Consider the following 55,602-nt stretch of genomic DNA (forward strand, 5'->3'; position numbering starts at 1 on the left):
GGCGGAACGGGCCAACGGCATCCGCTCAAACCAATCGGATCGAACCGCCATAGTGCGCGACGATCCGGTCGGCCGTGACGAGCTCCAGCCCTTCGATCCGGGCCTGTGCGATCAAAAGCCGATCGAACGGGTCGCGATGGAGGGGTGGAAGGCCGGCGACAACGGCAGCATGTGCCCCCGTCACGAAAAGCTCGACATAGCCGTTGTCGCGCAAACCTGTCCTCAGGCGCTTCGCGTCGACTCGGAAGTCGTCGCGTCCCAGGCCGCTCTTGATCGCGATCTCCCACAGACTGGCCGCGCTGAACACGAGCGTATTCGCGGGATCGCCGATAAGGCGGCGTGCTGCCGAGGTCAGCCGGTCGGACCCAGCTGCAACCCAGAGCAGGAATGCGTATCGAGGCGATAGCTCACCGGCCTTCGAACGAAGCCGTGATCTCTTCGCTGCCGACACGATCGAAATCGTCCGGGACGCGGATGCATCCCGCCAGAAACCCGATCCGCGAGGTCGTGGCAGGCGCTGGCGCGTCGAGCGGGACGACCCGGACGAGGGGCTTGCCGTCCTTCGCGATGATAAATGGGTCGCCGGACGCTGCCTGCTCTACGAGGCGCAGCAGGTCGGATTTGGCATCCTTCAAAGTGACCGTCCGCATCGATCCGGCCCCAATCCCACACCGGCTTCGCAGCGCCGCGCGACGACAGCCCCGGCGATCGTAGACCCTCAGCTCTCCTTCCGCCAAACCTGCCCGTGGTAGACGAAGCGCCGCCCCTCGTTGGCGAGGGCGGCGAGGCCCTTGAAGGCCGGGTCGTGGACCGTGATGACGCTGGTCGGGATCTGGCGCATCATCTCTTCGAAGGGCGCCTTGCGCTCGAACGCCTCGCGAAACCCGCTCTCCTCCAGCACCTTGACAATGCGGGGCGCGATGCCGCCGCCGATATAGACACCGCTGGTGGCCAGGAATGTCAGGGCGAGGTCGCCGCAGACGCGGCCGAGCAGGCGCCCGAATAGGTCCAACGCCTCCGCGGCGTGCGGATCGGAGGCCTTGAGCCCGGCCTCGGTCACCGCCGCCGGATCGATCTTCTCATGCGGCTGGCCGGTGCGGACATGCGTCACCGCTGCGTGCAGCCGTGCCAGGCCCGGCCCGGACAGCACCGTCTCGACGGTGATCCGTCCCTCGACCCGCTCCAGGGCGTGCCAGACCTTCTCCTCGAAATCGGTCGTCGGACCGAAATCGGTGTGGCCGGCCTCGGTCGAGACGATGGCGAGGTGGGCCGCGTAGGGCACCAGGGCCGCCGCCCCGAAACCGGTGCCGGGCCCGAGCACGACCCGGGCGCCGCCCGGAATCGTCGGACTGGGCCCGACCGGTGTGAGGTCGTGGGGCTCGATATCGGCAGCCCCGGCCGCGACCGGCACGTAATCGTTCACCACCACCGCCGAGGAGAGCCCGAAATCCTTCGCGATGCGCTCGCCGCCGATCCGCCAGTCCGCGTTGGTGAGCTGCGGTTCCGGGCCGTCGACCCGCCCGCCCATCGCCAGGATCGTCGAGCGCGGGGGCGGCAGGGCATCCCCGCCTTTGGCCAAAGCCGCCCTGATGGCGTGGGATGGATCGGGATGGTCGGCCGTCGCCTCGTGCGAGAGAGGCCGAGGCTCGGCGCCCTTCTCGGTGATCAGACCGAAGCGGGCGTTCGTGCCACCGATGTCACCGATCAGAACCGGAAACTCGAACATCGACGAAGGGCCTTTTCCTGAGCGGGCTTCTGAGTGTGCAGCATCGTTTTCCGAAAGCCGGCAACCACCTTTCGGGATGATGCCCCAGGCAGGTCGCGTGCCGACCGGCGTTCCACGAAGGATAGGGCAGGCTCAGGCCGGCGGCAGGGCCTCGGGATCGATCCTTCCGCCCTCGGCCCACATTCGCACCAGGGCGCGGACGGCGGCCGGATCGGGCAGGCGCCGGCTCGCCACGGTGTCGCCGTCACCGACCCGGACGGCGATGCCGCCATCCTCGTTCACCGACGCGAACGCGATCTCGTCCGTGCGATCGTCGCCGAAGAAGACCGGCCGGCGCCCGGCATAGGGGGCCCGTTCCAGGAAGGCGCGGATCGCGTGGGCCTTGGTCGCCTGCGCCGGCACGATCTCGCCCACCGCCTTGCCGAGCTGGAGCCGATAGGCGCTCCCGAGGGCCTCGGCCGCGTCCTTGACCAGCGCCTCGGCCCGAGCGGCGTCCTCGGCGTTCGCGAGGCGCCAATGCACCGCCACCGAGGCGCCCTTGTCCTCGATGAGCACGTCGGCCAGCGGCCGACTCTCGGCATGCAGGCGCTCGACCTGCCGGCGCAGCTCGGGATGATCCTCCGCGCCGCCGCCCGACAAAGCCCCGCCGACCCGGCGCTCGACGCCGTGCAGCCCGGCCGCGTCGAGGCGCGCAGGCGCCAGGAATCCGTCGATCACCGAGACCGGCCGGCCGGTGACGATAGCCAGCGCCCCACCGAGTCTGTCGCGCAGCCGCTCGAGGTCTGCGACCAAACCGGGCTCGACCTGCACCGCGTCCGGCCGCGGAGCGATCTCCGCAAGGGTGCCGTCGAAGTCGAGGAAGAGGGCTATATCCATCGCGGTCTGTCCCGGGCCGTGACTCTCGGGGGCCGGGCTACCACGCGACGATCGTTCGCGGAACGGTGCTCGGCATCAACCTAGCGTTCATTGTGGATACGATATACGCCAGCTTCATAATGGCCCGTCCGCTCACACGCCCCGTCCCCGGACCGATCCAGCCCGGCCAAGAGAGTGTCTGGGACTATCCGCGGCCGCCCAGGCTGGAGCGTGTAGCCGAAACGCTGCGGGTGATCCTCGGTGGCGCGGTGATCGCGGAATCAAAAGCCGGCTACCGGGTCCTTGAGACAGCCCATCCCCCGACCTACTACCTGCCGCCGGGCGACGTGAGCGCCGGCGTCCTCTCGGGACCGCGACGGGGCGGCATCTGCGAGTGGAAGGGCCAGGCCGTGCTGTTCGATGTGCATGGCGGCGACCGGCTGGCGCCCAGCGCCGCCTGGTCCTACCCGGAGCCGACGCAGGGCTTCGACGCCATCGCGGGCTATGTCGCGTTCTACGCGCTGCCGATGGATGCCTGCTTCGTCGGCGATGCGCGGGTCACGCCCCAGCCCGGCACCTTCTACGGCGGCTGGATCACGCCCGGGATTGTCGGCCCGTTCAAGGGCGGCCCCGGCACGATGGGCTGGTAACGCCGCGGCTGCGCACTCTATCGTCCCGGATCGAGCCTTACCGGCGGAAGGAGACGCCATGAGCGCGCTGACCGAGATCGACCCGACGGGCGCGGGGCTCAACGCGGACGCGCTCGCGCGGATCGCACCGTGGATGGATCGACTCGTGGCGGAGGGCCGGCTCGCCGGCCTGTCGGTCACGGTGGCGCGCAGGGGCCGTCTGGCCTTCGCCCGTGCCTGCGGGCAGGCCGATCTCGCCCGGGGAACGCCGTTCACCCTCGATACGGTGACCCGGATCTATTCCATGACCAAGCCGCTCACCTCGGTGGCGGTCATGCAGCTTTATGAGCAGGGCCGGTTCCAGCTCGACGACCCGATCGCGCGAGTGCTGCCGGACTTCGCCGAGATGCGGGTGGCCGTGGGCGGCAACCGGGCGAAGATCGAGACCGAGCCGGCGCGCCGGGGCATCACCGTGCGCGACCTCCTCACCCACACAGCCGGCCTGACCTACGGCTTCATGGAGGCGACCCTCGTCGACGCGCAGTATCGCGAGCACGGGATCGACTTCCTGGCCCGCGAGGGCAGCCTCGCCGAGATGACCCACCGGCTCGCGGCGCTGCCCCTGCTCGCGCAACCCGGCAGCGCCTGGAATTACAGCGTCGCCACCGACGTGCTCGGCCAGTACGTGGCGGCGCTCACCGGCCGGCCCTTCGATCAGTACCTCCGCGAGGAGGTCATCGCGCCCCTCGGCATGGTCGACACCGACTTCCATGTCCGGCCGGAACTCATGCCGCGCTTCTGCGCGACCTACGCGTATGACCGGGCGCGACAGCTCAAACGGTTCGACGATTCCGTGGAGACCATCTTCGCGCGGCCTCCGGCCATCGCCTCCGGCGGCGGCGGCCTCGTCTCGACGGCGGCCGACTACCAGCGCTTCTGCCGGATGATCCTCAACGGTGGCACGCTGGATGGCAATCGGCTGCTCGGCCGCAAGACCGTCGCGCTGATGCTGGCGAACCACCTGACGGGGGATCTCGCTTCCATGGGCACGCCGCGCTTCGCCGAGACCTCCTACACCGGAATCGGCTTCGGCCTCGGCTTCTCGGTGATGCTCGACCCAGCCCGCGCCCAGATCCTCGGCACGCCCGCCGAGGTCGCCTGGGGCGGCCTAGCCTCGACGGCCTTCTGGATCGATCCGGCCGAAGATCTCTCGGTCGTGCTCATGACGCAGCTAGTGCCGTCCTCGGCGCTGCCGATCCGGCGCGAGCTGCGCGTCCTGACCTACGCGGCCCTCGACGATTGAGGGCCGCCGTCCCGGCTCATTGCGCGGCGGGGGCGTCTACGGCGGCGGGCTTCGGCGCCGCCTTGGCGCCCGCCTTGGCGGTGGGCTTGGCCGACCCAGTGGCGAATTCCGGGTCGCTGCGCGGGCCGTTCGGGCCGTTGGTCGGGCCGGCGAGCTGGCCCGGGGCAAGGTCGACAACCTTGTTCCAGGTCTGCGACTTGCACAGGAAGGCGATCAGGCAGCCCCGCACGGTCAGCTCGTTGGGGGCATCCGTCCAGATCGTGACGTCGTAGGACTTGCCGTCCTCGGAATTGTAGATCTTGCCTTCGTAATGGGCGTCGGCATTCGGCTTCAGGCCCATGATCAGCTGGTGGCCGAGCGAGGGGCGCGCCTGCTTCTTCGGATCGGGATTTTTGAAGTCGACCCGCGGCTCGCCCTTGTCGTTGAGCGGAACCTTCAGCCAAACCACGTAGCCGCACAGCCGGTCGTTGGCCGCCCCGCACTTCTCGAGGCGGACGCGGGCGCGGCCATCCTCGGTCAGGTAGGTGCCGCTGGGGTCGGCCGGGGCCGCCGCATGCGCCGGAGCCGACAGCGCGGCCAGCGCCAGGGCCGCGAGCGGCGCGAACCGCCGACCGATCGAAGACATCGTCATACCCGAACTCCCCTGCCTCGCGAGCCCTGGGGGCCAGGACCGCCCGCCGTGCGGAAGGCCCCCTCGCTCGCGTCATCGCGTTCTCGCCGGGTCGACAACCCGGCGGCTTGCGCGTCCTGCCCGCCGTCTCTCGCGCGAAGTTGTCCGCATCATGACGGCGCAGCCTAGGGCTGAGAGGTATTGGATAGTCTTCGTTGCGGCGCCGGGCGGTTCAGACGCGTGTCGGCTTTGTGCTCCGGCCGGGTCCGAGCGAGCGCTGCATCAGGGTGACGTCGAGCCAGCGTTCGTGCTTGTAGCCCACGCCGACCAGGGTGCCGACCGGCGTGAAGCCGAGGCCGGCATGCAACGCCACGGAGGCCGCCGTATCGCTCTGCGCGATGACCGCGATCATCGCCCGGGCGCCGATCCGCTCGGCGTCAGCGATCAAGGCTGTGAGCAAGGTCCGCCCGACGCCAGCGCCCCGGGCCGCGCGCGCGACGTAGATCGAATCCTCGACGGTCGACCGGTAGGCCGCGCGCTGGTGATAGGGTCCGGCATAGGCGTAACCGGCAACCGCACCGTTCCCGACAGCCACGAGATACGGGAAGCCGCCATCCCGCAGGTACGCGAAGCGGCGGGCCATCTCCGCGACGCCCGGCGGCTCCAGCTCGAAGCTCACCGTACTGGTGCGGACGGCCTCGTCGTAGATGGCTGCGATGGCCGGGATGTCGGCCTCGGTGGCGGGACGAATCGTGTGGGTCACGGCGCCAGCATACGTGCGCCGGCTTGAACGGCAATGCGCGCGACCACTCCGTGGGGCCGGGTGATCACGCGCAATTGGAGATGGATCGATTGCAGGGCCGGACGGCGCGGGGATGGACGCTCGTCCTACCCGCGATCGACGTGCCCTGGCCCTATTACTCGGCGGCGGTCATCTCGGCAGTGAAGTGGCCGCACCAATCCTGGGACGCGACCACCGGCCACAGACCCTTCGACTGCGGGGCCGGCTGGCTGACCGGCGGGTTGTAGCGGCAGAGACCCTCGTCGCCCTGCGCCTGGGCGCCGTTGAGCTTGTGATCGTCGAAGAAGCGGCAGCTCTCGCAGGCGGCGTTCGCGGTACCGGTCATCGTATCTCTCCGTCGTCGTGAAGGCTTCGGCGGCGACCGAAGGCTGGCCGCCTGCTCACAGTTGTTAATTAGAACAACTCCAATGAAGGGTCAAGGGTTCGCCCCGATGCAGCCCCGCTCTCGATCCATGATCGGCCTCGATCGGTCTCGGCCAGCGAAACACGGGCTTCCAAAACGCGTGAAGCCGGGCCCCGATCGGGGACCCGGCTTCACGAGGCCGTGCATCGTCTCGGATGACCGCCGTGCCGGATGCGGCGCGAGCGGTGAACCGGAAGGCGCGATCAGCCCTGCTTGTCTTTCTTGTTGGCCCGGTGATGACCCACGGCGCAGCCGGCGGCGGCGCCCATCTTGCCGTGCCCGGCCATGTGACCGGCGACACCGCCGACCACCGCCCCCTTGAGACAGCCCTTCGCCTCGGCGGGCGCGCCGACGACGAGAGCGCCGATGGTCAGCGCGGAGGCCAGTGCAATCCGATAGGTCATCGTGTTCACTCCATTCGTGTCCCTGCAAACGGCGGCACGACCCGACACGTTCCCCCGGCGCTCCGCCCCCGTACCGCGCAGGGTGCGGCGATGCCTGGGAGGCGCCGGGCCGTGGGATCCCGCCGGCGTCCGCATCCTGATCGCTCGCGCGGATCTAGCGGGCGAGCCCGGTGACCAGCCGGATCAGGTCCGATTGCCGGGTCGCGCCGGTCTTGGCGAAGATCGCCTTCAGCTGCGACCGCGCGGTGGCGGCGGTGATCGCGAAGCGGCTCGCCGCCTCGGCCAGGGTGAGGCCGCCGGACAGGGTCTGGGCGAGGCGCGCTTCCGCGGGGGTCAGGCGATACGCGGTCTGAAGGACGATGGCCGCGGGGACCGGCGCGCTCCCTGGAACGCTGGCAATCAACAGGGTGCTTGCGCCCGCGAACAGGCCGCGGGTCGGGCCGACGAGCGGCACGACATGGATGGCGATTGGCGCGGCGTCCCGGCGCGCCACCACGATCGCGGAGATCGGCGCCCGGCCGGATGGTCGCGACAGCGCCTCGAGTTGCCGTGCGGCCTCACCCTCCTCGACGGCGAGGCGTCCGCCCGCGAGTTTCAGGTCGGGACCGAACAGGGCCCCGAATGCGGCGTTCCAGCGCAAGGCGCGGCCCTCGGAATCGAGGATCATGGCGGCGCGCTCGATCACGTCGAAGGCCTCGGCCAGTCCGGCGAGCCGCGCCTGCTCGATCATCGCGGTGAGGAGACCCGCGCGGCGCAGCAGCGGCGACAGGGTGGCGAGGCGCGCCTGCTCGTGCGGTTCGTACAGACCCTGCGCCACCGTCCTCTGGAGCGCCAGGCACCAGAGCCGCCCCTTCACCTCGAAGCCGACCCCGGCGAACCAGCGCAGGCCGCTGGAGGCGAGCAGGTCCTGATAGAACGGCAGCCGCGCGATCTCGTCGGGTGTGGTGAAATCCTGGTCGACCGCGATGCCCCGGGCGCGCATCATCGGCAGGCCGCGGAACCGATGATCCTCACGATGCCAGCCTTCCTCGAAGTAGCGCTTCGACGACTCGGCGAGCGACGCCGTGGTCAGCGCATTCAGCGCCGTCCGGTCGGTCCGCAGAAGCAGCGCGCCTTCGCTCCCAGAGGCCAGCGAGACCCGCTCGATCAGATCCGGCCAGCGCGCCGGATCGACCACCGCCTCCTCCAGATCCTCCTGAAACCCCGCCTCCAAGTCGTCGCGGAGGCGGGCGAACAGCGCGGGGTTCAGGCCGGGCATGGCGCTCGACTCCGGGCCGGCGGATACCGGCGATCAGGACCGCATCGCCCTGGCCTCATCAGCCTATCGGCAGCGATTCGCTCGATACCTCAGCTAATCAAACCATCAATCTCAAGCAAGTGTTTGAAGAGCTAGTGCTGTAGATTGCGAAACCGGTGCGATCGACAGTTCATCAAGAAATCCGCCCCCGCAACGAATATCGATTTCGGCGCAGCGGCATCCCGCGCGCAAGCCGCCCGTCAGCGAGATCCGCGACGCTTTGGCGGAGCGGTTTCTGGAGGCGCGGCGCGGGAGCGACCGCAGTCGCTGCTCAGGGGCCGCGCGAGCATCGTGAAGGGAAGTCGCGGCGTCCGACGCGGTCCCTCCGGCGACGGCAACCGCTCTCTGCGCCTCCGCACTTTGCCACAGGGCCGCCTTCACAACTTCTGATAGAGTTCTGGCGGGCCGGGTTCAAGCGTCGTTAACCAAACCCGTCGATTGTATCGCTCTGCGCGGTTCGATCACGGGTTGTCATCGGACGGGCGCAGTCGAGCATGGTGCGGCTGAAGGTCGATGGCGTTTTTCCTGTCTGCGTTCCTCGCCGCGGCGACCCGGCGCGTCTCCCGAGCATCCAGCATCGCGGATCATCCGCGAGGTCGCGCCGCCGCGCTGGCGGTGCTGACCTGCGCCCCGTTGCTGACCGGCTGCATGTCCGGCAAGCCGCATTCATCCGCGCGGTCCGGCCCGGACGTGACGCAGACCGGCTCGATCCCAGACGGTCTCCCGCCCGCGGTGGTGGCGGCCGCCCAGGAGGAGGTCGGGCGCACCATGCGCCTGGGGCTGGCCAATTACCGGCTCAATGTCGGCGACAACCTCGAAGTGTCGTTCCTGATCGACTCGAGCGTTGTCCAGCCGACCTACCGGCTCAACCCGAGCGACGAGTTCGACGTCGATTTCCGCACCCACCCGGAATACAACCGTACGGTGCTGGTGCGGCCGGACGGCCGGATCTCGCTGCCGGGCAAGAACGGCATCAAGGTCGCCGGCCTGTCGCCCGAGGCCGCGGCCGCGCTGATCAAGAGCACCTACGACGACGTGCTGATCGACCCGGTCGTCACGATCATGCTGCGCAAATTCCGCACCGTGACCGATGATTTCCGCGAGCTCACCCAGCGGGCCGATATGGGCCGCGTGAAGGTGCTGGCGATCGAGCCGGACGGCAAGATCAACCTGCCGATGGTGCCCCCCGTCCAGGCCGCCGGCAAAACCGTGAGCGAGCTCGCCGGCAGCCTCACGGCGGCCTACCACCGCCAGCTCGCCACGGTGAGCACGAGCGTGCGGCTCGCGAGCCTCGTGCCGGCCAACACCATGGTGTTCGGCGAGGTCCGGGCCCCGGGTCCCGTCACCCTCCAGGGCGCCCGCACCCTGGCGCAGGTCCTGGGCTCGGCCGGCGGCATCCTGCCGACCGCCGCGGGCGACGCCGTGCGGATCATCCGGTTCGACGCCGAAGCCGCGGGCAGCGTCCGCATCGTCGATATCGGCCAGCCGGGGCTCGCCGACACGATCATCGTGCCGCCGAACGCCACGGTCTACGTGCCGCCGTCGCTGCTGGCCAAGACCGCCCGCGCCGTCGACCTCGTGGTCCGCCAGATCCTGCTCTTCAACGGCACTGGCTTCGGGGTGAACTACATCACCGGCCCGTCCGCCAACACCTCCACCAGCGCCACCGTGAGGTCCGGGACGTGACGAAGTCCGACCTGTCCCGCTTCGACCGGACCGCGCCCGACGCCGTCGAGGATATCGCCTTCGATCTCCGCGACGCCCTGGCGGCCCTGTTCCGGCACATCCGGCCGGCGCTGCTGATCCTGGCCGCCGCGATCCTCGGTGCCGGCATCTATCTGCTGCTGACGCCGGCCGAATACACGGCCGACGCCAAGCTGATTATCCGCCTCGGCCGCGAGAAGGCGGCCGCCCCGGTCCAGGGCGGCGCCAACCAGAACTACATGTTCTCCGAGCGCGCGCAGAACGTGAACAACGAGGTCGAGATCCTGCGCGACCCGAGCATCGTGCGCGGCGAGTTCGCAGCCCTGAAGGCGATCACCCCGGTCGGCGATCTCGGGCCGCCGCCCGAGGATTGGATGGATTGGCTGATCTACCAGGGCCGCGTCGCCATGCGCGGGGCCAAGGCGGTCAAGACCTGGGTCGTCGACACGGTCCGCATCCCCTTCGAGGCGCTCGGCCTGCTGCGCCATCTCAGCCCGGACGAGAAGCTGTTCGAGGCCTATCTCGCCTCGTTCAAGGTCGTGTTCGTCAAGGAGACGGACGTGATCCTCACCGGCTTCACCTGGACCGACCCGACCTTCGCCGCCCAGGCGCTGAACCGGCTGCTCGACGCCTACAAGCGCCGCCACGTCGAGGTCTACGCCGACGAGACTCCGGCGGCCTTCTACCAGAGCAAGCTGGAGCGGGCGCAGGCCGACCTCGCCGCCATCGACGCGCAGCTGGCGAAATCCCTGAAGGGCAACAACACCGCCAGCTTCGAGATCGAGCAGCAGAACGACCTTGGCACCCTCTCGGACCTGGCCCGCCAGAAGTCGGCGGCCCAGATCGAGCGCGAAGGCGTCGAGGCCCGGCTCAAGCGCACCCGCGAGACTGGCCCCGACCGCTGGCAGCCGACGCCCCCCGACGCCGACCCGACGGTGGCGGCCTTCGACACGCGGTGGGCCGATCTTCGGACCAAGCGGGCCGAACTCGCCGTCCGGTTCCGGCCGACCGCGCCGGAATTCGTGAGCCTCGACCGGGATCTCACCGCCCTGACCCGGCAGAAGTACCAGGCGCTGATCGCCGCCGACACGGCCCGTCTCGCGGTGCTGGCGGAGAAGATCCAGACCATCACGGGGATCGAGGCCAACCGCCGCAAGGCCGCCATCGGCCAGAGCGACGCGGCCCTGGCCTACGGCCGGCTCGTGCAACAGAAGGGCCTGCTCACCGACGAGATCACCGAAACCCAGAAGCGGATCGACGCCCTCCGCACCGGCACCGGGCTCGACGCGCAGGCCGTGACCTCCTCCGCGCTGGTGGCGCGCGCCGTGCCCCCGCGGCTGCCCTCCGGCCCGAACCGCCCGCTGATCCTCGGCCTGGCGGCCGGGCTCGGGCTGCTCGCCGCCCTGGCCTACGTGGCGCTCGCGGAGATCCTCGCCCAGACCTACCGCAGCCCGTCCGAGGTCGCCCGCTCGCTGCGCGTGCCGGTCCTGGCCGCGGTTCCGCTGCGCACGAGCGCCGAGCGGCGGCCGCGTTTCGGTGGAGCCGTCGCATGATCGCCGCCCATGCCCCGATGATCGACCCGGCCGTGCTCGAGCCGGCACTCGTCCAGCTCAGCCGACACGACACCCGGCTCCGCCGGGTTGGGATCACCGCGGTCCAGCCCGGCGAGGGGGTCAGCACGCTCGCCCGCGAGCTTGCCGGCGCCTACGCCCGGCGCGGCCGCACCGCCGCGCTGATCGAGGCGAACTGGTCGCGGCCGTCCCTGGCGGACGCCTTCGGCCTCGTCGGCCGGCCGGGCTTTGCCGACATCGTCGCGGGCGAGGTCGCGCCGAGCCTGGGGGTTCACCCGGTGGCCGATGGCCTCAGCGTCGTGCCGGCCGGCAACCCGGCGGCGATCCGGCGGGCGACCCTGGAGGACGGCCGGGTCGAGGATTTCCTGGCGCTGGTCGACGAACGCTTCGACCTCGCCATCCTGGATTGCGAGCCGATCACCGAGATCGGCGACGCCGCGGCGCTCTCGCCCTTCGTGGACGGGTTCGTCGTGGTGATCGGCGCCGAGCGCACCCGGCGCGCCGTGGCGCAGCGGGCGCTGGCCGACCTCAAGGCCGCCGGCGGCGCACCGCTCGGCATCGTCCTCAACGGCACCCGCCGGCCGATCCCGAAATGGCTGTACCGGTGGCTCGGATGAGCGGCGCCCCGCTTCGCGCGCTCCGCGCCCTGCCGGTCGCCGGGCTCGGCCTCGCCGCGGCGGCGGGCGCGGTGGCGCTGAGCGCGGCACCGCTGAAATTCGCCGTCGTCGGTCTGGCGGCGGCCTTCGGCGGGGTCGGCGCCCTGATCGCCGGACAGCGCTACCGCCTGACGCCCCTGCTGCTCGTCGCCCTGGCGGTCGGCCTGACGGTGAAGCTCGATGTCAGCTTCTTCCAGCATTTCGAGGCGGTCGGCCAATACCTGCCGAGCATCGGCGGCGGGGCCGGGCTGACGGTCAGCGTCGCCCTCCTGGTGGCGCTGACGCTGATCCTGTCCAAGCTGACCGGCATCGGCGAGCGCGTCCCCGGCCTGCGCCTCGACCGGCCGCTCGTGCTGACACAGCTCGGCTTTCTGACCGCCGGCCTGCTCTCCCTCAGCAACGCCACCGACACCGCCTATCTGTGGTTCGATGCCTGGCGGTTCCTCGGCCTCCTCCTGGTCTCGGTCGCGGTCTCGAACCTGTCGGGCGCCGACATCCGCACCCTGGCCCTGGCGATCTGCGCCCTGTGCCTGGTGCAGACCGCGGTGGCGGGGCTGCAATACGTCTCCGGCTCCGAACTCGGCCTCTCGGTGCTCGGCGAGGAGCAGATCGTCGAGGAGAACATCAACTTCACCGCCCAGCGCCGCGCCGGCGGGCTGAAGGTCCACCCGAACATCCTCGGCTACTATTACGAGTTCGTCTGGCCGCTCGCCCTGGCGCTCGCCCTGTCGCGGGGCCCGAAGCTCCTGCGCTTCATCGGGGCGGCCGGAGCGGGCTCGGCCGTCGTCGGCGTGGTGCTGACCCTGTCGCGCGCCTCCTGGCTGACCTATCCGCTCTCGGCCGCCCTGGTGATCCTGCTGGTCTACCGGGACCGGCTGTTCTCCCGGGCGAGCCTGATCGTGTTCGCGCTGCTCGTCGTGGTGGCCGGGATCGGCGCGATCTATGCCGGGCCGCTGGTCTGGGAGCGCCTGACTGCGGACGATGGCGGCTCGGCGGCCCAGCGCGGGCCGCTCAACGCGGCCGCCCTGGCGCTGTTCGCGCAATTCCCGATCTTCGGCGTCGGGCTGAACAATTTCGGCAACCAGTTCGCGGTGCTCGACCAGACCGGCCTGTCCCGCCTCACCGGCCTGTTCGACCGCTCGAACCACGTGGTGCACAACCTGCACATCCTGATCCTCACCGAGGTCGGGATCGTCGGCTACGCGGCCTTCGCTCTGGTCTTCACGGTCGGCATCGTCCGGGGTTTCCGGGCGGCCTGGCGCGCGCCGGTGGGGGATCCCCTCGCCGCCATCGCGGCCGCCTGCGCGATCGGCCTGATCGCGCATCTCCTGCACGGGCTCGTCGACCCAGGCTTCCGCTTGAATCTCGGCATTGCCGAGCTGCTCTACACCGGCCTCGGCCTGATCGCGGGCGTGCGGGCGGCGCAAAGACGTGCGGCGGCCGAACGGTATCGGGAAGGATACGGACCATGAGCGGCATCCGTCTCAGCGTCCTGATCGTCACCTACAACGCCGGCCCCGACATCGAGACCTGCCTGCAGCTCCTCGCAGCCAGCCGGATCGACCGCCCCTATGAGGTGATCCTGGTCGACAACGCGTCGTCCGACGGGACGCCAGAGCGGATCGCTCGCGCCTTCCCGTGGGTGCGGCTGATCGCGGAGCGGACCAACCACGGCTTCGCGGGCGGCAACGCCGTCGCCCTGGCGGCGGCACAGGGCGACACGATCCTGCTGCTCAACCCCGACGCGTTCCTGCGCGACCCGAACGCGCTCGCCGGAGCGCTGGCCCATCTCGACGCGCATCCGGATGTCGGCGCGGTCGGGTCGCGCCTGACCTTCCCGGACGGCCGGCACCAAGTCGGCGATGCCGGCTACGAGCCGCGCCCGCTCTCGACCCTGGTCCATGCCGCGGGCCTGTCCGGGCGCTTCGGCCTGCGCGGTCTCTACCTGGCGAGCCGGCAGGCCAGAGGACGCGCCGCCCTCGACGTGGACTGGGTCTGCGGCGCGTTCCTGCTGATGCGCCGTGCGGCGATCGAGACGATCGGCGGCTTGGAGAGCCCGATGTTCCTCTACGGTGAGGATGTGGATTGGGGCTGCCGGCTGCGCGATGCCGGATGGCGGGTCGCCTACCTGCCGGGGATCGCGGTCGTCCACCTCCAGGGCGGATCGGCGGGCACGCGCTCGGCCCGGTGGCTCGACGGGCTGGCGGGGATCTACCGCCTGCGCAATGCCGGCCGGTTCCTGTCCTCGCCGGCCTTCTTCTCGGGCCCGCTGCAGCTCGGCTTCACCCTGCGGGCGCTGATCTACGGGCTCGCCGGCCGGCTGAAACAGCAGCCGGAACTGGCCCGGAAGGCCGAAGACATGCGCAGGTTTTCTGCCCACCTGCGCAGTCTTCGAAGCTGAATTCAGACTGGCATCAAGCCTTCTTGCGGATGAAGACCATGTGATAGCCCTTCAACGGACCCGGCGTCAGCCGGAACAGCAGCTCCCAGAACTTGCCCAGGACGATGTTCTCGCCATGATAGAACGGCTGCCCGTCAAAACTGTAGGTGAAGTGCTCGAACCGATCAGTTGGGAAAAGCCGCTTCCGCGCCGCCTCCGTGTTCATCGTGTAGAGCGGAACGAACGAGTCGATCTCGACCCGCCGCGGCTCGACCCAGCGCAGGACCTGCGCGTGCAGCCGCTTCGGGATGAGCCGCGCGCCGACCCCGACATAGCCCCAGCGATTGGGCGTCCAGGCGCAGAGCCAGCCCCCCGGGGCGAGGACCCGGCCGAGCTCGGACGCGGTGACCTCGGGATGCTCGATATGTTCGAGGACCGAGAACGCCGAGATCAGGTCGAAGCTCGCGTCCGGGAATGGAAGGATCCCGTCGTGACCGATCAGCCGAACCTCGTCGGCCGACTTGTTCTCGAGGACCGCCTCGTCCACGTCGCAGGCCATGACGTGGGCGCAGCGCCCGCGGAAGTCGCCGAGGTGCCGGCGCAGTGGAACCGGGTCATCGCTCCACTTGCCGCGCCCGGCCCCGAACTCCATCACCCGCATCTCCGGCCGGAGCAGCGCGTTGACGCGAACAATGTACTCCATCCGGTGGTCCTGCCGGGAATACCCCCCGGCGCCCATCTCCCGGAACAGGCGCTGTTCGACGGTGACCATTCTTCAGGCTCCTCTGACGGCGCGGTGCGCGCGGTGGTGGTGAAGGGGGGCGAGACGGACCGGCGTCCGGCCGTGGCGATCCTCGGAACCCGCGGCGTGCCAGCCGCGCATGGGGGATTCGAGACCCTGGCCGAACGCCTGGCGCTGGAGCTCGTCGAGCGGGGCTGGCGGGTGGAGGTCTATTGCCAGGTCAGCAAACCGACCCCGCCGAGCGTCTGGCGCGGCATCGCGCTGATCCCGGTGGCGGTCCGCGGCGACGGGGCCTTCGCGACCATCGTGTTCGACCTGAAATGCACCCTGAAGGCGGCGTTCCGGCCGGCCCTGCCGCTGGTCCTCGGCTACAACACCGCTGCGTTCTCGATCCTGTACCGGCTCACGGGCAAGCGCAGCGTGATGAACATGGACGGGATCGAGTGGAAGCGCGACCGGTGGTCGAAGACCGCCAAGGCGTGGTTCTGGCTGAACGAGCGCCTCGGCAGCCTGTTCTCCACGCATCTGATCGCCGACCATCCGGAGATCGCCCGGCACCTCGCCCGTAACACCTCGGCGAAGCGGATCACCACCATCGCGTACGGCGCCGACCCGGTGCTGGAGGCATCGACCGCCCCGCTGGCCGACCTCAAGGTGCGCCCGCGCGATTACGGGCTGCTGATCGCCCGGGTGGTGCCCGAGAACCTCGTGCTCCAGATCGTGCGCGCCTGGAGCGAGATCCGCCCCGGCCTGCCTCTGGTCGTGCTGGGCAAGCTGATGGAGTCCGATCCCTATCACCGGGTTGTGAAGGCCGCGGGCGGCCCCGACGTGATCTTCGCCGGCGCGATCTACGAAGCCGAGCGGGTGGCGGCCCTGCGGCTGCATGCCCGCTTCCACATCCACGGCCACACCGTCGGCGGGACGAACCCGTCGCTGGTCGAGGCGCTCGGGGCGGGCTCTCCGATCCTCGCCCACGACAACCCGTTCAACCGCTGGGTGGCGGGCGACGGCGCGATCTATTTCGGCGACGAGACCGAGCTGCGCCGGGGCATCCTGAACCTCGTGCGCGCCGCGCCGAGCCGGCTCGACGCCCTGTCGGCGGCGTCCCGGGAGCGGCACGCCGACGCCTTCGGGTGGCGCGGCATCTTCGATGCCTACGAGGACGTGCTCCGGCGCCAGCTCCCGTCCCGGCGGGCCGCCCGCCGGGGCCGGGAGGCGATGCGCCGGCACGAGCACGGGCCGGCCTGAGCGCCGGACCGGCTGTTCCGGGCTAGAGCCATTCCCGATCGCGTTGCAATCGGGAATGGCTCTAAGTCTTTGATTTGGCGCGCTCGCTTGCGCCGAACCGGGATCCACTTCGACGGCGAGCGCTCTAGGCTGCATCGGCGCCCCCCGACCCCGCCTGGAGGCTGCGGATCTGCCGCTGGGCCAGCATCGTCACGGTGCCGGCCGGCACGTCCCGCAAGGTGCACACGCCGATCCCGATCGTCGCCCCGGCGCCGACCGTGACGGCGCCCTGGATGGCGGCGTGGGCGCCGACCACCGCCCCGTCGCCGAGGCGCGGCGCGTCCGCCGGAAACGGCTGCCCGGGGAACACCCAGTCCCGCGGACCCACGAGGGTCCCGGGCAGCAGGATCAGGTCGGTCCCCGCGCTGGCGCAGAACACCACCCGGGCCGGATGCGGCACGAACAGGCCGGGACCGATCGACGAGCCCGGATGCAGGCTCGCGCCGGTCAGCCGCAGCGACAGGTCGGAGACCAGGGCGGCCGAGCGCCGCCAGCCGCGGCCGTAGAGCAAATGGGCGGTGCGGTGGAAGATCGCGACCTGCATCGCCGGCAGGGTCAGGTGCATCAGGCGGCGCAGCCGCGAGGTCGGCTTGCCGCCGGTTGTCTGGCGCAGGACGCGGGCGAAATCGGCCGCCAGGAGGCGGCGCAGCTCCGCCAACCCGGTCGCAGCCGCAGGGCCGCCTGCCTGTGTGGTCGATGCAGCGCCGGTCATGCGACGGCCCCGCGACCCGGCAGGGGACGCCAGGGCTGCGGCATCACCGTCTCGCCGATCTGGACATCCTTGAGGATGATCGTGCGCGGGCCGATCCGGGCCCGGTCGGCGACAAGCACTGCGCCGAGTACGATCGCGCCGGCCTCCAGCACCACGCCGTCCCCCAGCACCGGCAGGCCCGGACCGCCGCCGATATCCTGATCGGGCTCCTTCAGCAGGCCACCGATCGAGGCCTGGACCCCGAAGGCCGCGTCGTGCCCCACGGCCCCGGCGATGACGGCACCGTGGGGATACGGCAGGAACAACCCCCCGGCGATGCGGCTCGACGGCGGGATGTCGGCGCCGGTCCACCAGCCGTTGACCAGCCACAGCAGCCAGGCCGCCATCCGCCAGCCGCGCTCGTGGCTGTAGCGCGACAGCCGGTAGAGCCAGACCGCGTGATAGCCCCGGCGCAGGGTCGCCGAGCCGTGGCCCCGGCGATGCCAATGCGCCCGGTCCGCCGCGAGGGCGGCGCGCATCTGCGCCCAGTCCGGCCGTCGCTCCCCAGCGGATCCCGTTGCGCCCGCGAGGTGGATCCCTCGGGCGGCAGTCTCGGCGCGCTCGGGCATACGCAGTCCTCCGGTTTCCTCAGACGCTCTATCTCTGCAACCATAAATTGAAGATGCGGTTGCAAGCCATACGCAGCCTGCCACGATGCAATCGTAGGTCGCGGATTTCAGCAGGGCTTCACCGAGAGATGTACCGCTTGGTAAATCGATTGCGTGGACGTGGTCGCACCGGCGGCCTGCGCTACGGCGCCAATATGCTCGGACAGGCCGCCGGGCGCGGCGTCTACTTGGCCGCGGGCTTCGCCGCCTTCGTGATGGTCGGCCATGCTGTCGGCCCGGAGGCGCTCGGCCGCTACGGGCTCGCCCTGGCGGTGCTGGCAGTGGCGCTCATCGCCGCTGATTTCGGAACGACGCTGACCTTCGGCGCGCGCCTCGGGGCCGGGGCGCCGGAGATGCGCGCGGTCGAATTCGGCCGTATGATCTCGGCGCGTCTGCTCCTCGGTGTCACCACCGGGGCATTGCTGCTCTGCGCCCTGCCGCTCCTGCCCGCTGAGATCCGGCCGGCCCTGGCGCTCGCGGCCGTGCTGATGCCTCTGGCTGCGGCGCGCTTTCTCGATTCTCTGTTCCAGGTCTGCGGCCGGCCCGGTTGGTCGGTCTGGCCGTCCGTGGCCAACGCCGCGACCCTGGTCGGCGGCACGGCACTCGCGCTTTGGTTGCAATGGCCTGAGGCCGCCCTGAGCGTCGTCGCGGTGACCTCCGGCATCGTCTACGGCGCGGTCGGCCTCGTCCTGGCGGCCCGACTCGTAGCCGTGCGCCCCGCCTCCGTGACGCATGGCTGGGCGACCGTTCGTGCCGCTGCCGGGGTCGGGATCTCGAACGCGCTCGGCTCGCTCAACGGCCGCATCAGCCTGATCATGCTGGCGGCCCTGGCCGGGGCGGCCGAGCTCGGCCAGTTCACCGCCGGCTTCCGATTCTTCGAGCTCGGCGCCGCAGTGGCGATCACCCTGTGCGCCCCGCTCGTGCCGGTCTTCGGACGGGCGGTCGGGCCGCTCGAGGCCGGCCGGCCGCGATCCGGCACCGACCGCCTCCGCGCCAGCGTGCGCCCGGCGCTGACTTTGATCCTCGCAGCCGCGATCGCCGGGACCGTAGCGGCCTGCGCCGTCGCCGAGCCCCTGGTCCGCCTCGTCTTCGGACCGGATTTCGCCGCCGCCGCGCCGGTCCTGCGCATCGCGGCCGCCATGAGCGCCCTGTTGATCGCCGCCACGGTGCTGTTCGCCGGGCTCGTGCCGCTCGGACGGACCGGCTTCGCGGTCCGCGGCAGCGCGGCGGCCTGCGCCACGAACTTCGCGGCCTGCGCAGTGCTGATCCCCCTCGACCCGTTGCTCGGCGCGGCCTGGGCCGCACTCCTCGCCGAGGTCGCGATGCTGGCGGTGGTCGCCCACGCCTTCTGGCGGGAGGCCGGACCGCCCCTCGCCCTGGCAGACGGACCGACCGTTCTGGGGCCCGGCCTCGTCACGGCCCTCGTCTGGGTCGCCGGCCCGGCGGCGCTCGTGACGGTCACGGTGCCGGCCGCTGCGGGCCTCTCCGCCGCGGTGGCTACGTGGCTGTGCCTGCGCCGTCGCGCCCCCGCCGATCCGCCCACCGATCCCCTTGCCCTGTCGATCCCGGAAGCTTCGTCATGAGCGACGTCCCCGTGCTCTCGGTCATCATCCCGACCTACAACCGCGCCGATACGCTGCGCCTGTGCCTGCGGGCCTTCGATCGGCAGACGACCGACGTCCCGTTCGAGATCGTGGTCTGCGACGACGGCTCCACGGATGCGACCGGCACGGTGATCAGCCGGGCGGTGGCGGCGGGCCGCGTTCCGGTGGTGCATCTGCGCCAGGAGAACCAGGGGGCCAACGCCGCCCGCAACCATGCCATTGGGGTCGCGAGGGGCGAGCGGCTGCTGATCGTCAACGACGATACGATCCCGGCCCCCGGGCTCGTCGCGGCGCATCTCGCCGCCCATGCCAAGCGGGGCGGGCGCGCGACCGCGATCCTCGGGCGCATGACCATCGACCCGGCCCTGCCGTTCTCGCCGTTCTCGGCCCTGCACCACGACGCGTCCTACGACGCCCTCGCGGGGCGCGTGGAGGTCGGCTGGGACGCCTTCCTGACCTGCAACGTCAGCGTCGACCGGCGCCTGCTCGACGAGGCCGGCGGCTTCGACCCGCGGCTCACCTGGCACGAGGATATCGAGCTCGGCGAGCGTCTCGCCCGGCGCGGCATGCACCTGTTCTACGCCCCGGAAGCCTTGGCCTATCACCACCACCTCCTCGACGAGGCGGCCTATCTGCGCATCGCCGAGCGCGAGGGCGCGGCTTTGGTGCTGTGGTACCGCAAGCGTCCGGACCTGGTCGCCGACCTCACCCGGCTGGGCCTCGTCGGCCCGCCGCCGCTCGCCGCCTCGCCGCGCCACCGGGTCGCCGATCTGGCGATGCCGACCGCCCTTCTGCCCGGCTGGCAGATGGCGGCGCGGGCTTTGACCCGGATCAGCCCGGAAGCCGGCCGCACGATCTGGCGCCGGCTGTTCCAGCGGCAGAAACGGCTCGCCATCGCCCGGGCGCTGGCGGCGTGAGGCGGCCGCGGATGCACGTTCGAAGCCTCTTCGCGGCTCTGCTGCTGCCGGCACTTGCCGCCTGCGGCGCGGCCGATGCCCAGTCGCAGCAGAAGATCCTGGTCGACCCGGCGGGGGGCACGATGGACGGCTACCGCACGGTGGCCCGGCTCGCCGATGTCCCGTTCGCGAGCCTCGCGCCCGGCTCCAGCGTGCTGGTCCGCGGCGGCAGCTACGGCGACGTGGCGGTGATCGGCGCCCGCGGCAGCGCCGAGGCGCCGGTCACCGTGGCGGCGGTGGCCGGGACCACGCCCGTCCTGTCGAACTCGGTGGTGTTCGAGAATGCCGCCTACGTCACGGTGACCGGCCTGACCGTGCGAGGCGCGGTCAATTCCGGCTTCATCATTCGCCGCGGCTCGCACCACGTCACAGTTGCGGATTCGACCGTGTCGAAATCAGGCCTCGGCATCTGGATCGGCGACGGCGCGGGAGCCGGTCACCGCATCACCGGCAACACGCTGGCCGACAACAAGACCCACGGCGTCGCCGTCGACGTGATCAACGTGCCGCCGGAGGATCCGAGCTTCATCCTGGCCAATACCGTGACCGGCAACGGCATCCACGGGATGGAGATCAACGGCTCCGGCTACGTGGTCGAGGGCAACCGGGTCTCGGGCAACGGCGTCGGGATGTCCGGCACCTCGGGCATCCACGTCTACGCCAAGGACGCCGCCCAGGACGCGGGCGACCGCAACACCATCCGGTACAACATCGTGACCGGCCAGAAGGAAACCACCGGCCAGGACGGCAACGGCATCCAGATCGACCAATGGTGCGACGGCAACACCGTCGCGTTCAACGTGGCGGCCGACAATGACGGCGCCGGCATCAACCTGTTCGATGCCGGCTCGAACCTGGTGGTGAACAACACCGTCACCGGCAACATGCGCGATTCCGGCGGCAAGCACGTCTATCGCGGCGAGATCGTGCTGGCCTCCGACTATACCAAGCAGGTCGACCGCACCGCGGGCAACCGGGTGCTCAACAACATCGCCTTCGCGACCCGGCCCGGCATCGCGGCGATCGCGGTCGAGGCGACCACCGCCGACAACAACAACGCGATCGGGCCGAACTTCATCGGCAGCAGCGTCGGCGCCCCGCTCTATCGCTGGGCCGCCACGACCACCAGCGACGGCGCGACCCTGCCGCTGAACGGCCAGGGCCCCGACCTCGTCGGCACCCCCGCCTTCCGCGACCCGACGAAGCCGCTCGCGAACGGCCTCGCGCTGATCACGCCCCCCGCCCGCGCCGGCATCCCGCTCGGTGCGACGCGCGACCTCGCCGGGCGCGCCTACGCGGCCGGCGAAGCCCCGACCTTCGGCGCCTATAGGAGCCCGTAACATGCTACGTATCGGCATCGACGCGCATGTGCTCACCGGCAAGCCCCAGGGCAGCCGCACCTGGCTCGTCAACATCATCGGACGGGCCGCCGCCCGCCACCCGGACGCGATCTACCTGGTCTATTCCCACGATCCGGAGGCCTGCGCCCGCATCGTCTCGGGCGCCAATATCGAGCACAAGCGGCTGCCGCGGGTGCCGGCGAGCCTGCGCCTCCTGGCGATCTGGCCGTGGCTGGTGTTCCGCGACCGCCTCGACACGCTGCTGACCACCTACATCGCCCCGCCGCTGGTGCCGGGGAGCCGGCAGGTGGTGGTGGTCCACGACATCCTGTTCGAGACCCACCCGGAATTCTTCTCCTGGCGGATGCGCTGGCGCAACCGCGTGCTGACCCGGCTCTCGGCCAAGCGGGCCAAGCTGGTCCTGACCATCTCGGATTACAGCCGCGATTCCATCGCGAAGGTCTACGGCATCGAGCGCGAGCGGATCGCCGAGGTGCGCTGCGGCTCGACACCGCCCCGGGCTTCCGCCGAACGGAGTCCGCTGGCGGACGGCCGTCCGTACCTGCTGATGGTCGGCCGCCTGGAGCCGCGCAAGAATCTCGGCCTCGTGCTCGACGCCTTCGCGCGGCTGCCCGAGGGGGCGGCCCGGCTGATCGTCGTGGGCAAGGGCGACGGCGAGCGGCCCGAGACCCTCGACCGGCTGACCCGGACCCCGGACGCGGTGCACATCGCCGGCATCGACGATAACGGCTTGTCCGACCTTTACGCCCGGGCTGCCGCCCTGGTCTTCCCGAGCCGCGGCGAGGGCTGGGGCATCCCGGTGCTCGACAGTCTCGCCCGGGGCACGCCGGTGATCGCGTCAAGCCTCACAGCGATCCCGGAGGCGGGGGGCAGCGCGGCGAGCTATTTCGACCCGGACGCCCCCGACCGGGTCGAGCGGCTGGCCGAATTGATGGGCGCCGCGATCGACGGCCGCCTGCCCTTCGACGCCAGCGCCGCCCGGGCGCATGCCGCCCGCCACGATTGGGACGGCCCGGCCGCGACCTTCGTCGACCTGATGCGCCGGAACTTCCAGGCCCGCCGGCCGGCGCGTGATCTCCACGCGCCGGTGCCGCATATGCGCGGCTGACCGCCGCCTATTCGGCGGGCGTGAGGCCGGCGGCGACGGCCTCGGCGGGGGTCTCGGCAGCGATCGGATCCTGGATCAGCACCCAGTATCCGATCGCCGCCACCACGGCGATCGCCGCACCGGTGACGAAGGCGAGCGAGAACTGGCCCGTCCCGCCGACGATGAAGCCGGTGATCATCGGCGCCAGGGCACCGCCGATATAACCGCCGAAATTCTGCATGGAGCCGAGCGAGGCGGTGCAGTTGGCCGGGGCCGCCACGGAGGCCATCGCCCAGGCGGCCGACGAGCTCACATAGACCAGGAAGAGCGAGGCCGAGATGCACGCGATCGCCAGCGTGTCGCTCGGCGTCAGCGCGGCCACCACGGTGCAGGCCGCCGTCGCCAGCAGGCCCACGACCATCGGGATCTTGCGGCTCCGGATCGGGTCGATCCCGCGGCGGACCAGGATGTCGACGATCCGCCCGCCGAGTATGCCGCCCAGCACCCCGAACGCGAACGGGATCGCGCCGATGATGCCGGTCTTCTGCAGGGTGAAGTGCCGCTCGATCTCGAGGTAGCTCGGCAGCCAGGCCGTGTAGAGCCAGGTCATGTAGATGCAGCCGAAATAGCCCATGATCATGCCCCAGCTGGTCCGGTAGTGGAACAGCCGCTGCCACGCGTGCCAGGTGACGCGCCGGTCGGTGTTGGGAGCATCGCCCTCCTCCAAGAAGGCGCGCTCGGCCTGGGTCAGGTCCACCTCGGGGGGATTGCGGAACACCAGGTAGACGATGCCGGCGAGAACCAGCCCGGCGGCGCCCATGATGACGAACATGGACCGCCAGCCGAATGTCACCATCAGGAAGGTCAGCAAAGGCAGGGCCAGGAAGGTGCCGAGCGAGGACGCGCAATTCCAGATCCCGGTGGCGGTGCCGCGCTGACGGATGTTGAACCAGTCGCGCGAGACCCGGGCGCAGGTCGGAAAATGCGGCGCCTCGCCGACGCCGAGCACGATGCGCGCACCTACGAACTGCCAGAACGAGGTCACCACACCGCCGAGCATCTGGCCGAGCGACCAGCAGCCTAAGCCCAGGGTCAGAGTCAGACGCGGGCCCAGCCGGTCGGACAGGGCGCCGGCCGGCAGCTGCGCGAAGGCGTAGGCCCAGAGAAAGGCCGACAGCAGCAGGCCCATGTCGGAAATCGACAGGCCGAGATCCTGCCGGATCAGCGGATTGGCCACCGCCAAGGTGGCGCGATCGACGTAATTGACCACCCCGGCCGTCACCAGAAGGGCGAGCGAGATCGTCTGGATGCGCTTCACGCGCGGCGTTCCGACTGGAGCCACTGTTTCCCCCCTGGGCTGACGCGCACGCTTCACGGTGCTTCGGGTCCGATCGTGCGTCAGCGACTCACGGCATCCCGCCGATATTCTGCACCGGATGCCGGCCAGGGGAAGCTGCCGGCTAACAGGTGGCCCCCTCGCGTCGCGGCGCCGGGCGTCGTAGACCGCCCGGACCCGCCACCGACCGAGATCGTCCCGCGTGCGCCTGATCCAGATCACCCACCACGACCTCGACGGCTACGGCGCCGCCACGGTCGCCTCCGCCTGCGCGGCGGTCGAGCGCGTCGTCCACGTGCCGCGCTACAGCGATGTCGGCCCCGTCTTCGAGGACGAGACCAAGCGCCTGGCCCGGGCGGGCGAGAGCGAGATCCTGCTCATGACCGATCTCGGCCTCGAGGAGCAGACCATTGCCGGCCTGAAGAAGTTTGCCGCCATGAACCGACGCCGTGAGGACGGCCGGAAGCACCGGCTCGTGGTCCTCGACCATCACGCCTCCTCGCTGGACCAGCTGCGCCGCCAAGGCCTGGAGCCCCTGGCCGATCCCGAGCGGCCAGGCCTGAGCCGAATCGACCTCGGCGATCCGGATTGCGTCCTGCTGATCGACGAGACCGTCTGTGCCACACGGATGGCCTTCGATCACCGGGCCCTGTTCGCCACCCACGAGCCCGACACCGACCTCACCGCCCTTGTCGCGGCGATCGACGCGGTTGACCTCTGGCGCAAGGACAGCGCCGCCTTCCCGGGGGGCCTGGCGCTCGACGAGCTGTTCTGGGAGAGCGTGTCGAGCTTCGTGCCCGTCGGCCATCCCTGGCACGAGACCTTCATGTCCGGCCTGCTGCGAGCGGCCGCCGTGTCGTTGCGCGAGGGTGCGACCCCGGCCGATCTCGAGCGGCGCGCCCTCGCGATCCGCTCCGACGTGGTCGAGACCCTCCTGCGCGACGCGCCGGACGACGACCGAGCGCTGACCACGCGCATGCGGCTCGCCCGGGCGCTCGCCCGCTCGGACGCCCTGTTCCGCCCCCTCAAGGACGGCACGCTCCTGTCGTTCGCCCTCGATTCGGGCACGTTCCAGCGGGTCTCCGACCTGATCATGGATGCGGGCCGGGCCAAGCGCGTCGTCAACGTGCAGCGGATGGGCACGCTGTCGTTCCGCTCCAACGACGGCACGGCGCTCGACGGCGCCCGCCTGTTCCGCGGTGGCGGCCACCGCGATGCCGCCGGCGGCCGGCTCCAGAGCGGCTCGGCCTTCTCGATGACGGACGCGATCGCCCAGGTCGAGCCGGTGCTGAACCCGGACAAGCCGCCGGAGGCGGACAGCCCGTTCGCGGCGCTGAAGAACTGGAAGGGGTGAGGCTAGACCACGCTCTGCGCCTATCGCGATCGGGCTGAAGTCTCACAGCCCTTTTGTTGGAACAGGCCGGGGTCAGGCCGCGCGCAGACGATCCAGGTCGCCCCCGGGAGCGACGTGCTTGCTGGCGTCCAAGATCTCGACGCCGACGATCCGTCCTTCGGCGTCGAGGTCGACGATGAGGCCGGGGGAAGCTCTTCACTCTCGATGACACGCGCATCGGCGAGACGGATGTAGAGGGCGTCGACCGCCGGATCGTATTCGGATGTCATCGGGTCTGTTTCCTCTGGCGGGTGCGTCCCGATCAAGGAGAGCCGTCACAACCGCAATCTCGTCGCCCTCCAGGGGTTCGTCTATCACGCTTAAGATCCGCCCGTCGCGCTCCGGCACGGCCGCGAAGACCCGAACCCGTCCGCGTTGGACAGGATCGGGTTCGATCACCTCCGGATTGCGGATCGTTCGCTCGACCCAAGCTGCCTCGATCGCGCGCATGCGCATGCGCGCGAGGGCGTGATCGCTCCATCGGATTTGGATCGGGCTCACATCCACGGTCCGGTGTCGCGAGGCGGCATCCAAGGTGATGCTGCAAGCCGGGGTCGACGCTCCTGGCTCGCAGGAGCGACATTCTCATGTCGCCGATGCCGGTCTTTCTGTCGATCCAGGTCGTTCGCGGCCGGGACAAGGATGAGTTATTCATGCGTCCGGATCGCGTGTCGATTCGCGTCCTGATCATCATCGCCATCGCGCAGATCGTCGGCTGGGGCAGCGTCAGTCTCACGTCCATCGTCGGCGCGCGGATCGCGGTCGATCTCGGGGTGGATGTCGCTGCGGTCTTTGCGGGTAACGCCTTCGCGGCCGCGTGCATCGGGGCGGCCATGATCGCGCTGCTGGTGCTGGCGCGCCGCCGGCCAAGCCGGCTTTCGGAACTTCCCGTGACTGGTGGGGGCTAAAGCCTGAAATCCTCGCCGAGATACAGGCGCCGGGCATCAGGATTCGCCACGATCTCCTCCGGCGTGCCCTCCGTGAGGATGCGGCCGGAATGGGCGATGTAGGCGCGGTCGATCAGGCCCAGCGTCTCGCGCACGTTGTGATCGGTGATCAGCACGCCGATGCCGCGCTGCTTGAGGTGCTTCACCAGATCCTGGATGTCGCCCACCGCGATCGGGTCGATACCGGCGAAGGGCTCGTCGAGCAGCATGAAGGTTGGCGAGGAGGCGAGCGCCCGGGCGATCTCGCAGCGCCGCCGCTCGCCGCCCGACAGCGCGATCGAGGGGGACTTGCGCAGGCGCGCGATGTCGAACTCTTCGAGCAGCGCATCGAGTTTGCGCGCCCGCTCCTTGCGATCCGGCTCGACCACTTCGAGCACGGCGCGGATATTGTCCTCGACGGTGAGCCCCCGGAAGATCGAGGCTTCCTGCGGCAGGTAGCCGATCCCGAGCCGCGCCCGCTGGTACATCGGCAGATGGGTGATCGGCAGGCCGTCCAGGGTGATGTGACCGCGGTCGGCCGCCACCAGCCCGGTGATCATGTAGAAGATCGTGGTCTTGCCGGCGCCGTTGGGGCCAAGGAGCCCCACCGCCTCGCCGGTTCGGACCGTGAGCCCCGCCTCGTGCACGACGGTGCGGGCGCCGTAGCTCTTGCGCAGACCGCGCACGCTGAGGATGCCGGGACCGCCCTCGTCCGCCGCAGCGATCTCATCGGCATCCGCGACGGGCGGATTGGCGCGCCGGCCGAACAGGCGGCCGAGCCATGTCGGGCGGGCCGCCGAATCCTGCGGCTCCGCCCGGAACGCGACCGCGCCGCTCAATTGACCTGGGCCCGCGGCTTGACCGGCAGCTGCGTGCAGCCCTTCGCCTTGCCATCCTTGGCGTCGGCCTTCTCGCCGGGCACGAACAGGGCGGAGACGCGCCCGCCGGCCACCGGGTCCATGTTCGCCCGCCCGGTGCCCATATCGTAGACGAGACGCTGGCCGCGGGTGACGTTCTGGCACTGGCTCAGCACGACGTTGCCGGTCAGCACGATGCGCTTGGCATCCTGGTCGAACACCGCGTGATCGCCGGTGGCGACCTGATCCTTCTGGACCACCGTGACCGGGCCGGCGCAATCGACCTTCTGGATCCCGTTCTCGGCCGGGTTCTTCGGCGCCGGCGCCGCGGCACCCGCATCCGCGGACGCATCCTTGTTCGCGCTGTCCTTGCCGCGCTTGTAGTAGACGGTCATGGTCGAGCAGCGGATCGTGCTCTCGCCCTGCACGGCCACGACGTTGCCGACGAACACCGCCCGGTTCTCCCGGTCGAACACGTCGAGCCGGTCGGCGTCGATCTTGATCGGGTCCTTGCCGCCGCCGCCGATATTGCCGAAGGGCGAATCCTTCTTGGCGGGCTTCTCGGCGAGGGCCGGGCCAGAAAATGCCAGGCAAGCGGCCAGGGCCGCACAGAGCGTTGCACGCGCGCTCATCGGCTGCCTTCCGCCGGCTCGGCGTTCGAGGTCAGGATGCGCGGGGGCGCCTTGTCGGCCGGGTCGTCGTTGACGATGACGACATGCACGTTCCCGACGAAGGAGATCCGCTTGCCGTTCTCGACCACGTCGAGGGCGTTGGCATTCACGGTGGCGCGCGGGGTCGAGACGGTGACCGGTTCCTGGGAACTCACCGAGCCGGTCTTGAACATCACCGCAGCCGAGCGCAGGCGCGCCTCCTCGCCCTTGTCGGTCCAGATCCGGATGTCGTCCTTCAGGTCGAGCGCCTCGCGGGCGGTGTCGAACAGGCCGGACGCGGCCGAGAGCCGGGCCATGCCGCCCTGGTCGTCGGTGGCGAGATGCCCGCGCATCCGCTCCAGCTCGATCAGGGTCGGCTTGCGGACGTCCTGGAGGGCAGCGTCGGCCGTCACCTCGTAGCCGCGGTTGCCCTGGCGGAAGCCCGCGAGCCGCGGGCTCTCCATGCGGACCTTGGAGCCGGCCACCGTCACTGGGCCGAGAGAGACGCCCGGCAGGTTCGTGGCGAAGGGATTGAACAGATAGGCGAGCAGCAGCGCGACCGAGCCGCCGGCCGCCACCGGAATGAGGCGGCGCATCGTCCGCACGCGGCCGCTGTGGCGGTACGCCCGGGCATGAGCCCGCGTGCGCGCCGCCGCGACCGCCTGTCCGTTGCCGGCTGAAGCCTCGACCGGGTTCATGCAGCGTCCGTGAGGCGCGCAGGCCGCGCGCACGAGAGGGATCGGCTCAGACGCCTGCGGCCCCCACCGCGCCCGCGCCACCGGTCGGGGAATGGCCCCGACCGGTGGCGAAGTTATGGCTCGCCTGTTTCGGAATGATCAACCGAACTCGGAAACTTTCGTCGCGGATGTGTGTGAGCACACATCCGCCTGTTGCAGCAACGTGGCTGCGAAGAGGCCCGCTGTGCGAAGCGCCTCCCCATTTTCGCGAGCGCAGCCGGGCACGAGCGCATCGGGCCCGGCTGCGATCCCATGGAGCAAATCGCTCGGCGTCAGGCGCCGCGGGCCGCCGCCAGGGCCGCCGCGATCGTGCGGGCGAACCCGGCCGGATCGCGCGGGCTGTCACCGTCCTGGATGCGGGCGAGGTCGAGCAGCGTGCCGGCCTCCTTGGTGATTTCCGATTCGGGCGCGGCGGCGAGCGCCCGGATCAACGGGTGACGGGGGTTGATCTCCAGCACCGGCTGCGCGGCAGCGCCGCGGCCGGCGCGGCGCATCAGCCGCTGCATCTGCAGGTCGGGGCCGGCGCTGCCGGCCGAGAGCACCACGGCCGAGTCGACCAGCCGGTCGGTGGTCCGGACGTCCGAGACCTCGGCGCCCAGAGCCGTCTTCACGGCGGCCACGAACGCGTCGATGCCTTCCGGCGCCTCCGGCTGTTCACCCGCGAGCGCGAATTTCGACAGGTCGAGGCCGCCCTTGGTAATCGACTTGAGCGGCTTGTCCTCGAAGCTGCCGAGCTGGTCGGGCCAGAAGGCGTCGACATGGTCGGACAGCAGCAGCACCTCGAGACCTCTGGCCTTGAAGCCCTCAAGCTGCGGGGACGATTTCAGCGCCTCGGCATCGTCGGCGACGAGGTAGTAGATCGCATCCTGGCCGTCCCCCATGCGGGACACGTAGTCCGGCAGAGAGGTCCAGCCCTCCACGGCAGAGGAGCGGAAGCGCAGCAGGGGCGCAATCTCGCCGCGGCGCTCGAAATCCTCGTAGATGCCCTCCTTGAGCACCGCGCCGAAGTTTTCCCAGAAGGTCTGGTAGCTCTCAGCATCCTTGGCGCGGCTGGTCAGCTCGGAGACGACGCGGCCGGTCACGGCGCGGCGGATCCGGGCGAGCGCCGGCGTCGATTGCAGCATCTCGCGGGAGACGTTGAGCGGCAGGTCTTCGGTGTCCACGACGCCCTGGACGAAGCGCAGCCACGGCGGCAGCAGCTCGGCCTCGTCGGTGATGAACATCCGGCGGACATGCAGGCGGACCTTGCTCTGCCGGTCGTTCTCCAGCGCCTGGAACGGCTTCGCGCCTGGCACGAACAGCAGCGCTGAGAATTCGAGCTGGCCTTCGGCGCGCCAGTGCAGCGTTGCCCAGGGCTTGTCGAAGTTCATGCCGATGGCGTGATAGAACGCCTCGTACTGCTCCTCGGTCACCTCGGATTTTGGCTTGCGCCAAAGGGCGGTGCCCTGGTTGGCCGATTCGTCCTTGCCGTCACGGACGATGGCGATCGGGACGGTGATGAAGTCGGCCCATTTCCGCACGAGATGATCGAGGCGGTAGGGCTCGAGGTACTCGTCCGCATCCTCCTTGAGGTGCAGCACGATGTCGGTGCCGGGCTCGGCCCGGGTGGCGGGCTCCAGCGTGTAGCTGCCCTGGCCCTCGGACGCCCAGGTCCAGGCCTCGTCGCTGCCGGCCCGGCGCGACGTGACCGTGACCCGGTCGGCGACCATGAAGGCCGAGTAGAAGCCGACGCCGAACTGGCCGATCAGGCTCGGGCGGTCCTCGGCCTTGGCCGCGTCCAGGGTCTGCGAGAAGGCCCGGGTGCCGGAACGGGCGATGGTGCCGAGATTGGCCGCCAAATCCTCCTTGGTCATGCCGATGCCAGCATCCGAGATGGTCAGGGTGCGCGCCTCCTTGTCGGGCACGATCCGGACCTTCGCGTCCGGCGGCAGGGCGCTCGCCGCCGAGGTCAGGGCCTCGAACCGGCGCCGATCCATGGCGTCGGCGGCGTTGGCGACGAGTTCGCGCAGGAAGATCTCGCGGTCGGAATAGAGCGCGTGCACGACGAGGTCGAGGAGCCGACCCACCTCCGCCCCGAACTCGTGCCGCTCAATCGTCTCGCTCACGGGTGATGCCTCCGCGTAGGGGAAAATGCGGGGCGGATATGCCTGCGCGACCAGCCGTTTTCAATGAGGCTGCGGAGCAGAGGCTTGGCACGGTCAGGCTGCACCGGCCGCAGCATGTTCGGCGTGCGGCGCGTGGGCGACCGCACCCGGCATCGGCCGGCCCAGCATCCGGTCGAGCTGGCGGCATGCGAGGGCGATGTAGCGCGGGATCTCGCGATCCTTGGCGAAGTAGGCCACCCGGCGGCGGGCGATGCCGAGCTGAGCGGCCGCCGCGTCGAGCGTTAGGTTGTTGCGCTGAAGAAAAGCCGCGAATTCAGCATTCGTCATCGACGCCGCGGCCAAATCCTCGATCGTCTCGGCCCCGATATCGAGATCCTCGTCACCCTCCCAGACAATCGAGCCGCCCCAGGCGCCGAGCCGGACGGCGTCAAACGGAATCGCACCGTCGCGCAAGGGCCGGAACACCTTGTAGGTGAAGATGACCGGGGCGAGATCCACTCGGTCTGTCTGCCCGGCACGGTCGCCGGCAGCCCAGGTCACCATCACATCGAAGCTGCCGCCCGCCGGCGCGACGCTGGCCAGCTTCGGTAGAGGCCGCCCGACGATGACGATGTCATCCGCGCTCATTGAGTCGCCTCCATTCGATCATCAGGGCCTCGATATGAAGCGACGCCCAATCCACCACCATGGCCAAGGCTTTGCGGCTGTACGTCCCCTGGATCACCTGCAACGTGCGGATATCGACGAGCGCGTGGAAATCGGGGCCGATCATGTGGAAGTGCGGCGGGCTATGGTCCCGCGACCGCACTTCGATCCGAAAGCCGTCGAAGCGGTGGAAGGTCGGCACTTTGGGCCCAAAGCTTACCCAATGGGTCGAAATTAGTGCATGTGGTGCACTCGATCAACGTCTGCCTCGGGCTTGCCGCTAGATCTCGATCTCGGTCCCGACCTCGACGATCTGCCGCGTCGGCAGGCAGAAATGGGCGCCGGTGCGCTCGGCATTCCGCTTCATGAAGGCGAACAGGCCCTGGCGCCACAGGGCCATGCCGGGTCTGGCCGACGGGATGACCACCTCGTGGCCGACGAAGTAGGTCAGATCCTCAAGATATTCCGGCGGCAGCAGGCCGCTCTTCACCGCGCATTGAAGCCCCTCGGGGATCGAGGCCGTCTGCATGAAGCCGTAGCGCAGGACGACGCGCTCCATGCCTGGCGTATATTTCGAGATCGCCTTGCGGATGCCCTGGGCGACCAAGGTCACCTGCGCCCGCTCCTCGGCGGGGATCACCGGGGCCTCCTCGTAGATCACGGTGATCAGCAGGATGCGCTCGTGCAGGCAGCGGCTGCGCTCGACCAGCCGACCCAGGGCCATCGGGATGCCTTCGGTGGCGGCGGTAAGGAAGGCCGCGGTGCCCGGCAGGGTGACGGGCGGGTGAGACGCGAGGCGGGCCAGGAACGTCGCCTCCGGCTGGCGCATGGTCTCGCGCACCGCCTCCAGGACGTGGTTACCCTTCATCCAGGTCAGCATCAGGAAGGCGACCGCGGCGGCGAGCACCAACGGAAACCAGCCGCCCTCGAACAGCTTCACGCTGTTGGCGGCGAAGAACAGGGCGTCGATGGCCAGGAAGAAGCCGTTAGCCGCGAAGACCAGGATCGGGTTGTAGCCCCAGCGCAGGGCGATGAGGGCGGCGAGCAGGGTGGTGATGCCCATCAGCGCCGAGACCGCGATCCCGTAGGCCCCGGCGAGCGCATCGGAGGATTCGAACACCACGACGGCGGTCAGCGTCCCCGCAGCGAGCAGCCAATTCACCGCCGGCACGTAGATCTGGCCGCGCTCGTCCTGATCGGTGTGGACCACCCGCATCGTCGGCATGAAGCCGAGCTGGATCGATTGCTGGGTGAGCGAATACACGCCCGAGATCACCGCCTGCGAGGCGATCACCGTGGCCATCGTCGCCAGGGCGACCAGCGGATAATGCGCCCATTCGGGGGCCAGCAGGTAGAACGGGTTCTCGATGGCGCTCGGATCGGCCATCAGCAGGGCGCCCTGCCCGCAATAATGGATCAGCAGCGCCGGCAGGACGAGGCCGAACCAGGCCACGCGGATCGCCGGGGCACCGAAATGGCCGAGATCGGCATACATCGCCTCGCCGCCGGTGACCGCCAGGAAGGCCGCGCCGAGCATCATGAAGCTCACATGCCAGCCCGCATGGGCGAGGAAGTCCACGGCGCGCCAGGGATTGACCGCGCCCAGGATCTCCGGGGCGCGCAGGATGCTCGGGATCGCCAGCAGGACCAGGACCACGAACCAGATCAGCATCACCGGGCCGAACACCCGGCCGATCACCGCCACGCCCTTGTGCTGGACGGCGAACAGGGCGACCAGGATCACCAGCGTGATCGGCACCACGAACGGGGTCAGCACCGGCGCATCGACCTTGAGCCCCTCGATGGCCGAGAGCACCGAGATCGCCGGGGTAATCGCGCCATCGCCGTAGAGCAGGGCCGCGCCAACTAGCCCGATGACCAGCAGCACGGCCTTCCAGGTCCCCGGCCGCGCCTGCCGGGCGCCGAGCAGGGCCAGCATGGCGACGATGCCGCCCTCCCCCCGGTTGTCCGCGCGCAGGATCAGCACCGCGTATTTCAGCGACACGATCAGGATCAGCGACCACAGGATCAACGACACAGCCCCCAGCGCCGCCGCCGGCACTGCGGCGCCGCCCGCGGTGGCCGCCTTCACGGCCTCCTTGAAGGCGTAGAGCGGGCTCGTCCCGATATCGCCGTAGACGACGCCGAGCGCCCCGAGCATGAGCGCCGGGCCGGGCCCGTGCCGGACGGCGCCGGGTTTTCGTGCCACCGGCGCGGTGGGCAGGGTGACCGCCGGAGCAGCCGCGGAACTCAGGGCTTGGCGCACGGGCGTATCCGGTCGATGGCGGCACTGTCGTGCGCGACCTTAGCAAGCCGGATGCGGGGCGGAAGACTTAATCCCTCACCGCCGCGAACGCGGCGAAGACGTGTCACCCGAACCCGATGACATTGGAATGAAGCGCGTTGTCCCCTCCCCGAACACAGGGAGGGAGTCTCTTGTCTCAGGCGGCGTCCAGGCCCAGGTCGATGATCGCCGCCGAATGGGTGATCCAGCCGCAGGAGATCAGGTCGACGCCCGAGGCCGCCACCGCGCCCACGGTCTCGCGGGTGATCCGGCCGGAGGCCTCCGAGAGGGCGCGGCCGTCGATCATCGCGACGGCGCGGGTCAGCAGATCGGGGCCCATATTATCCAGGAGCACCGCGTCGACCCCGATCGAGAGGGCCTCTTCCAGCTGATCGAGGCTGTCGACCTCGCACTCGATCTTGACCAGATGGCCGGCCCGGGCCCGGGCGCGCTCGATCGCCGGCACGATGCCGCCGGCCACCGCGACGTGGTTGTCCTTGATCAGCACCGCATCGTCGAGGCCGAAGCGGTGGTTGGAGCCGCCGCCGGCCCGGACCGCGTGCTTCTCCAGGGCACGCAGGCCCGGGGTGGTCTTGCGGGTGCAGACGATCGAGGCCTTGCCGTGCGGGCGGGCCGCCTCGACGAGGCCGTTCGTGGCCGTGGCGACGCCGGACATCCGGCACAGCAGGTTCAGGGCGACGCGCTCGGCAGTCAGGATCGCCCGGGCCGGCCCTTCAAGGCGCAGGACCACGTCGCCGGGCGACACGCGGGCGCCGTCGCCGCGCTCGACCGTGACGGTCACGGCCGGATCGATCAGCGCGAAGGCGATGGACGCGGCGTCGGTGCCGGAGATGACGCCGTCCTGACGGGACGCGATCACGCCGCGCATCCGCTCGCCGGGCGGCACGATGGCGTCGGTGGTGATGTCACCGGCCCGGCCGAGATCCTCGACCAGGGCGGCGCGCACGGTCGGCTCCACCAGGAGCCGCGGCAGGGGCAGGATCTCTTCCGTCAGGACCGATTGCGTCACGGCGTCAGCTCCGTCCCTGCTTCGATGGTCTCGCGGCGCTCGGCCTTCAGCGCGGCGAGGGTCGTCTCGGTATGCGCCGCCGGGGCGGTGTGGGGGAAGTCGCTGCGCCAATGGGCGCCGCGGCTCTCCTCGCGGGACAGCGCACCCCGGGCGATCATCAGCGCCACCAGGGCGGCGTCGCAATGGTCCGCACGGGGCTCAAGGGCCGCCACCGCCTCGGTGAGGCCGGCGGTGTCGCGCACGACGCCGACCTTTGCCTCCATCAGCCTGCGGATCGCCGGCAGATCCGGCGTCGAGCGAGGAGCCGCCGTTTCGGGCACGATCGCGCCCGGAAGCGGGGCGTCGAGGGCGTCGGCGATGAAGCCGGCATAGGCGAGCCCCTCGAGCAGGGAGTTGCTGGCGAGCCGGTTGGCGCCGTGCAGCCCCGTCGAGGCGACTTCACCGCAGGCATAGAGGCGCGGCACCGAGGTGGCGCCATGCGCGTCCACCTTCACCCCGCCCATGTGGTAGTGGGCCGCCGGGCGGACTGGGATCGGCTGCACGGCCGGGTCGATGCCGGCGGCGACGCACAGGCCAGCCACGGTCGGGAAGCGCGTCGGCATCGCGGCCCCGAGCGCGCCGCGGGTGTCGAGATAGACCGTGCGGCCGCGCTGAAGTGCCTGGAAGATGCCGCGGGCGACCACATCGCGCGGGGCGAGGTCGCCGCCCGCGATCCCGGCCATGACGGCCGCGCCGGTCTCGTCGATCAGCCGGGCCCCCTCCCCGCGCAGAGCCTCGGTGGCCAGCGGCATCGGGTCGGCGCCGGCCGCGATGGCGGTCGGGTGGAACTGCACGAACTCCATGTCGCGCATCACCGCCCCGGCGCGGGCGGCCAGCGCGAGGCCGCCGCCGACGGCGCCGGGCGGATTCGTCGTGGCCGCATAGAGGGCGCCGACACCACCGGTGGCCAGCACCACGGCGCGGGCCGGGATGCGGAACCGGGCGCCGTCACGCTCGGCCACGATGCCGGCCACCGCGCCGTTCGTGTCCCGCAGCAGGCCGCAGGCGCGGGCCTCGACCACCTCGACCGAGGGGGCGGACAGGACCGCCCGCACCAGGCCTTCCAGCACCCGGGCGCCCGTGGCGTCGCCGCCGGAGCGGACGATGCGGCGGCGGCCGTGGGCCGCCTCGAGACCGAGGGCCAGCGCGCCGTCGTCGGCGCGGTCGAACGAGACGCCGATCTGCACAAGCCAGTCGATCAGCGCGGGACCTTCCTGGGCGACCCGGAGCGCCACCTCGAGCTCGGTCAGCCCGGCGCCGGCGGCCTCGGTGTCGGCGGCGTGGAGCGCGGCCGCATCGTCGGTCCCGACGGAGGCGGCGATGCCGCCCTGCGCCCAGCCCGTAGCGGTGCCGAGCCCCAGGGCCGAGGCGGTGATCAGCGTCACCGGACGCGGCGCGAGCCGCAGCGCAACGCTGAGCCCGGCGACGCCGCCGCCGACCACGACGACGCGGTCGGCCGTGTTGGGAGAGACGGCGTTCATCGTCAGCGCACCAGCAGCATGCGCTCGACCGCCGCCCGGGCGCGGTCGGCGAGCGCCGGGTCGACGGTGACCTCGTGGGTCATCGTCTCCAGACCCCGGCGGATGTTCTTCAGGCTCATCCGCTTCATGTGCGGGCACATGTTGCAGGGCTTGATGAACTCGATATCCGGGTTCGCCGCCGCGATGTTGTCGGCCATGGAGCACTCGGTCACCAGCACGACCTGGCTCGGGCGCTTCTGGAGCACGAAATCCATCATCATTGCGGTCGAGCCCGAGAAGTCCGATTCGGCGACGACGTCCGGCGGGCATTCCGGATGCGCGATCACCGTAACGCCGGGATAGCTGTCGCGGACGTCGCGGATATCGCTGGGCGTGAAGCGCTCGTGCACCTCGCAATGCCCAGCCCAGGTCAGGATCTCGACCTCGGGCACCTCGGCCTGGACGTTCTGGGCCAGGAACTCGTCCGGGATCATCAGGACCCGGGGAGCGTTCAGCGACCGCACCACAGCGACGGCGTTGCCGCTGGTGCAGCACAGGTCCGATTCGGCCTTCACGGCGGCGGAGGTGTTCACGTAGGTCACGATCGGCACGCCGGGGTACTTGGCCCGGAGGCCGCGCACGTCGGCGGCCGTGATCGAATCGGCCAGCGAGCAGCCCGCGCCCATATCCGGGATCAGCACGGTCTTGCCCGGGTTCAGGAGCTTGGCGGTCTCGGCCATGAAGTGGACGCCCGCCAGAACGATGACGTCGGCATCGACGTTCACCGCCTCCCGCGCCAGAGCCAAGCTGTCGCCGACGATGTCGGCCACCGTGTGGAAGATCTCCGGTGCCTGGTAATTGTGCGCCAGGATCACGGCATTGCGCTCGCGCTTCAGACGCAGGATCGCCTCGATATCGGGGGCGAGCGCCGGCCACTCGATCGCGGGAACGTGGCGGCTGACACGGGCGTAGAGATCCGGCAGCGGCAGGCCCGGAACCGACGTGCGAGAGACGGGTGACACGGTCGCCGTCATGGCGTCCTCCATTATGCTCAGTTTGAGCATTGTGCCGTCTAACTTATGGGCGTCGGACCCGTCTGTCTAGATATGCTAGCCTTGAGCATAAATCTTTTGCGACGCGGTGTTATGCTGCGCTGCCGAAGGGCGTGGCGCTCAGCAGAAGGTCGCGGGATCCGGTCCGATCCGCCCATCCGGCCGATCGAGGGCAGCGATCTGAGTCAACTCGGTGTCGCTGAGCACGAAGTCGAACACCGAGACGTTCTCGACGATGCGCTCGGGCCGGGCGGTCTTCGGGATCGCCACGCAGCCGATCTGCACCTGCCAGCGCAGCACCACCTGGGCCGGGCTCTTGTCGTGGGCCTTGGCGATGGCGACGATCACCGGATCGTTCAGCTCCTTGCCCTGCCCCAGCGGGCTCCAGGACTCGGTCACGATGCCGCGACGGGCATCGTCGGCCCGCGGCTCCGCGCGCTGGAACCGCGGATGCAGCTCGATCTGGTTGACGGCAGGCGCGACGCCGGTCTCGCCGATCAGCGTGGCGATGTGCTCCGGCGTGAAGTTCGAGACGCCGATCGACTTGGCGCGGCCCTCGTCGCGAAGCTCGATCAGTGTCCGCCACGTATCCACGAACAGCCGCCGCTGCGGACAGGGCCAGTGGATCAGATAGAGATCGACATAATCCTGCCCGAGGCGCTTCAGGCTCTCGTCGAAGGCCTTGCGCGCCGCATCGCGGCCTTGCCGATCATTCCACAGCTTGGTGGTCAGGAAGACATCCGCGCGCGGCACCTGAGCCTCGCGGATCCCCCGCCCGACACCCTCCTCATTGCCGTAGGCGGCAGCGGTGTCGATCAGCCGATACCCGGCCTGAAGCGCATGACCGACGAGCTCGGGCGCCTGCGCGTCCGAGAGCTGCCAGCAGCCGAAGCCGAGTTGCGGAATGTGGCGCCCGTCGTTGAGGGGCAGGGTCGGGACGGTGACGGCCATACTGAGAATTCCCAAACGCGTGTTCCGACCGCTTCACCTGGATCGGGCCCGGTGATCGACCAGGGCCGGACGCTCGACCGCGCCAGCGGGGCCGCGATGAACGGGCGCAGTCTGGACAGGATCTAATCCGCGGACGCTGACGTTGGGACATTGGATTCCAGGCTGCGCCGCGCCGTGAGCGTCGCGCATGGGCGGGATAGCAGCATGACTGACGAGATTCCGACGAAGCCGTTCGCCCTGACACGGCGCGCCGTCGTGGAAGGCTGCGCAGCCGCCGGTGCGCTCGGCGCCCTCGGCTTGCGTCCGGCCACCGCTGCGGCGGCACCCGGCGATCCCGCCGCGCAGACCATGCCGGTGCGCCTGACGATCAACGGCCAGCCGCGTGACCTGATCCTCGACACCCGTACGACCCTCCTGGACGCCCTGCGCGAGCACCTCGCCCTCACCGGCACCAAGAAGGGCTGCGACCATGGTCAATGCGGTGCCTGCACGGTGCTGGTGGACGGCCGGCGGATCAATTCCTGCCTGACGCTGGCGGCGATGCACGAGGGCGAAGCGATCACGACGATCGAGGGCTTGGCGACCGGCGACAAGCTCCATCCGATGCAGGCAGCCTTCATCGAGCATGACGGCTTCCAGTGCGGCTACTGCACACCCGGCCAGATCTGCTCGTCGGTGGGCATGCTGAGCGAGGCCAAGGCCGGATGGCCGAGCGCCGTGACGGACGACATCGCGTCACATCCGAGTCTCAGCGACGCCGAGATCCGCGAGCGGATGAGCGGCAACATCTGTCGCTGCAGCGCCTACCCGAACATCGTCGCGGCGATCCGCGATACCGCCGCCAGCAACCTCTGAGGGGGCGGACATGAAGGCTTTCACCTACGAGCGTCCCGCCACCGTGCAGGACGCGGCCAAGCTCGCGGCCGAGCGGCCGAACGCGAAGTTCATCGCCGGCGGCACCAACCTGCTCGACCTGATGAAGCTTCAGATCGAGACCCCGGCGACGCTGATCGACGTGAACCGGCTGCCCCTCGACAAGGTCGAGGCGACGCCGGAGGGCGGCCTGCGGATCGGTGCCCTGGTGCGGAACGCGGACCTCGCCGCGGACCCGCGGGTGCGCAAGGATTACGCGGTCCTGGCGAAGGCTCTGCTCGCGGGGGCCTCCGGCCAGCTGCGCAACAAGGCCACCACCGCCGGCAACCTGCTCCAGCGGACGCGCTGCTACTATTTCTACGACACGGCAATGCCCTGCAATAAGCGCGAGCCCGGCTCGGGCTGCTCGGCAATCGGCGGGTTCAACCGGATCATGGCGGTGCTCGGCGCGAGCGAGGCCTGCATCGCCACCAACCCGTCCGACATGAACGTCGCGATGCGCGCGCTCGACGCGACCGTCGAGACGGTCGATCCGGCCGGGCAGGCGCGGACCATCCCGATCGCCGACTTCCATCGGCTGCCAGGCGACACGCCGCAGATCGAGACCGACCTGCGCAAGGGCGAGATCATCACCGCGGTGACGCTGCCGAAGCCCGTGGCCGGCCAGCACATCTACCGCAAGGTCCGCGACCGGGCCTCCTACGCCTTCGCGACCGTGTCGGTGGCCGCAATCATCACAGGCGCCGAAGGCGGCAAACCTACCGCCGCGCGGCTCGCCTTCGGCGGCTTGGCGCACAAGCCCTGGCGCGTGGCCGAGGCCGAGGAGGCGCTGGTGCGGACCGGCTCCGCCGATGCCGCCGCCGACGCCGCTCTGAAGGGCGCCCGCGGCTACGGCGCCAACGACTTCAAGATCCCGCTGACGCGGCGGACCCTGCGCGCCGTCATGGCGCAAGCGACCCGCGCGTAAAATCCAGCAAGGACCAGTCCCATGGAGATGAACCAGCCGATCGGCCGGACGCCCCTCGACGACCGGCCCGACGGCCTCGTCGGCAAGCCGCTGGACCGCGTCGAGGGTCCGCTCAAGGTCACCGGGCACGCCCCCTACGCCTATGAGACCTGCGCCCTGAAGAACCCGGCCTACGGCTACATCGTGCCGGCCTCCATCGCGGCCGGAACGATCCAGGCCATCGACGCCGAGGCCGCCCGCCGGGCCCCGGGGACGATCCTGGTCCTGACCCATGAGAACGTGCCTGAGCAGGGCGAGAAGAAGGAGCAGGTCTGGCCGCAGCTCCAGGGCACCGAGATCAAGTTCTACGGGCAGCCCGTGGCCTTCGTGGTCGCCGAGACCTTCGAGCAGGCCCGGGCCGCCGCGATGCTGGTCAAGGTCCGGTACGACGCGGCCAAGCCCAGGGCGTTGCTGAAGGACAACATGGCGGCGGCCTACGAGCCGAAGCCCATGAACTCGCCCCCGGATTCCAAGCTCGGCGATTTCGACGCGGCCTTCGCGGCGGCTCCGGTGAAGCTTGACGTGGAGTATACGACGCCGCCGCAGATCCACGCCCAGATGGAGCCGCACGCCACAATCGCCTCCTGGGAGGGCGACGGCGTGGTGCTGTACACCTCCAACCAGATGCCGAACCGCGGCCAGAAGGCGCTGGGGTCGGTGCTCAAGCTGGCCCCTGAGAAGGTCCGGATCGTCAGCCCTTATATCGGCGGCGGCTTCGGGGCGAAGCTGCAGGTCCAGCCCGAGGCGACCCTGGCGATCCTGGCTTCCAAGGTCATCCAGCGGCCCGTGAAGGTCGCGCTGACCCGGCAGCAGGAATTTCACGTCGCGACCCATCGCACCGACACGATCCAGCGGATCCGGCTCGGGGCCGACAAGGACGGACGGCTCTCCGCGATCGGCCACGAATCGTGGTCCGACACCGCCGAAGGCGACGGCTTCTTCGAGACCTCCGCCAACGTTACCCGCTCGCTCTACGCGGCGCAGAACCGCGTCACGCGCCACCGGCTCGTCAACCTGAACATGCCGATCGCGTCATCGATGCGCGCGCCGGGCGAGGCCGTGGGTCAGCTCGCCTTCGAGTGCGCCATGGACGAGTTGGCCGAGCACCTGAAGATCGATCCGATCGAGCTGCGGGTGCGCAACGAGCCCGCCGAGGACCCCGAGAAGAAGGTGCCGTTCTCCACACGCCAGCTCGTGCCCTGCATGCGCGAGGGTGCCCGCCTGTTCGGCTGGGACAAGCGCCAGGCGGCGGGCAGCCGGCGCGAGGGCAACTGGCTCGTCGGCATGGGCATGTCGGCGGCCGCCCGGCTCAACCCGCTAATGCCGTCCGCCGCCAAGGTGCGGCTCGGGCCGGACGGCGTCCTGGTCGTGCGCATGGCGATGACCGATCCCGGCACCGGCACCTACACGATCCTTACCCAGATCGCCGGCGAGATGCTGAGCCTGCCCCCCGAGCGGGTGCGGGTCGAAATGGGCGACACCGACTTCCCGTTCGCGGCCGGCTCCGGCGGCTCGTTCGGCGCCGGCTCGTCGGGCTCGGCGCTCTACATCGCCTGCGAGAATTTGCGGGAGGCGCTGCTGAAGGCGGGCGATCTCAACCCGGAGGGCGCGACCTTCCGGGACGGGGCCGTAACGTCCGGGAACCGGACAGAAACCCTGACCGACCTCGCCAAGAACGGCCTGGAGGCGACCGGCGAGATCAAGCCGGGCGAGATGAAGCAGAAATTCTCGCAGTACTCCTACGGCGCTCACTTCGCCGAAATCGGTGTCGACGCCGACACCGGTGAGATCAGGCTGCGAAGAATGTTGGGCGTTTTCACCGGCGGCCGCATCCTCAATGCGAAGACGGCGCGAAGCCAGGCGATCGGCGGCATGACCTTCGGCGTCGGTGCGGCGCTGATGGAGGACGCGGTGGTCGACTCCCGCTACAGCTTCTTCGTCAACCACGACATGGCCGAGTACCACGTGCCGGTCCATGCCGACATTCCGGCGATCGACGCGGTGTTCCTGCCGGAACTCGACGACAAGGCGAACCCACTCAAGAGCAAGGGTCTCGGCGAGCTCGGCATCTGCGGTGCCGGGGCGGCGCTCGCCAACGCGATCCACAACGCCACCGGCATCCGGATCCGCGAGTACCCGATGACCCTCGACAAGGTGCTCAAGGGCTTCGAGGAGCAGGAGGGCCAGACCCAGCGCCGAACCTGACGCGCATCGCATCGGCACCGGCCCCACCCACGGTTGACGGGCGCGGCGCCGATGCGGGACACCCGGGCAAAACCCTTGACCACGGGGAACGCCCTTTGTCCGATGCCCTCCGGCCCCACGATCGTCACCCGCCGGCCCGCTTCAACGCGGCCCGGTATTGCTTGGCCGAGAACGCGCGGCTGCGCGCGGACAAGACCGCCCTGGTGCTGGTCGGCGACGGAACCGCCAGCCGGCTCAGCTTCGGCGCGGTCGACCGGGCGGTGCGCAGCATCGCGGCGGGCCTGCTCGGCCTCGGGCTGAAGCAGGGCGACCGGGTGATGATCCGGATGGGCAACGAGGCCGATTACGTCCTGGTCTATTTCGGCGCCCTGGCGGCGGGCCTTGTGGCGCTGCCGTCCTCGCCGCAGCTCACCGAGGGCGAGGCCGCGTTCCTGATGGAGAATTCCGGCGCGGCGGCGATCGTGGTCGGCGGCGGCTGCACGGTCCCGCCCAAGGCCCTGGGCAACCGGCTTCTGCTCGATGCTGGCGCCGTCGCCGCTCTGAAAGCCGGGCCGGCGCTGCCCGACTACGCCAACACCGCCGCCGACGACCCGGCGATGCTGATCTACACCTCCGGCACCACCAGCCGGCCCAAGGGCGTGCTGCACGCCCACCGGGCCGCCTACGGCCGCTGGCCGATGGTCGCGCACTGGCTCGGGCTCACCGAATCCGACGTGATGCTCCATGCCGGCACCATGAATTGGACCTACACGCTGGGCGTGGGCCTGAGCGATCCGTGGTCGGTGGGCGCCACCGCGGTGCTCTACAACGGCCCCCGCGACCCCGCGGTCTGGCCGCGCCTGATCGCAGAATACGGCGCCACCCTGTTCGCCGCGGTCCCGACCCTCTACCGCCAGATCCTGAAATACGGCGATCTCGCCCGGCACGACCTATCGAGCCTGCGCCACGGCTGCACCGCCGGCGAGCCCCTGTCGGTGGAGCTGCTGGAGGCCTGGACCAAGGCGACGGCCAAGCCGCTCTACGAGGCGCTCGGGATGAGCGAGATCTCCACCTACATCTCCAGCGGCCCGACCATCCCGGTCCGCCCGGGCTCCCCGGGCCGGCCGCAGCCCGGGCGGCGCGTGGCGATCCTGCCGGTGGAGGGCGAGCCCATGCCGTTGCCCGCCGGCGAGACCGGGTTGCTCGCGGTCCACCGCTCGGAGCCGGCGCTGATGCTCGGCTACTGGAACCGTCCCGACGAGGAGGCCGAGGTGATGCGCGGCGACTGGTTCGTCGGCGGCGACCTCGCCCGGCTCGATTCCGACGGCTACGTCTGGTTCGAGGGCCGCAACAACGACCTGATGAAGGCGATGGGCTACCGGGTCTCGCCGAACGAGGTCGAGGCCGTGCTCTCCGCCCACCCGTCCGTGGCGGAGGTCGGGGTGGCCGAGCTGCCGGTCCGCGCCGACGTCTCGGTCATCTGCGGCTTCGTCGTGCTTCAGCCCGGCGCCGAGCCCGACGCGGCGGACCTGCTCGCCTGGTGCGAGAGCCGGCTGGCCGCCTACAAGCGCCCGCGGGAGATCCGGTTTCTGGAGGCCCTGCCCCGGACGGCCAACGGCAAGGTCCAGCGCAAGCGTCTGGTTGCGGCTTTAGGGTGAGACGGTATCTTCCAGTCCGTCCGCAGACAGAGCGATATTGTATCGGAATTTGGGGCTTTTAGGGTCAGAACTTAATCGGCAGAGCCATGCCGATGTCTGAGAAGGGTGGATATCTGCCGGTCCGCTTTCGGACGGCTGAGCGACGACGCGGACATCGCATTTGCGCCCGCTCTCGACCTTTCGCGAAGGTACAGCGCCGGTCGACCGTGAGAGCCGCCGACGCTCTTTTTCATAGTCGGATGCCGGCTGCTTCGAGAGCACCGTCGATACGCGCGTCGACTTCGCTTTTCGTGGCCGCCCAACCCGGTACCGTCTTTAGCAGTCGCTGCTGCCAGGCCACGAGGTTGGGGAACTCGTTCAGCGGGATCTTCGTGCGCTCGTTCTGCGAGAACGGGCCCGCGACATCGAAGTCGGCCAGCGTTAGGCGGTCGCCGACGATGTGGCTGTGCTTCGCGAGGTGCGCGTCCAGCACGCCGGCGGCAGCGCGGATCTTGTCGGCCGCCAGTTTGACGATGCTTTCCTCTGCGGGCTGACCCATGAAGCGCTTAGCAAGCACCTCGTCGAAGGTGAGGGTCGCGAACACGCGCCACTGCTCGCCCGACCAGAACATCCACTGGAGGATCTCGAACCGCTCCCGCGTCGTTCGACCCGCCAAGTCGCTCCCCGCCTTCTCGGCGAGATAGAGATTGATGGCCGCGGACTCGTAAAGGACGAGGTCTCCGTCCACCATCACGGGCGACAGTCCGTGTGGGTTCAACGCCAAGAACTCGGGCGTGTGGCTCTCGCCATTGAAGAGGTCGATGTCCACGACCTCGATGTTCACGCCCATGGCGGCGGCCGCCGCGGTGACGCGGCGCCGGCTGCCGGAGCCTGGGTCGCCGTAGATCTTGATGGCCATTGCAAATCCTTCTCCTATTAGGCTGAGGCTGTGGATGGTCGGGCCGCTGCGACGGCGCCCCGTAGGGGAGGTAGCCTATCCACCTCAGTCGATGTATCCGTTCGCTCCGGAGATCATCTATCCGGAATACGAATGAGCGACCGTTGGCAGGAGATGGCCGTGTTCGTCCGCGTGGCGGAGACCGGCAGCCTCTCGCGCGCGGGACGCGAACTGATGCTCTCGCAACCTTCCGTGTCGCGCATCGTCGGCGCGCTTGAGGCGCGGCTGGGCACGACACTGCTGCTGCGCACCACCCGCAGCATCTCCCTAACGGAAGCCGGCAGCCTGTACCTGGAACGCGCGCGATCCCTCCTCGCGGAGGTCGAGGAGGCCGAGCAGGCGGCCCGGGGAGTGGACTCGCTCCAGGGCGCGATCCGTCTGGCGATGCCGGTGCTCTACGGCTCCCGGGCCGTCGTCCCCGCGCTCACGACGTTCCTGGCCCGGCATCCGGGCCTCCGGATCGAGATCACCATGAGCGACGCGCGCCAAAATCTCGTCACGGACGGGGTCGACATCGCCATCCGCCTCGGCGTCGGCCCGTTGGCAGACTCAACCTTTGGGGCCCGCAGGCTTGCGACGGTCGAACGCTTGGTGGTCGCGTCGCCGGCCTATCTCTCATCCCGCGGCACACCCGTTATCCCGGCCGAACTCGCTCGGCACGATTGCATCGTGCAGCACGGCATGTTCGGTCGCGAGAGCTGGCGCTTCACGCGCGACGGGACCGTCACCACCGTCGATGTCCCCGCGCGCCTCTGGATCAACTCGGCGCCGGGGATCCTGGCCGCTGCGGTGGCCGGGATGGGCATCGCGCTGGCGACTCGCGTCATGGCCGGGGATGAGCTGCGTGCCGGCCAGCTCGTCCAGTTGCTTGAGCCCTATCGGCTCGATCCTGCCGAGGTCTACGCGGTCTTCCCGGCGGGTCCGAGACCGTCTGCGAAGGTGAGAGCAATCATGGATCACCTTGGCGCGTCGCTTAACCAGGGTTGATCGAACATTCTTTGGCCCCGACCAGTGGCGCAATAGGCGTATCGATACCGGAGCAGCGGTGGCGTGTAGGTCCGCTTTTGATAGCCTCGAAGCCTGTCGTATACGGCCAGGTTGTGTCGAAAGCAGACGCCTGACGAAAAATCTAATCGCTAGCAAACACCTAGAACGCTGGAAGCGATTCAGGACCGCAAACATCCACTCCGTCATGCGGGCAACGCGGAGCGGAGCCCGCATGACAGGGTCGCTTGTGCGGCCGACCTCAAGATTTCGGGACCGGTGGCACCGGCGACGCCCCCTACAGCAGCGTCCCACGCAGGATCAGCAGCGCCACAGAGAAATAGATCACCAGCCCGGTCACATCGACCAGGGTCGCCACGAACGGGGCCGAGGCGGTGGCGGGGTCGAAGCCGATCCGCTGGAGGATGAACGGCAGCATCGAGCCGGCGAGCGAGCCGAACATCACGATGCCGACCAGGGCCGCACCGACCGTGGCGGCGACGAGCGGCCAGTGCTCGCCGTAATCGTAGAGGCCGAACTTCTGCCAGGCGACGATCCGGATCACCGCGATGATCCCGAGAATGCTGCCCAGCACGATGCCGGTGGGCAACTCGCGCAGGGCCACCCGCCACCAATCGCTCAGACGGATCTGGTGCAGGGCCAGCGCCCGGATCAGCAGCGAGGTCGCCTGCGAGCCGGAATTGCCGCCCGAGCTCATGATCAGCGGGATGAACAGCGTCAGGACGATCGCCTTCTCCAGCTCGCCCTCGAAGCCCTGCATGGCGGATGCGGTCAGCATCTCGGATAGGAACAGCGCGCAGAGCCAGCCGGCCCGCTTCCGGATCATCGTGAAGAAGCCGATATCCATGTAGGGCTCGGGCAGCGCCTCCATGCCGCCGAAGCGCTGCACGTCCTGCGTCTGCTTCTCGACCATGGCGTCGATCATGTCGTCCACCGTGACGATGCCGATCACGTGGCCGACCGCATCGACCACCGGCAGCGCCAGCAGGTCGTATTTCGAGATCAGCCGGGCGGCCTCCTCGCGGCTCGCCGTGGGCGAGACGGCCAGCGGCCGCCGGCCGGGGGCGACGCTGAGGACGTTGTCGTTCGGGTCGCCCGAGATCAGCCGGCGCAGGGGAACGGCCTTGGTGAGCGCCCGGGTGCGCGGGTCGAGCACGAAGATCGCGTAGATGGTCTCGCGAGTCTTCTCGACGTGGCGGATGTGCTCCAGCGTCTGGCCCACCGTCCAGGTGCCCGGCACCGTGACGAACTCGGTGGTCATCAGCGAGCCGACCGTCTCCTCGCCGTAGGCCGACAAGCGATCGACCGCGCCGCGGGTCTCGGCGTCGAGGCGGGCGCGCAGGTCGGACCGGCCGGGCTCCTCGATCTCGCGGAACACGTCCGTGACCCGGTCGGCCGACATGCCCGAGAGGTAGGCGGCCACCCGGTCGCGCGGCAGCATTTCGATGATGTCGGCCGCGCAGTCGAGCTCCGGCTGGTCGAGAACCTCGATCGCCCGCTCCATCGACAGGCCGAGGATGATCGCCGCGGCGACCTCGGGGGCCTCCTCGTTCAGGGCCTCGACGATGTCGGGGGCGCGCTCGTCCGACAGGCGTGCGGCCAGCACGGACGGGTCGACGCGCGCGTCGATGGGGGCGATCTCGTTCATGGCCTCGCCTCTCGGGTGACGAGACGGCGCGCCGCCGGTCTTGCTGGCTCTCAGGGCCGCGACCGGTGAGCCACGCCGCTTACCCCGCGGCCGGGCCTCTCAGCGGCTCAGGCGGGATGACGGCGCGTCGCCGGGCACGGCAGGCACGATCGGTCTGGCACGTCGCTTCGCTGGTCGATGCTGAAAGGGAGCGCGGCGCCCCCGGATGGACGCCCCGCGCGGCTGCCTCGTGCCCCTGCCGGAAAAATCCGTCAAGCCGAAACCGGGTCCCATCCCGGGCGTCGTGCATGACGGTGCGGCAGCGTTGCTGGAAGGCCGCGGCCGGATCGGGCGGCGTCCATATGAGAAATATAAGTGTTGTGCTCGCTTGTATTGCGCCCAAGATATTGCCTATATGGTCCTCATCAACAGCGAGGAGAAACGCCATGGCTTGGTCTGCCCCGATCGTGTCCGAGATCTGCGTCGGCATGGAAGTCACGAGCTACGAGTCGGCCGAGATCGACACCTTCAACTAAGTCGACCCCGCCCCGGGTCGCTGAATGGTCCGGGGATTGTCGTCGGCATCGTCCCATCGTTCATCTCTTGGAGGAAAACATGGCCTGGTCCGCTCCCGTCGTTTCCGAAATCTGCGTCGGCATGGAAGTCACCAGCTACGAGTCGGCTGAGATCGACACGTTCAACTGAGACATCCATCCACCGGATGGTTTGGGGCGCCGCTTCACACGAAGCGGCGCCTTTTTTGTGCGCGCAGGCCTGGCGGACGATCTTGATCACCTGCGCAGGATCGGATTTCTTCAGGCGATCTCATTCCGGGTAGTCGCTGACGGCGGGAGCCTTGCCGGATGCTTCCACACGTCCCGGCGATCCCCGATGCGGGAGCCCCGGTCCCCAAAGGTCGGGCCATTCACGTCCTGCTCTCCGGTTCCTCCGGCTGGCTCGGCCGGTTCCTCGCCCCGCGCCTGCGCGCCCGCGGCCATCGGGTGACCGGCCTCGACGTAGCCCCGGGCCTGAGACCGATCTGGTCGGCTCCGTGGTGGATCGCGGCACCGTCAGCCTGGCGTTCGATCGCGGGATCGAGGCCGCGATCCATGCCGGCGCCCTGCATAAGCCCGACATCGTGCGCTACTCGGCGCAAGCCTTCATCGACGGCATCGTCACGGGAACGCTGAACCTGCTCGAGGCTGCGGTCTCCGCCGGCGACGACCGCTTCGTGTTCACCTCCACGACCTCGCTGATGATCAGCCAGGCGATCCGCGACGAGGCCGGCGAGGCCGCAATCTGGCTGGACGAGACCAGCGGGCCGCTGGCGCCGCGCAACATCTACGGGGTGATTAAGCTCGCCGCCGAAGGCCTGTGCCGCCTCTACGCCGCCGAGCGCGGGCTGGCCTGCGTGGTCCTGCGCACCGCCCGGTTCTTCCCGCAGGAGGACGACACGCACCGGGTGCTGTCCGGCGAGAACCTCAAGGCCAACAAGTTCCTAAACCGGCGCCTGACCGTCGAGGACGCCGCCGAGGGGCACGTCGCGGCGCTGCTGCGGGCCCCCGAGATCGGGTTCGGCCTGTTCCTCCTCTGCGCGCCGACACCGTTCGACCGCGCCGAGGCACGAGACCTCAAGCGGGACGCCGCAACCGTCATTGCGCGCCACTTCCCCGACGCCGCGGAGCTCTACGCCCGGAGAGGCTGGACGCTGCCGGTCAGCATCGGCCGGGTCTACGTTTCGCGTCTCGCCGAGACGGCGCTCGGCTTCCGCTGCCGGACCGGATTCGCCGAGGTCCTGGACGCAGTGCGGGACGGGCGCGGCCTGCCCTTCGCGCACGACCCGACCTCCCTGTCCCCGAAAGAAATCGGGCTGGAACGCTACGCTTTCGGCCGTTGACGCCCCCGCCCCTCAGGCCACGAACATCCCGGCGATCGCCGCGCTGGTCAGATTCGCGAGGGTCCCGGCCAGGATCGCGCGCAGCCCGTAGCGGGCGACCTCGGCGCGGCGCTCGGGGACCAGGCTGGAGAAGCTCGCGAGCTGGATCGCGATCGAGGCGAAATTGGCGAAGCCGCACAGGGCGAAGCAGACGATCACCTGGGAACGCGGGTCGAGAGTGTCGGCCTTCAGGGTCGGCGACAGGTTGGCGTAGGCGAGGAACTCGTTGAAGGCGATCTTCTGGCCGATCGCGCCGCCGACCAGCGGTGCGTTCTCCCAGGGCACGCCGAGCAGCCAGGCGAGCGGCGCGAGCGCCCCGCCGAGCACGCCCTCGATCGAGGCCGCCGGGTAACCGGCCAGACCGCCGACATAGCCGACGATCCCGTTCGCCAGGGCGATGAGTCCCACGAAAGCGATCAGCATCGCGCCGACCGAGACCGCGACCGCGAGCCCCTTCTGCGTGCCGTCGGCGGCCGCCTCGATGATGTTGGCCGCCCGGATCTCGCCGAACTCCACCCGGGTGGTGGCGATCCGGGTCGGCTCGACCGAGGGCATCAGGATCTTGGCGTAGAGCAGGCCCCCGGGGATCGCCATCACGGAGGCGGCCAGCAGGTAGGTCATCGGCACACCGAGGGCCGCGTAGCCCGCCAGGATGGACCCGGCTGTCGAGGAAGCGCCGCTCGCCATCACGGCGAACAGCTCTGCCCCGGTGAGCAGCGGCAGAAACGGGCGCAACGCCACCGCGATCTCGCTCTGGCCGATGGCGATGGTGATCACCGCCGAGAAGGATTCGATCGGCGAGGTGCCCAGAATCCGCCGGAGCACCGCGCCGAGACCCCGGGCGAGCACCTGCATCACGCCGACATGGTACAGGACCCCGATCAGCGCCGAGACGTACAGGATCTGCGGCAGCACCCGCAGGGCCAGGATGAATCCCGAGCCCCCGAACAGCTCGAACATCTTCGGCTCGACCAGCCCGCCGAACAGGAACGCGGTGCCGCGGTCACCGTAGGAGAGCCCCGTCACCACGACGTCCGCGGCGGCCTTCAGCGCGGCCTGCCCGGCGGGCAGGAACAGGACCAGCGCGCCGAGCCCGACCTGCAGCGCCAGAGCGGCGAGCACCACCCGGAGGCGGATCGCCCGGCGGTTGTTGGAGCACAGGGCGGCGATCGCCAGCAGCAGCAGGATGGAGAGGCCGGCATGGATCAGGCGGTCGGGCATCGCATCCTTCGGGTCCGAGCTTGACCACCGGATGGAAGGTTCGGGCCAACCGGCCCGTCAATCCGGATTGTCCATGACGAGGTAGGGAGCAAACAGGTCGCTGACCTGCGCGAAGCCCCAGTCGAGATCGGCCTGGGTCAGCTCGGTGCTGCCCTGGAGCCGGTGGCTCATCCAGTGGCTCGACACGATCCAGACGTTGTCGATCAGCCGCCCCAGGGCATCCGGCGCGATCCGCAGCCGTCCGGCCCGAACCGCCGCCTCGAACACGCCGCGGGCGAGCGCCTGCGTCCGCGCCCGCAGGGCATGGACCCGCGGGCGCAGCGCCGGGGCGATCTCCACCATGGCGATCCCGTCCCGATAGATGCAGCGATAGCGCCAGATCAGGTCGAACCAGCCCCGCTGATAGGCGAGCAGCGCCTCAGGGGCGGCGAGGTCGTCCGGCATGCGCCCGGCCACCGTCTCGGCCTCTTCCTCGAAGGCGGTGAACAGCGCCTCCACCAGCCCGCTCTTGCGCGGATAATGGTATTGCAGATTGCCCTCGCGGATCCCGGATGCCGCGGCGATCTCCGCCGTGGTCACCCGGCCCAGGCCGCGGGCGTTGAACAGCGCCAGGCTCTGCGCGAGAATTTTTTCGCGTGTCCCCGTGGGCCGTTCCGCGCCGTCGCCCCCTCGCCTCCTGCGGCCCTCGCCTCGCAGCATCACACTCGATTCCCGTTTTAGGGTATCCACCCTAGACAATCCGCGCGGCTGGGGCTATCCCCATGGCGTCGTCGGGCAAGCTCGGCGGAACGGGAGGTGAGGCTTGGCCCAGAAACTCCAACTCGCGGGCGCGGTCGTGCTCCTCACCGGCGCGGCGAGCGGCATCGGCGCCGCCCTGGCGCAGGGCTTGGCGGCCAAGGGCTGCAGCCTTCTGCTGGTGGACCGGGACGCGGCGGGCCTCGAGGCCGTCGCCGGAAAGGCCCGCGCAGCCGGTGCCGCCGTGGAGACCCGGGTCCTCGACCTCGCCGACGCCGAGGCGATCCAGAAGCTCCCGGACTGGGCCGAGGCGCGCTTCGGCCGCCTCGACGTCCTGATCAACAATGCCGGCGTCGCGCTGGGCGGGCGGTTCGACGAGACGCATCTCGACGATTTCGAGTGGCTGATGGACATCAACCTGCGCGCCGTCGTGCGGATGTGCCACGCTTTCCTGCCGATGCTGCGTGCCCGGCCGGCGGCCCAGATCATCAACCTGTCGAGCCTGTTCGGGCTGATCGCGCCGCCCGGCCAGGTCGCCTACGCGACCAGCAAGTTCGCCGTGCGCGGCTTCACCGAGGCCCTGCGGCACGAATATGCCGGCACCGGACTCGGGGTCACGGTGGTCCATCCCGGCGGCGTCGCCACCGCCATCGCCCGCAGCGCCCGCAGCCCGCGCCCGCCGACGGACCCGGAAGCCGCCGAGCGCGCCCGAGTGGAGGACGAGAAGGCGCGCGAGGCGTTCGGCAAGCTGCTGACGCTCTCGCCCGAGGAGGCCGCGGCCACGATCATCCAGGGGATCGAGCGTCGCCAGCCGCGCATCCTGATCGGCAAGGATGCGCGCAGCGCCGCCCTGATTCAGCGCCTGATGCCGGTGGGCTACTGGAAAACGATCGTGCGCCTGTCCGGCGGGAAGGTCTGAGCATGGCGAGCCTACGCGCCTATCTGGGCACCTGGATGGTCCGCAACAAAGTGCGCGGCCCCCTGTCGAAGGCCCGGGACGCGGCCGCGTTCCGCCGGATCTTCGAGGCGCCGGCCTTCCCCGACCCAAAGGGCGTCACCTACGAGCCCGGCACTTTGGGCGGGGTGCGGGGGGAATGGGTCCGGCCGAAATCCGGATTGGGTCTGCGGATGCTCTACATCCATGGCGGCGGCTTCATCGCCTGCTCGCCGCGCACCCACCGGCCGGTGACCGGCGCGCTGGCCAATCGCGGCTTCACGCTCTTCGTCCCCGATTACCGCCTCGCCCCCGAGCACCCGTTCCCGGCTGCCGTGGAAGACGTGATGGCGGTCTGGCAAGCGTTCGGCGCCGAGGGGCCGGCCTGCGTCGCCGGCGAGTCCGCGGGCGCCAACATGGCCCTGGTGCTGATCGGCGAGGCGCGCGCCCGCGGCCTGCCGATGCCCTGGGCGGCCGCCCTGTTCTCGCCGGCCACCGACTTCGTCTCTGAGGACGGATCGCGGCGCACCAATGCCTGGCGGGACGCGATGTTCGACCCCGGGGCGCTGGCGGTGATCCGCACGATGTATCTCGGCGATGCCGATCCGGCCGATCCGCGGATCTCGCCGATCTTTGCCGATCCGACCGGCTACCCGCCCCTGCTGTTCCACGTGGGCGAGCGCGAGGTCCTGCGCGACGACTCGATCCGCATGGCCGAGAAGGCCCGGGCGGCCGCGGTCGTGACCGAGCTGAAGCTCTTCCCGGTCGTGGCCCATGCCTGGCAGTTCGCCGCCCATATGCTCCCGGAGGCGCGGACCTCGCTCGGCGAGGCCGCGGCCTTCCTCAAGGCCCACGCGCCGCAGAACGCGGCCGGATCGGGGAGTTCGCCGCGATGAAAGCACCTGCGACCGAGCCCGCCTCCGAGCCCCTGGAAGTCCTGATCGTCGGCGCCGGCTTCTCCGGCCTCGCCATGGCGATCCGCTGCCGGCAGGCCGGGATCGGTCCGATGCGGGTGATCGAGAAGGCCGAGGATATCGGCGGCACCTGGCGCGAGAACACCTATCCGGGGGCGGCCTGCGACGTGCCCTCGCACCTCTATTCCCTGTCCTTCGCCCCCAAGCCCGACTGGACGCGGATGTACGCCCCGCAGCCGGAGATCCAGGCCTATCTGTGCGAGACCGCCGAGCGCCATGGGCTGATGCCCCTGATCCAGCTCGGCACCGCCTTCTCCGGCGCGACCTGGGACGAGGCGCACGCGCTCTGGCATGTCGAGACCGATCGCGGGCCGATCACGACCCGCGCGATCGTCTCCGCCATGGGCGGCCTGCACCATCCGGCCTATCCCGACCTGCCCGGCCGGGACGCCTTCGCGGGTCCGGCCTTCCACACCGCGGCGTGGGACCATTCTGTCGACCTGGCGGGCAAGCGTGTCGGTGTGATCGGCACCGGGGCAAGCGCGATCCAAGTGGTGCCGGAGATCGCCAAGGTCGCCGGCCACCTGACCCTGTTCCAGCGCACGCCGCCCTGGATCATGCCCAAGCACGATCACGCCATCGCGGACTCCACCAAGGCGCGCTACCGGCGCCTGCCGTTTCTCCGGCGGCTTGAGCGGGCGCGCCTGTTCTGGTTGCACGAGCTGCGCGCCTTCTTCGGCTTCACCAAAGTCTCGACACTGACCAAGCAGGCCGAGGGCCTGGCCCGCCACCACCTCGCCAAGGCGGTGCCGGACCGGGCCCTGCGGGCCAAGCTGACGCCGAACTACCGCCTCGGCTGCAAGCGCGTCCTGATCTCCGACGAATATTACCCGGCCCTCCAGCGCCCCAACGTGGCCCTCGCGACCGGCGACATCGCCCGGATCACGGAGGCCGGCGTCACCACCGTAGACGGCCGGGCGCACGCTCTCGACGTGATCGTCTACGCCACCGGCTTCGACGTCACCGGCAGCTTCGCCCGGATGAACCTCGTCGGGCGCAACGGCCAGCGCCTCGCGGAGGCTTGGTCCGACGGGATGGGTGCCTATCAGGGCATCACGGTCGCGGGATTCCCGAACTATTTCATGCTGCTCGGGCCCAATACCGGGCTCGGGCACAACTCCATCATCTCGATGATCGAGATCCAGGTGCGGCACGTCCTCGACTGCCTGGCGGCGCTGCGCGGCGGCGCCCGGGCGATCGAGGTCCGGCCCGAGGCGCAGGCCCGGTTCCTCGATTGGATCCGGACCCGACTGGCCGACAGCATCTGGCAGAGAGGCGGCTGCCGCAGCTGGTACCTCGATGCCCAGGGCCGCAACACGACCCTGTGGCCCGACTCGGTGATGGCCTACCGCCGCAGCGCGCGGCGGGCGCGGATGGCGGATTACCGGCTAGGTTAGAGGTCGCGGGCGATCGGAGGCCAAGGCCCGCGTCAACACCCTGCGTATCGGGCGATCATACAACCGATCCAGCGCATAGGCGGTCCCGGTGCAGAGAAGCGCGGCCAGCACGGCGACGAAGACCGGGCGATTCTCCATGTGGAGGATCTTCACCGAGCCGACCATGAAGTGCAGGATCGGCACATGGATGGCATACAGGGGATAGGATAACCCGCCCGCGGCCCTGAACAGCGCCCGTTCCTTGCGATAATCCGAGCCGGCCGCGAGATAGATGATCGCGGGCAGCAGAAAGAGGATTACAAACACATCGAATAACGGGCCGACGTCCGGAACGAATAGAACGGCGATGAGCAGCACCGCTGCGATCTCCGGCAGAAAGCCACCCTTGTCGGGCTCAGGCCGGTATCGCCACAGAACGACACCGATGAAGAACCCGAATCCCGCCCGGGCGAGACCGCCCAGATAGGTGGGCCACGTGGCGCCGAGATCGGCCGAGCCATTCTCCAGTGCGAAAGCGTAGATGGCGACGGCAGATACGAGCGCAACGATCAGCAAGATCCAGGACCGCGCCTTATAAAAGAAGGCCGCCCAGACGAGATTCATCAGGATCTCGAGCGACAATGACCATAACGGCGTATTGGTCGTGAAGATCGTATCGGTCGGAGCCGGGCTGGACCACGGCTTCGGCAGCAGCGCCGTGTTGAACACCGTTCCGACGACGATATCGAACAGGCTGTATTGCGAATAATTCTGAGTATAAAATCTAATTAGGAAATATAAGCTTCCGATGGAGAGTCCGAGCACGCTGAGCGGAAGCATCCGGATTAGTCTCAGCCGCATGAAATCGACCAGTGGCATCGCGTCAAGCCGCGCAGCGTAAGCGTGGGATAGGACGAAGCCGCTCAAGACGAAGA

55 protein-coding genes (1 of these 55 cut by a window edge) are annotated in these 55,602 nt (G+C 69.8%); 25 read left to right on the forward strand and 30 right to left on the reverse strand.

Annotated elements, in window-relative coordinates; genetic code table 11:
* Window positions 1-25 precede the first annotated feature (25 nt).
* From AKJ13_RS09850 to otsB, 4 genes are all read right to left on the reverse strand, one after another.
* On the reverse strand, window positions 26-385 hold the full coding sequence (locus AKJ13_RS09850; RefSeq protein ID WP_064774613.1) for a type II toxin-antitoxin system VapC family toxin: 360 nt from the start codon (window positions 383-385) through the stop codon (window positions 26-28).
* A gap of 22 nt (window positions 386-407) precedes the next feature.
* A complete protein-coding gene (locus AKJ13_RS09855; RefSeq protein WP_050733167.1) occupies window positions 408-650 on the reverse strand; it encodes a type II toxin-antitoxin system prevent-host-death family antitoxin in 243 nt (80 codons plus the stop codon).
* 68 nt (window positions 651-718) lie between these two features.
* Window positions 719-1,726: a glucokinase gene (locus tag AKJ13_RS09860; RefSeq protein ID WP_050733168.1), complete on the reverse strand. Its 1,008-nt coding sequence runs from the start codon at window positions 1,724-1,726 to the stop codon at window positions 719-721.
* Between the two features lie 132 nt (window positions 1,727-1,858).
* On the reverse strand, window positions 1,859-2,602 hold the full coding sequence (otsB, locus tag AKJ13_RS09865; protein ID WP_050733169.1) for a trehalose-phosphatase: 744 nt from the start codon (window positions 2,600-2,602) through the stop codon (window positions 1,859-1,861).
* A 119-nt stretch (window positions 2,603-2,721) separates the two neighbouring features.
* On the opposite strand from otsB, the gene AKJ13_RS09870 reads away from it, so the two are divergent.
* Both AKJ13_RS09870 and AKJ13_RS09875 read left to right on the forward strand, forming a co-directional pair.
* Window positions 2,722-3,231: a DUF427 domain-containing protein gene (locus AKJ13_RS09870; protein WP_050733170.1), complete on the forward strand. Its 510-nt coding sequence runs from the start codon at window positions 2,722-2,724 to the stop codon at window positions 3,229-3,231.
* A gap of 58 nt (window positions 3,232-3,289) precedes the next feature.
* Entirely contained in the window at window positions 3,290-4,513 is a 1,224-nt protein-coding gene (locus AKJ13_RS09875) for a serine hydrolase domain-containing protein (RefSeq protein ID WP_050733171.1), read from the forward strand.
* A gap of 16 nt (window positions 4,514-4,529) precedes the next feature.
* Here the strand turns inward: AKJ13_RS09875 and AKJ13_RS09880 are convergent, their stop codons facing one another.
* From AKJ13_RS09880 to AKJ13_RS09900, 5 genes are all read right to left on the reverse strand, one after another.
* Window positions 4,530-5,144, reverse strand: a complete 615-nt coding sequence (locus tag AKJ13_RS09880) for a DUF2147 domain-containing protein (protein WP_050733172.1) — start codon at window positions 5,142-5,144, stop codon at window positions 4,530-4,532.
* 211 nt (window positions 5,145-5,355) lie between these two features.
* Window positions 5,356-5,886 (reverse strand): GNAT family N-acetyltransferase, encoded by a 531-nt coding sequence (locus AKJ13_RS09885; RefSeq protein WP_050733173.1) that lies wholly within the window; start codon window positions 5,884-5,886, stop codon window positions 5,356-5,358.
* Between the two features lie 154 nt (window positions 5,887-6,040).
* Window positions 6,041-6,250: a hypothetical protein gene (locus tag AKJ13_RS09890; RefSeq protein ID WP_050733174.1), complete on the reverse strand. Its 210-nt coding sequence runs from the start codon at window positions 6,248-6,250 to the stop codon at window positions 6,041-6,043.
* Between the two features lie 281 nt (window positions 6,251-6,531).
* On the reverse strand, window positions 6,532-6,732 hold the full coding sequence (locus AKJ13_RS09895; RefSeq protein ID WP_007566321.1) for a hypothetical protein: 201 nt from the start codon (window positions 6,730-6,732) through the stop codon (window positions 6,532-6,534).
* Window positions 6,733-6,886: 154 nt separating this feature from the next.
* Window positions 6,887-7,990 (reverse strand): LuxR family transcriptional regulator, encoded by a 1,104-nt coding sequence (locus tag AKJ13_RS09900; RefSeq protein ID WP_050733175.1) that lies wholly within the window; start codon window positions 7,988-7,990, stop codon window positions 6,887-6,889.
* Window positions 7,991-8,542: 552 nt separating this feature from the next.
* On the opposite strand from AKJ13_RS09900, the gene AKJ13_RS09905 reads away from it, so the two are divergent.
* From AKJ13_RS09905 to AKJ13_RS09925, 5 genes are read left to right on the forward strand one after another with little or no spacing between them, the layout of a single operon-like run.
* Window positions 8,543-9,715, forward strand: coding sequence for a polysaccharide biosynthesis/export family protein (locus AKJ13_RS09905; RefSeq protein ID WP_050733176.1), 1,173 nt, complete (start codon window positions 8,543-8,545; stop codon window positions 9,713-9,715).
* A complete protein-coding gene (locus tag AKJ13_RS09910; protein WP_244471568.1) occupies window positions 9,712-11,286 on the forward strand; it encodes a Wzz/FepE/Etk N-terminal domain-containing protein in 1,575 nt (524 codons plus the stop codon). The genes AKJ13_RS09905 and AKJ13_RS09910 overlap by 4 nt, the downstream gene beginning before the upstream one ends.
* Window positions 11,283-11,921, forward strand: a complete 639-nt coding sequence (locus AKJ13_RS09915) for a CpsD/CapB family tyrosine-protein kinase (RefSeq protein ID WP_050733177.1) — start codon at window positions 11,283-11,285, stop codon at window positions 11,919-11,921. Before AKJ13_RS09910 ends, AKJ13_RS09915 begins: the two co-directional genes overlap by 4 nt.
* Complete coding sequence (locus AKJ13_RS09920) at window positions 11,918-13,432, forward strand: O-antigen ligase family protein (RefSeq protein ID WP_050733178.1); 1,515 nt, start codon at window positions 11,918-11,920, stop codon at window positions 13,430-13,432. Before AKJ13_RS09915 ends, AKJ13_RS09920 begins: the two co-directional genes overlap by 4 nt.
* The gene (locus AKJ13_RS09925) at window positions 13,429-14,361 is read left to right on the forward strand and encodes a glycosyltransferase family 2 protein (protein ID WP_050733179.1); all 933 of its coding nucleotides are present in this window, start codon (window positions 13,429-13,431) and stop codon (window positions 14,359-14,361) included. The genes AKJ13_RS09920 and AKJ13_RS09925 overlap by 4 nt, the downstream gene beginning before the upstream one ends.
* Window positions 14,362-14,374: 13 nt before the next feature.
* Here the strand turns inward: AKJ13_RS09925 and AKJ13_RS09930 are convergent, their stop codons facing one another.
* Window positions 14,375-15,112, reverse strand: a complete 738-nt coding sequence (locus AKJ13_RS09930) for a class I SAM-dependent methyltransferase (protein ID WP_050733180.1) — start codon at window positions 15,110-15,112, stop codon at window positions 14,375-14,377.
* A gap of 24 nt (window positions 15,113-15,136) precedes the next feature.
* Between AKJ13_RS09930 and AKJ13_RS09935 the strand changes: the two genes are divergently transcribed.
* Window positions 15,137-16,330, forward strand: a complete 1,194-nt coding sequence (locus tag AKJ13_RS09935; protein WP_244471569.1) for a DUF1972 domain-containing protein — start codon at window positions 15,137-15,139, stop codon at window positions 16,328-16,330.
* Window positions 16,331-16,454: 124 nt separating this feature from the next.
* On the opposite strand, the gene AKJ13_RS09940 is transcribed toward AKJ13_RS09935, so the two are convergent.
* Both AKJ13_RS09940 and AKJ13_RS09945 read right to left on the reverse strand, forming a co-directional pair.
* Entirely contained in the window at window positions 16,455-17,081 is a 627-nt protein-coding gene (locus AKJ13_RS09940; RefSeq protein ID WP_050733181.1) for a serine acetyltransferase, read from the reverse strand.
* Window positions 17,078-17,599, reverse strand: coding sequence for a serine acetyltransferase (locus tag AKJ13_RS09945; RefSeq protein ID WP_244471570.1), 522 nt, complete (start codon window positions 17,597-17,599; stop codon window positions 17,078-17,080). Before AKJ13_RS09945 ends, AKJ13_RS09940 begins: the two co-directional genes overlap by 4 nt.
* Window positions 17,600-17,838: 239 nt before the next feature.
* Between AKJ13_RS09945 and AKJ13_RS09950 the strand changes: the two genes are divergently transcribed.
* Genes AKJ13_RS09950 through AKJ13_RS09965 form a run of 4 tightly spaced genes read left to right on the forward strand, consistent with a single transcriptional unit; the run spans window position 17,839 to window position 22,757 of the window.
* Window positions 17,839-19,311 (forward strand): oligosaccharide flippase family protein, encoded by a 1,473-nt coding sequence (locus tag AKJ13_RS09950; RefSeq protein WP_244471571.1) that lies wholly within the window; start codon window positions 17,839-17,841, stop codon window positions 19,309-19,311.
* A complete protein-coding gene (locus AKJ13_RS09955) occupies window positions 19,308-20,249 on the forward strand; it encodes a glycosyltransferase (protein ID WP_050733184.1) in 942 nt (313 codons plus the stop codon). The genes AKJ13_RS09950 and AKJ13_RS09955 overlap by 4 nt, the downstream gene beginning before the upstream one ends.
* 11 nt (window positions 20,250-20,260) lie before the next feature.
* Complete coding sequence (locus tag AKJ13_RS09960) at window positions 20,261-21,628, forward strand: right-handed parallel beta-helix repeat-containing protein (RefSeq protein WP_050733185.1); 1,368 nt, start codon at window positions 20,261-20,263, stop codon at window positions 21,626-21,628.
* A gap of 1 nt (window position 21,629) precedes the next feature.
* A complete protein-coding gene (locus AKJ13_RS09965; protein WP_050733186.1) occupies window positions 21,630-22,757 on the forward strand; it encodes a glycosyltransferase family 1 protein in 1,128 nt (375 codons plus the stop codon).
* 7 nt (window positions 22,758-22,764) lie between these two features.
* Here the strand turns inward: AKJ13_RS09965 and AKJ13_RS09970 are convergent, their stop codons facing one another.
* On the reverse strand, window positions 22,765-24,054 hold the full coding sequence (locus AKJ13_RS09970; protein WP_244471572.1) for an MFS transporter: 1,290 nt from the start codon (window positions 24,052-24,054) through the stop codon (window positions 22,765-22,767).
* Window positions 24,055-24,274: 220 nt separating this feature from the next.
* Between AKJ13_RS09970 and AKJ13_RS09975 the strand changes: the two genes are divergently transcribed.
* Window positions 24,275-25,426: a dimethylmenaquinone methyltransferase gene (locus AKJ13_RS09975; protein WP_050733188.1), complete on the forward strand. Its 1,152-nt coding sequence runs from the start codon at window positions 24,275-24,277 to the stop codon at window positions 25,424-25,426.
* A gap of 195 nt (window positions 25,427-25,621) precedes the next feature.
* Here AKJ13_RS09975 and AKJ13_RS30315 read toward each other — a convergent pair whose 3' ends face one another.
* On the reverse strand, window positions 25,622-25,972 hold the full coding sequence (locus AKJ13_RS30315) for a DUF4258 domain-containing protein (RefSeq protein WP_348270935.1): 351 nt from the start codon (window positions 25,970-25,972) through the stop codon (window positions 25,622-25,624).
* Between the two features lie 80 nt (window positions 25,973-26,052).
* Here AKJ13_RS30315 and AKJ13_RS09980 point away from each other — a divergent pair, with 80 nt between their 5' ends.
* Entirely contained in the window at window positions 26,053-26,373 is a 321-nt protein-coding gene (locus tag AKJ13_RS09980) for a hypothetical protein (protein WP_050733189.1), read from the forward strand.
* Here AKJ13_RS09980 and lptB read toward each other — a convergent pair.
* From lptB to AKJ13_RS10035, 11 genes are all read right to left on the reverse strand, one after another.
* On the reverse strand, window positions 26,370-27,161 hold the full coding sequence (gene lptB, locus AKJ13_RS09985; protein WP_244471578.1) for an LPS export ABC transporter ATP-binding protein: 792 nt from the start codon (window positions 27,159-27,161) through the stop codon (window positions 26,370-26,372). The two genes, AKJ13_RS09980 and lptB, sit on opposite strands and share 4 nt — an antisense overlap.
* A 65-nt stretch (window positions 27,162-27,226) precedes the next feature.
* The gene (locus AKJ13_RS09990) at window positions 27,227-27,880 is read right to left on the reverse strand and encodes an LptA/OstA family protein (RefSeq protein WP_050733191.1); all 654 of its coding nucleotides are present in this window, start codon (window positions 27,878-27,880) and stop codon (window positions 27,227-27,229) included.
* Complete coding sequence (lptC, locus tag AKJ13_RS09995; protein WP_050733192.1) at window positions 27,877-28,596, reverse strand: LPS export ABC transporter periplasmic protein LptC; 720 nt, start codon at window positions 28,594-28,596, stop codon at window positions 27,877-27,879. The genes AKJ13_RS09990 and lptC overlap by 4 nt, the downstream gene beginning before the upstream one ends.
* 311 nt (window positions 28,597-28,907) lie before the next feature.
* Complete coding sequence (htpG, locus tag AKJ13_RS10000) at window positions 28,908-30,740, reverse strand: molecular chaperone HtpG (protein WP_050733193.1); 1,833 nt, start codon at window positions 30,738-30,740, stop codon at window positions 28,908-28,910.
* A gap of 93 nt (window positions 30,741-30,833) precedes the next feature.
* The gene (locus AKJ13_RS10005; protein ID WP_144426221.1) at window positions 30,834-31,367 is read right to left on the reverse strand and encodes a DUF2442 domain-containing protein; all 534 of its coding nucleotides are present in this window, start codon (window positions 31,365-31,367) and stop codon (window positions 30,834-30,836) included.
* Entirely contained in the window at window positions 31,354-31,587 is a 234-nt protein-coding gene (locus AKJ13_RS10010) for a DUF4160 domain-containing protein (protein WP_050733194.1), read from the reverse strand. Before AKJ13_RS10010 ends, AKJ13_RS10005 begins: the two co-directional genes overlap by 14 nt.
* Window positions 31,588-31,665: 78 nt before the next feature.
* Window positions 31,666-33,546 carry a KUP/HAK/KT family potassium transporter gene (locus tag AKJ13_RS10015; protein WP_244471579.1) on the reverse strand — a complete coding sequence of 627 codons (1,881 nt, stop codon included), beginning with the start codon at window positions 33,544-33,546 and terminating at the stop codon, window positions 31,666-31,668.
* A gap of 280 nt (window positions 33,547-33,826) precedes the next feature.
* Window positions 33,827-34,699, reverse strand: coding sequence for a carboxylating nicotinate-nucleotide diphosphorylase (gene nadC, locus AKJ13_RS10020; RefSeq protein ID WP_200905608.1), 873 nt, complete (start codon window positions 34,697-34,699; stop codon window positions 33,827-33,829).
* Window positions 34,696-36,219: an L-aspartate oxidase gene (locus AKJ13_RS10025; protein ID WP_050733196.1), complete on the reverse strand. Its 1,524-nt coding sequence runs from the start codon at window positions 36,217-36,219 to the stop codon at window positions 34,696-34,698. The genes nadC and AKJ13_RS10025 overlap by 4 nt, the downstream gene beginning before the upstream one ends.
* A 2-nt stretch (window positions 36,220-36,221) precedes the next feature.
* Window positions 36,222-37,232, reverse strand: coding sequence for a quinolinate synthase NadA (gene nadA, locus AKJ13_RS10030; RefSeq protein WP_050733231.1), 1,011 nt, complete (start codon window positions 37,230-37,232; stop codon window positions 36,222-36,224).
* A 138-nt stretch (window positions 37,233-37,370) separates the two neighbouring features.
* The gene (locus AKJ13_RS10035) at window positions 37,371-38,201 is read right to left on the reverse strand and encodes an aldo/keto reductase (protein WP_050733197.1); all 831 of its coding nucleotides are present in this window, start codon (window positions 38,199-38,201) and stop codon (window positions 37,371-37,373) included.
* A gap of 204 nt (window positions 38,202-38,405) precedes the next feature.
* Between AKJ13_RS10035 and paoA the strand changes: the two genes are divergently transcribed.
* From paoA to AKJ13_RS10055, 4 genes are all read left to right on the forward strand, one after another.
* On the forward strand, window positions 38,406-39,056 hold the full coding sequence (gene paoA / locus AKJ13_RS10040) for an aldehyde dehydrogenase iron-sulfur subunit PaoA (RefSeq protein WP_050733198.1): 651 nt from the start codon (window positions 38,406-38,408) through the stop codon (window positions 39,054-39,056).
* A gap of 10 nt (window positions 39,057-39,066) precedes the next feature.
* Window positions 39,067-40,041, forward strand: coding sequence for a xanthine dehydrogenase family protein subunit M (locus AKJ13_RS10045; protein WP_050733199.1), 975 nt, complete (start codon window positions 39,067-39,069; stop codon window positions 40,039-40,041).
* A 21-nt stretch (window positions 40,042-40,062) separates the two neighbouring features.
* Entirely contained in the window at window positions 40,063-42,285 is a 2,223-nt protein-coding gene (locus tag AKJ13_RS10050; protein WP_050733200.1) for a xanthine dehydrogenase family protein molybdopterin-binding subunit, read from the forward strand.
* Between the two features lie 95 nt (window positions 42,286-42,380).
* Window positions 42,381-43,922, forward strand: coding sequence for an AMP-binding protein (locus AKJ13_RS10055; RefSeq protein WP_050733201.1), 1,542 nt, complete (start codon window positions 42,381-42,383; stop codon window positions 43,920-43,922).
* A 229-nt stretch (window positions 43,923-44,151) separates the two neighbouring features.
* On the opposite strand, the gene AKJ13_RS10060 is transcribed toward AKJ13_RS10055, so the two are convergent.
* Window positions 44,152-44,820 (reverse strand): glutathione S-transferase family protein, encoded by a 669-nt coding sequence (locus AKJ13_RS10060; RefSeq protein ID WP_050733202.1) that lies wholly within the window; start codon window positions 44,818-44,820, stop codon window positions 44,152-44,154.
* A 132-nt stretch (window positions 44,821-44,952) separates the two neighbouring features.
* Between AKJ13_RS10060 and AKJ13_RS10065 the strand changes: the two genes are divergently transcribed.
* On the forward strand, window positions 44,953-45,846 hold the full coding sequence (locus AKJ13_RS10065) for a LysR family transcriptional regulator (protein ID WP_050733203.1): 894 nt from the start codon (window positions 44,953-44,955) through the stop codon (window positions 45,844-45,846).
* Between the two features lie 295 nt (window positions 45,847-46,141).
* Here AKJ13_RS10065 and mgtE read toward each other — a convergent pair whose 3' ends face one another.
* Window positions 46,142-47,512 (reverse strand): magnesium transporter, encoded by a 1,371-nt coding sequence (gene mgtE, locus AKJ13_RS10070; protein ID WP_050733204.1) that lies wholly within the window; start codon window positions 47,510-47,512, stop codon window positions 46,142-46,144.
* A 425-nt stretch (window positions 47,513-47,937) separates the two neighbouring features.
* Here mgtE and pqqA (AKJ13_RS10075) point away from each other — a divergent pair, with 425 nt between their 5' ends.
* From pqqA (AKJ13_RS10075) to AKJ13_RS10085, 3 genes are all read left to right on the forward strand, one after another.
* Window positions 47,938-48,027, forward strand: a complete 90-nt coding sequence (gene pqqA / locus AKJ13_RS10075) for a pyrroloquinoline quinone precursor peptide PqqA (RefSeq protein WP_007559223.1) — start codon at window positions 47,938-47,940, stop codon at window positions 48,025-48,027.
* A 79-nt stretch (window positions 48,028-48,106) separates the two neighbouring features.
* Window positions 48,107-48,196 carry a pyrroloquinoline quinone precursor peptide PqqA gene (pqqA, locus tag AKJ13_RS10080; protein WP_007559225.1) on the forward strand — a complete coding sequence of 30 codons (90 nt, stop codon included), beginning with the start codon at window positions 48,107-48,109 and terminating at the stop codon, window positions 48,194-48,196.
* A 349-nt stretch (window positions 48,197-48,545) separates the two neighbouring features.
* Window positions 48,546-49,388 carry an NAD(P)-dependent oxidoreductase gene (locus AKJ13_RS10085; RefSeq protein WP_348270936.1) on the forward strand — a complete coding sequence of 281 codons (843 nt, stop codon included), beginning with the start codon at window positions 48,546-48,548 and terminating at the stop codon, window positions 49,386-49,388.
* A gap of 12 nt (window positions 49,389-49,400) precedes the next feature.
* On the opposite strand, the gene AKJ13_RS10090 is transcribed toward AKJ13_RS10085, so the two are convergent.
* Both AKJ13_RS10090 and AKJ13_RS10095 read right to left on the reverse strand, forming a co-directional pair.
* Window positions 49,401-50,648, reverse strand: coding sequence for a nucleoside transporter C-terminal domain-containing protein (locus AKJ13_RS10090; protein ID WP_050733205.1), 1,248 nt, complete (start codon window positions 50,646-50,648; stop codon window positions 49,401-49,403).
* A 57-nt stretch (window positions 50,649-50,705) separates the two neighbouring features.
* Window positions 50,706-51,347 carry a TetR/AcrR family transcriptional regulator gene (locus AKJ13_RS10095; protein ID WP_050733206.1) on the reverse strand — a complete coding sequence of 214 codons (642 nt, stop codon included), beginning with the start codon at window positions 51,345-51,347 and terminating at the stop codon, window positions 50,706-50,708.
* Between the two features lie 103 nt (window positions 51,348-51,450).
* On the opposite strand from AKJ13_RS10095, the gene AKJ13_RS10100 reads away from it, so the two are divergent.
* The 3 genes from AKJ13_RS10100 to AKJ13_RS10110 are packed head-to-tail and all read left to right on the forward strand — an operon-like array spanning window position 51,451 to window position 54,688.
* A complete protein-coding gene (locus AKJ13_RS10100) occupies window positions 51,451-52,302 on the forward strand; it encodes an SDR family NAD(P)-dependent oxidoreductase (RefSeq protein ID WP_050733207.1) in 852 nt (283 codons plus the stop codon).
* Window positions 52,303-52,304: 2 nt separating this feature from the next.
* Window positions 52,305-53,213: an alpha/beta hydrolase gene (locus tag AKJ13_RS10105; RefSeq protein WP_050733208.1), complete on the forward strand. Its 909-nt coding sequence runs from the start codon at window positions 52,305-52,307 to the stop codon at window positions 53,211-53,213.
* Window positions 53,210-54,688: an NAD(P)/FAD-dependent oxidoreductase gene (locus tag AKJ13_RS10110; protein WP_050733209.1), complete on the forward strand. Its 1,479-nt coding sequence runs from the start codon at window positions 53,210-53,212 to the stop codon at window positions 54,686-54,688. The genes AKJ13_RS10105 and AKJ13_RS10110 overlap by 4 nt, the downstream gene beginning before the upstream one ends.
* On the opposite strand, the gene AKJ13_RS10115 is transcribed toward AKJ13_RS10110, so the two are convergent.
* Window positions 54,680-55,602 carry the 3' portion of an acyltransferase gene (locus AKJ13_RS10115; protein WP_050733210.1) on the reverse strand. The gene runs 130 nt beyond the window's last position, so 923 of the gene's 1,053 nt are visible here — the last part of the coding sequence; the start codon falls outside the window, past its right edge; the stop codon is at window positions 54,680-54,682. The genes AKJ13_RS10110 and AKJ13_RS10115 overlap by 9 nt on opposite strands.

Source organism: Methylobacterium sp. ARG-1 (genome assembly GCF_001262595.1).
GTDB classification, from domain to species: Bacteria; Pseudomonadota; Alphaproteobacteria; order Rhizobiales; family Beijerinckiaceae; genus Methylobacterium; species Methylobacterium brachiatum.

What these genes read in the sequence shown, in the direction of transcription:
- AKJ13_RS09855 (WP_050733167.1), bottom strand. Translation starts at nt 650, where the DNA reads ATGCGGACGGTCACTTTGAAGGATGCCAAATCCGACCTGCTGCGCCTC.
- AKJ13_RS09860 (WP_050733168.1), bottom strand. Translation starts at nt 1,726, where the DNA reads ATGTTCGAGTTTCCGGTTCTGATCGGTGACATCGGTGGCACGAACGCC.
- otsB (WP_050733169.1), bottom strand. Translation starts at nt 2,602, where the DNA reads ATGGATATAGCCCTCTTCCTCGACTTCGACGGCACCCTTGCGGAGATC.
- AKJ13_RS09870 (WP_050733170.1), top strand. Translation starts at nt 2,722, where the DNA reads ATGGCCCGTCCGCTCACACGCCCCGTCCCCGGACCGATCCAGCCCGGC.
- AKJ13_RS09875 (WP_050733171.1), top strand. Translation starts at nt 3,290, where the DNA reads ATGAGCGCGCTGACCGAGATCGACCCGACGGGCGCGGGGCTCAACGCG.
- AKJ13_RS09880 (WP_050733172.1), bottom strand. Translation starts at nt 5,144, where the DNA reads ATGACGATGTCTTCGATCGGTCGGCGGTTCGCGCCGCTCGCGGCCCTG.
- AKJ13_RS09890 (WP_050733174.1), bottom strand. Translation starts at nt 6,250, where the DNA reads ATGACCGGTACCGCGAACGCCGCCTGCGAGAGCTGCCGCTTCTTCGAC.
- AKJ13_RS09895 (WP_007566321.1), bottom strand. Translation starts at nt 6,732, where the DNA reads ATGACCTATCGGATTGCACTGGCCTCCGCGCTGACCATCGGCGCTCTC.
- AKJ13_RS09900 (WP_050733175.1), bottom strand. Translation starts at nt 7,990, where the DNA reads ATGCCCGGCCTGAACCCCGCGCTGTTCGCCCGCCTCCGCGACGACTTG.
- AKJ13_RS09905 (WP_050733176.1), top strand. Translation starts at nt 8,543, where the DNA reads ATGGCGTTTTTCCTGTCTGCGTTCCTCGCCGCGGCGACCCGGCGCGTC.
- AKJ13_RS09915 (WP_050733177.1), top strand. Translation starts at nt 11,283, where the DNA reads ATGATCGCCGCCCATGCCCCGATGATCGACCCGGCCGTGCTCGAGCCG.
- AKJ13_RS09920 (WP_050733178.1), top strand. Translation starts at nt 11,918, where the DNA reads ATGAGCGGCGCCCCGCTTCGCGCGCTCCGCGCCCTGCCGGTCGCCGGG.
- AKJ13_RS09925 (WP_050733179.1), top strand. Translation starts at nt 13,429, where the DNA reads ATGAGCGGCATCCGTCTCAGCGTCCTGATCGTCACCTACAACGCCGGC.
- AKJ13_RS09930 (WP_050733180.1), bottom strand. Translation starts at nt 15,112, where the DNA reads ATGGTCACCGTCGAACAGCGCCTGTTCCGGGAGATGGGCGCCGGGGGG.
- AKJ13_RS09940 (WP_050733181.1), bottom strand. Translation starts at nt 17,081, where the DNA reads ATGACCGGCGCTGCATCGACCACACAGGCAGGCGGCCCTGCGGCTGCG.
- AKJ13_RS09945 (WP_244471570.1), bottom strand. Translation starts at nt 17,599, where the DNA reads ATGCGCGCCGCCCTCGCGGCGGACCGGGCGCATTGGCATCGCCGGGGC.
- AKJ13_RS09955 (WP_050733184.1), top strand. Translation starts at nt 19,308, where the DNA reads ATGAGCGACGTCCCCGTGCTCTCGGTCATCATCCCGACCTACAACCGC.
- AKJ13_RS09960 (WP_050733185.1), top strand. Translation starts at nt 20,261, where the DNA reads ATGCACGTTCGAAGCCTCTTCGCGGCTCTGCTGCTGCCGGCACTTGCC.
- AKJ13_RS09965 (WP_050733186.1), top strand. Translation starts at nt 21,630, where the DNA reads ATGCTACGTATCGGCATCGACGCGCATGTGCTCACCGGCAAGCCCCAG.
- AKJ13_RS09980 (WP_050733189.1), top strand. Translation starts at nt 26,053, where the DNA reads ATGTCGCCGATGCCGGTCTTTCTGTCGATCCAGGTCGTTCGCGGCCGG.
- AKJ13_RS09990 (WP_050733191.1), bottom strand. Translation starts at nt 27,880, where the DNA reads ATGAGCGCGCGTGCAACGCTCTGTGCGGCCCTGGCCGCTTGCCTGGCA.
- lptC (WP_050733192.1), bottom strand. Translation starts at nt 28,596, where the DNA reads ATGAACCCGGTCGAGGCTTCAGCCGGCAACGGACAGGCGGTCGCGGCG.
- AKJ13_RS10005 (WP_144426221.1), bottom strand. Translation starts at nt 31,367, where the DNA reads ATGAGCGCGGATGACATCGTCATCGTCGGGCGGCCTCTACCGAAGCTG.
- AKJ13_RS10015 (WP_244471579.1), bottom strand. Translation starts at nt 33,546, where the DNA reads ATGCTCGGGGCGCTCGGCGTCGTCTACGGCGATATCGGGACGAGCCCG.
- AKJ13_RS10025 (WP_050733196.1), bottom strand. Translation starts at nt 36,219, where the DNA reads ATGAACGCCGTCTCTCCCAACACGGCCGACCGCGTCGTCGTGGTCGGC.
- nadA (WP_050733231.1), bottom strand. Translation starts at nt 37,232, where the DNA reads ATGACGGCGACCGTGTCACCCGTCTCTCGCACGTCGGTTCCGGGCCTG.
- AKJ13_RS10035 (WP_050733197.1), bottom strand. Translation starts at nt 38,201, where the DNA reads ATGGCCGTCACCGTCCCGACCCTGCCCCTCAACGACGGGCGCCACATT.
- paoA (WP_050733198.1), top strand. Translation starts at nt 38,406, where the DNA reads ATGACTGACGAGATTCCGACGAAGCCGTTCGCCCTGACACGGCGCGCC.
- AKJ13_RS10045 (WP_050733199.1), top strand. Translation starts at nt 39,067, where the DNA reads ATGAAGGCTTTCACCTACGAGCGTCCCGCCACCGTGCAGGACGCGGCC.
- AKJ13_RS10050 (WP_050733200.1), top strand. Translation starts at nt 40,063, where the DNA reads ATGGAGATGAACCAGCCGATCGGCCGGACGCCCCTCGACGACCGGCCC.
- AKJ13_RS10060 (WP_050733202.1), bottom strand. Translation starts at nt 44,820, where the DNA reads ATGGCCATCAAGATCTACGGCGACCCAGGCTCCGGCAGCCGGCGCCGC.
- AKJ13_RS10065 (WP_050733203.1), top strand. Translation starts at nt 44,953, where the DNA reads ATGAGCGACCGTTGGCAGGAGATGGCCGTGTTCGTCCGCGTGGCGGAG.
- mgtE (WP_050733204.1), bottom strand. Translation starts at nt 47,512, where the DNA reads ATGAACGAGATCGCCCCCATCGACGCGCGCGTCGACCCGTCCGTGCTG.
- pqqA (WP_007559223.1), top strand. Translation starts at nt 47,938, where the DNA reads ATGGCTTGGTCTGCCCCGATCGTGTCCGAGATCTGCGTCGGCATGGAA.
- pqqA (WP_007559225.1), top strand. Translation starts at nt 48,107, where the DNA reads ATGGCCTGGTCCGCTCCCGTCGTTTCCGAAATCTGCGTCGGCATGGAA.
- AKJ13_RS10090 (WP_050733205.1), bottom strand. Translation starts at nt 50,648, where the DNA reads ATGCCCGACCGCCTGATCCATGCCGGCCTCTCCATCCTGCTGCTGCTG.
- AKJ13_RS10095 (WP_050733206.1), bottom strand. Translation starts at nt 51,347, where the DNA reads ATGCTGCGAGGCGAGGGCCGCAGGAGGCGAGGGGGCGACGGCGCGGAA.
- AKJ13_RS10105 (WP_050733208.1), top strand. Translation starts at nt 52,305, where the DNA reads ATGGCGAGCCTACGCGCCTATCTGGGCACCTGGATGGTCCGCAACAAA.
- AKJ13_RS10110 (WP_050733209.1), top strand. Translation starts at nt 53,210, where the DNA reads ATGAAAGCACCTGCGACCGAGCCCGCCTCCGAGCCCCTGGAAGTCCTG.